This window comes from Mycolicibacterium sp. ND9-15 (assembly GCF_035918395.1).
In the GTDB taxonomy this organism is placed as follows: domain Bacteria; phylum Actinomycetota; class Actinomycetes; order Mycobacteriales; family Mycobacteriaceae; genus Mycobacterium.
Genome location: NZ_CP142362.1, coordinates 3972152 through 4027262, shown reverse-complemented (window position 1 = coordinate 4027262; position 55111 = coordinate 3972152). Strand labels below are relative to the sequence as shown.

Genomic DNA, 55111 nt, shown 5'->3' with positions numbered 1-55111 from the left:
CTGACGTTGACGCGGTCGGGGTCGATGTCGAGCAGTTTGACGGTGGCCACGCACATCGCCGCGAAAGCCTCGTTGACCTCGAACAGGTCGACGTCGGTGATCGAGATGCCCGCGCGCTTGAGTGCTTTCGGGATCGCCTCGATGGGTGCCAGGCCGGTGAAGGCGGGATCGACGCCGACCGATGCCCACGCCTTGACGGTGCCCAGAGACGGCAACCCGAGCCGGTCGCTGGCCAGCGTCAGCACGGCGGCTCCGTCATTGGCGCCGCAGGCGTTACCGGCGGTGATCGAGAAGCCTTCGATTTCGGGGTGCAGCGGCTTGAGTGCGGCGAGTTTCTCGATGCTGGTGTCGCGGCGCGGATGCTCGTCGGTGTCGAACACCCCGTGTGGCGTCTCGATCGGGACGATCTCTTCTTTGAAACGGCCCTCGTCGATAGCCTGGATCGCTTTGCGGTGTGAGCCGAGCGCCCACTGGTCCATCTCCTCGCGGCTGACGCCCGCGCGCACGGCGGCGTTCCAGCCGACGGTGATCGACATGTCCATGTTCGGCGCGTCAGGCCGGTCCGGGTGCGTGGGCGGGAACCAGTCCACCTGCTCGTCCCCCGCTCTGCGCGTGAACCGCGGCGACGTCGAGGCGGAGTTGACGCCACCGGCGATCACCAGTTGGTCCATGCCGGCCCGGATGCCGGCGGCGGCGCTCTGGACGGCTGCCTGCCCCGCTGCACAATGCCGATTCAGCGCGAGGCCGGGCACCGAGGTCAGGCCCGCGGTGATCGCCGCGTGCCGGGCGACGACACCGCCGCCGTACAGCCCTTCGCCGAGGATGACGTCGTCGACCGGATGCGAGCCCAACTCGGCGGCCGCCGCGCCCACTACGTGCTCGGCCAGGTGGTAGGCGTCGGTGTCGCGCAGCGTGCCCTTCATCGCGGTACCGATGGGGGTGCGCAGGGCAGAAACGATCTCGGCTTCAGGCATAGGTGTCTCCGTCTCGACCGGTATGAGAATGCTATTCTCTCAGGCTGAGAGTGACAGTTGCAAGAAGGGGAACCATATGCAAATCGCGGGTAGCTCGGCGATCGTGGTCGGCGGCGCCGGCGGACTCGGCGAGGCGACGGTCCGGCGTCTGCACGGCGCCGGGGCCAAGGTCGTGGTCGCGGACATGGCCGACGACAAGGGCAAGAAGCTCGAGAGCGAACTCGGCGTGCGGTACGTCCGCACCGATGCGACGTCGGAGGACTCCGTCAGCGCGGCGATCGCCGAGGCAGCCTCGCTGGCTCCCCTGCGGATTTCGGTGGACACGCACGGCGGCCCGGCCAGCGGCGGTCGGCTCATCGGCAAGGACGGATCGCCGCTGGATCTCGATGGCTTCAAGAAGACGATCGAGTTCTATCTCACCGCGGTCTTCAATGTGATGCGACTGTCGGCCGCGGAGATGGCGAAGTCCGAGCCGCTCGATGAGGGCGCCCGGGGCGTCATCATCAACACGGCGTCGATCGCCGGCATCGAGGGCCAGATTGGCCAGCTCCCGTATTCGGCGGCGAAAGGCGGCGTGCTCGGTATGACGCTCGTCGCCGCACGCGATCTCTCGCCGCTCGGTATCCGGGTGGTCACCATCGCCCCGGGCACGATCAACACCCCGGCCTATGGCCAGGCGGCCGACCAGCTCGAGCAGTACTGGGGTCCGCAGGTGCCGTTTCCCAAGCGGATGGGCCGGTCGACGGAGTACGCGCAGCTGGCGCAGAGCATCGTCGAAAACGATTACCTCAACGGCGAAATCATTCGCCTGGACGGCGCGCTGCGCTTCCCGCCGAAGTGACCGTCTGCGCGAGCGCGCGTGTTTGCACACGACGCGCCGCGCACTCACAATAGGTTGCGCACGCTCGTACCAACGCGACGGCGCGTGTCTGACTCCGACACGCCGCGCAATGGCAGCACTTTGCGCACCGTCGCCGCCCAGCGAGGGTGCGCACATGCTGCCTGCCAGCGGCGTGTCGCGCAGCGGACACGCACGCTCGGCTCAAGAAAAAGGGGCGCTACTTCTTCTTGGCGTTGAGCCGGGTGACGATCTCGCGGAAGTCGTCGGTCTTGAACGACTGCTCCTCGGCGGTGTTCGCATAGTCGAGCACAGCGAGCACGGCACGTTCGAGGTGAATGTTCAACAGCCGCTTGGTGCTTTCGACGGCCTGGCGCGGCAGTTCCATGATCTTCTTTGCGCACGCGATGGCCTCGGTGAGTGGGTCCTCGACGACGTGGTTCGCCAAACCCAACTCGGCCGCGCGCTGCGCCGAGATCCGAGTGCCGGTCAGCGCGAATTCCTTGGCGTGCAGCAGGCTCATCTGCAGCGGCCACACCAACGGCCCACCGTCGGCGGCGACCAGGCCGACCTGCACATGCGGATCGGCAAGGTAGGCATCCTCTTTGATGTAGACGATGTCGCTCAGCGCGACCAGACTGCAGCCCAGACCGACCGCCGGACCGTTGACCGCAGCCACCACCGGGATCCGGCAGCGGGCCATGCCCAGCACGATCTCGCGGCCGTGCAGGATCGTCTTCGCCCGCAGATCGGCGTCCTGCCGCAACTCTTCCAGATAGCCGAAGTCGCCGCCCGCCGAGAATGCCCGTCCCGCACCGGTGATCACCGCGGTGCGAGCCTCGCGATCCTCGGCGAGGCGGCTCCACACGTGCGCCAGACCGACGTGCAGGTCATCGTTGACCGAGTTGAGCGAATCGGGCCGGTTCAGCGTTATGATGCGCAGCGCACCATCGGCTTGGACGTCGATTTCCGGTGGCAGATCGTACAATTCAGACTCCTAATCCAAGAATGCGCGAGGCGATGATGTTCTTCTGAATCTGCGAGGTGCCGCCCATCACGCTCTGCGCACGGCTGTACATATAGGCGCCGAACAACTCGGGATCACTGGTGCCGACCGTAGCCAGCGCGGCGTGGCCCACCGACTGCTCGACCCACGTCATCAACAGCTTGTCCAATGAGCCTTGGGGTCCGTGCGTCATCCCGTCGAGTTGCTCGGACAACCTTCTACGCACGTGCAGTCGCAGCATCTCGGTCTGCACCCATGCCCAGGACAGCTCCTCGGGAGTCGAACCGTCGACTCGGGAAACCAACTGTCGCACCAGCTTTCCGTACCGAGCCGAGAACCCCAGCGTGGACGGCTCCCGCTCGTGGCTGACGACCGTCATCGCGAGCTTCCATCCCTCGCCGGGTGCGCCGACCATGTTCTCCGCCGACACCCGCGCCCCATCGAACAGCACCTGGCCGAATTCCTTGGTGACGCCGCTGATCATCTTCAACGGTCGCTGCTCGATGCCGGGTTGGTGCATCGGCACGATGAACGCCGAGATGCCCTTGTGTTTGGGCGCGTCCTTGTCCGTGCGAGCCAGCAGCAGACACCAGTCGGCGACGTCGGAGTAGCTGGTCCAGACTTTGTGGCCAAGGATGATGTAGTCGTCGCCCTCGCGCGTCGCGGTCGTCGTCAACGAGGCCAGGTCCGATCCCGCACCGGGTTCGGAGAAGCCCTGGCACCACCGCTCGGTGCCGTTGATCATGCCGGGCAGGAATCGCTGCCGGAGTTCCTCGCTCCCGTAATGTGACAACCCCACCACCAGATAACCGAGGCTCGGCCGGGCCGGCGCACCGGCCTTGGCGATCTCCTCGTCGACGATCACGTCGTAGACCGGCGGCAGATCCTGTCCGCCATACTTTTTCGGCCAGGACGTGCCGAAGAACCCGGCCTCGTAGAGCGCCTGATGCCAGACGCCCTGGGCGGCCCAGTACTCGTCGCCCGACGTCGGGAACCTCCCCTTCTGCGCGGTCAGCCAGCCGCGCAACCGATCGCGGAAGGCGGCTTCCTCCGGTGAGTCACGAAAGTCCAATGGACAGCTCCTCCAGCTTCACGGGCCACGTCTCGGTGGCGGCCAGCACCCGACGCAGGTACACATGCGCCAGGCACTCCCAGGTGTTGCCGATGCCACCGTGCACCTGTATCGATGTCTCGCAGACGGTCAGAGCGGCTCGCGCACAGTAGATCTTGGCTACGCGCGCCGCCTCGATCGCCTCGGCCACCGGCAACTCGTCGACCGCCCAGGCGGCGTGCCGCGCCACGCTCACGGAACCCTCGATGAGCGCCAGGCTCTCGGCCAGCAGATGGCCGACCGCTTGATACGACCCGATCGTCGCGCCGTACTGCGCACGCACCTTGGCGTATTCGACGGCCAACGTGTGCGCCCCACGGGCCGCCCCGACCAGGTCGGCACACGTGACCGTCAGCGCCAATGCGCGCCACCTGTCGGCACCCTCCTCCGAAAGTTCACCGAGCTCACCGGGTGACTCCACCACGCCGGCAAGGCTGTTCGTCAGATCGACCGACTCCCGCGGCCCCGCTCCAGCGGGTTCCCGCCCGGAGCGCACCCGCAGGTCGTCGGCGAGCACCGGCCCGATGAAGGGCACATCGACCAGCCCCCGGGCGAACTCCTCGGCCACGATCGCCACTTCCACACCCGACGCGCCATCCGAGCGCAGCGTGCGAAAGCCCGTGGCGTCCACCGCTTTCTCCAACCTGGCGATACGGTTCGCATCGTCGAGGTCGGCCACCGATCCCGGACCCAGGTCGTCGGCGAGGCTCGCGGCGGCCGAGCGCAACTGTTGCTGTTCACTGGTCAGACGGACGTCCACAGACGCTCCTTCAGCACTCGACGCAATACCTTTCCCGACGGCAGCCGCGGGATCTCGGGCACGACGACCACCCGGCTCGGCCGCTTGTACGATGCAAGTCGATCCCCGACCAGCGACGCCAACTCCTCCCCGGGTACCGGCGCATTCGTCGTCACCGCGGCGACGATCGCCTCGCCGTCGATCGCATCCGGCACACCAAAAACCGCGCAGTCATCGACGCCGGGATGCCCGTGCAGCACCGCCTCGATCTCCGCGGGCGCGACCTGGAAGCCACGCACTTTGATCATCTCCTTCGACCGGTCGGTGATCCGGAGCCGCCCGTCGTCGTCCAGTACGCCCACATCGCCGGTGCGGTACCACCCGTCGTCGAAGGCGCCAACCGTCGCCGACTCCGGAAGATAGCCCGCCATCGCCGAGTCCGACCGCACCTGGATTTCGCCGACCTCGCCCGCATCCAGAACACCGCCGCCGTCCAACGACACCACCCGCACGCTGACGCCGCGAACGGCTCGGCCCACGGTGTCCAGATGCCCGCCGTCGAGATCGTTGCAGGAGATGACCGGCAACTCGCTTGCCCCGTACGCGGTCACCCACGTGATACCGGTTCTGCCGGTGACGGCCTCCGCGACGCTCTCGGTGACAGGCGTCGCGCACCACATGATGTAGCGCAGCGACGACAGGTCATAGGACTCGAGGTCCGGATACGCCGCCAGCGCCAAAGCGATTGGTGCCACCGCCATCTCGATCGTGATGCCATCGCTCTCGATGTGTCGCAACATGAGCTCGATGTCGAAGCGTCGATGCAGTCGCAGCCAGGTGCCCGTCTCGAGCGCCATCACGATATTGAGCAGGCCCAGGATGTGGGAGGGCGGCGTCATGATCTGCATGCGGTCGGACGGGGACAGCTGCAGCGCATCACGCCAGTGCCGCACCGCAACGGCCAACGATGCATGCGTGTGACGCACGGCCTTCGGCATACCGGTGGTGCCGGAACTGAAAACGAACAAAGCATCGGCTTGCGGGTCGAACGCATCGAGGTTCCGTCGGGCCGGGTCGATCGGTTCGTCGAGCGACAACATGGGCATGAGATCGGCGAGCACGGGATGGTCCCCGACGGCGTGCGCCGGTCGGGTCAGTGCCAGCGCGTGCTCGACCTCGGCGCGCTTCCACGCCGGGCTCAGCAGCACCGCCGATGCGCCCAGGTGCCAGACGGCGCGCAGCGCGACGACGAACTCGGGACGATTGGACGCCATCAACGCGACCCGGTCCCCCGCCCGCACCCCGCGGCGGTCCAGGGCGGCGGCCATCCCGGCACTCAGCGCATCGAGTTGCGACAGCGTGTACTCACGCTGCTCGAAGGCCAGCGCGATCGGCTCACTCACACCCTGTCCTCACTAGTGCCTACCGGGCCACGGATCGCATTGAGAATAGCGTATCATTTAGCGAGAATGATGTTCTCATCCAGTTAGAATCTATGTCCCGGGAGAGGGTTTGATGACGGCGGATCCGATGCCTGACCAGCCGACACAGGGCGGCGGACAGGTGACGATCGTGTTCGACCGCAAGAAGGTATCGGTGCCCCAAGTCTCCAACGAGACAGTGTTGGAGAGCGCCCGACGCGCCGGATTGTCGCCGCCATTTTCATGCGAAGCAGGTAACTGCGGAACCTGCATGGCCAAGATCACCGAGGGGCGCGCGACCATGCGCGTCAACGACGCACTCGATCCGGACGAGGTCGACGAGGGATACATCCTCACCTGCCAAGCGGTTCCAGAAACCGACACCGTCAGCGTGACCTACGACGACTGAGCCGAGATGTCGCCGTGCTCGTCGACATGCGGCGCGGGCCGATACTCCGGTTCGTAACCGACGATCTGGATCGGACTGCGCACCAACCGGAAATCGCCTGCGGTGACGATCACTTCAGGCGTCTGCTCCAACGCCTCCGGCAACGTGCGCACCGCGGCGACAGGAATGCCGAGCGGGCGGAGTCGCGACTCCCAACTCGCAGCGGTGTCGGTGGCCAGCGCGGCGGCCACGACCGACAGCACCTCGTCGCGCTTCGCAGCGCGTTCGGCCATCGTCGGAAAGCCCTCGATGCCCGCTTCGGCCGAGAACGCCCGCCAGAACGCGTCATGCGTGATGAACAGCGCGAGATAACCGTCCGCGGTGGCGAACAGTTGCGCCGGAACGTAATACGAGTGCGCCCCATACGGGTAGCGCAGCGGCGCCGCGCCGTCGTTGAGGTACGCCGAGGCGCGGTAGTTCAGCTGCGAAAGCATCACGTCCCGCAGGGACACATCGACCTGACCGCCGCGGCCCGACACGATCTGTGCCAGCAGCCCCAGCGCCGCGGCCAGGCCGGTCGAGTTGTCGGCCGACGAGTACCCCGGCAGCGTCGGCGGCTCATCCGGATGACCCGTCATCGCCGCCACCCCGGTCGCGGCCTGGATGACGTAGTCGAACGCGGGATCGTCGCCGCCCTCGAGCCCGAAGCCGGTCATCGCCACGCAGACGATGCTCTCGTTGAACTGCCGGAGCGCTTCGTAGGTCAGGCCGAGCTTCTTGATCGCCGACGGCTTCATGTTCACCAGAAGCGCATGGGATTCCGCGACGAGCTCGCCCAGTCGCTGTCGCCCGGTATCCGAACGCAGGTCGAGCACGACGCTCTGCTTGTTGCGGTTGAGGCTGGCGAAGTAGCTGTCGCCGACCTGACGCGAGATCTCACCGCCCGGCGGTTCGATCTTGATGACCTCCGCCCCGAGGTCGGCCAGCAGCATGGTGGCGTACGGGCCGGCCAGCATCACGCCGACCTCGATGATCCGGATACCTGCCAGCGGCGGGCCGCTAATCGGGTCCAGCGGGCCCGCGCCCGTCACCGCACGGCCTTGGCCAACTCCGCGATCACCTCGCGCGTCCGGTATTTCGACGCGATCAGTTCGTCGCGATTGTCGCCGATCGGCAACAGCCGAACGGACAGATCCGTGACGCCCGCGTCGGCGAATTTTCGGAATCGCCGCAGAATCTGTTCACTGTCCCCGGCGGCGCACAGGTCGCCGACATCGCGCGCGTCACCGCGGTCCAGCAGCCGCTGGTAGTTCGGCGACGTCTCGGCCTCGGCGAGAATGCGATTCGCCCGCTCCTTGGCCGTCTCGATCTCCGAGTTCGCGCACAGGCACACCGGAATCCCCGCCACGATGCGCGGAGCGGGCCTGCCGGCCTCCGCGGCGGCCTTGTTGATCTTCGGCGCGATGTGCTCGCCGATCGCCTTCTCGTCGGCCATCCACAGCACGGTTCCGTCCGCGCGCTCGCCGGCGATCTGCAGCATCACCGGCCCCAGCGCGGCGACCAGCACCGGCAACGGGTTCTGCGCGCCCAGCACCGTCGGATTATGCACCGTGAAGGTGTCGTTTTCGACATCCACATCGCCGGGTCCGGCCAGCGCCTTGTTCAGCACCTCGAGGTAGTCGCGGGTGTAGGCGGCCGGCTTCTCATAGGGGATGCCGAGCATGTCCCGCACTATCCAGTGGTGCGACGGCCCCACACCCAGCGCCAACCGTCCACCGGCCACTGCGTGCACCGACAACGCCTGACGCGCAAGCGCGATCGGGTGTTGCGCCTGCAGCGGAACCACCGCGGTGCCGAGTTCGATCCTCGAGGTGTGCGCCGCCATCAGCGCCACCATGGTCAAACAGTCGAAATCGTTGGGCACCTGAGGCATCCACGCGGTGTCCATACCCGCCGATTCGGCCCACTCGATATCGGAGACCAGCTTGTCGACCTTGCGGGCCATATCGCCGCGCTCGGCCCCGATCATCACGCCAAGGCGCATGTCAGTTCATCCTCCGAGAGTCCAGCGCCGAGTGTGAATCCTTGGCGAAAAAAGCTCGGAAAAGTCGCCCACAATTCACACTCGGCGAGTACGTCACTGAACGATCCCCGTCAGCTTGCGCACCTCGTCCACCAGCGTGTCCAGTGGAGTGCCCGTCGGGAACACGGCGGCCGCACCCGCCGACAGCAACTTGGGCACATCGCTCTGCGGGATGGTTCCCCCCACCACGACCGCGATGTCGCCGGCGTCGGCCTTGCGCAGGGCTTCCACGGTGCGCGTCGTGAGCGCCACGTGTGCGCCCGACAGAATCGAAAGACCCACCAGCGCAACGTCTTCCTGCAAGGCTATCGACACGATGTCCTCGATGCGCTGCCGGATACCGGTGTAGATCACCTCGAAGCCGGCGTCGCGCAGCGTCCGTGCCACGATCTTGGCGCCGCGGTCGTGCCCGTCGAGGCCGGGCTTGGCGACAAGCACGCGGACCGGCGCGGCGGGAGCGGAATCCGCCATCAGAACACCACCGGCTGCTGGAATTCGCCCCATGCGGTCTTGAGCGTCGAGACCATTTCTCCCACAGTGCAGTAGGCGTTGGCGCAGTCGATCAGCTTGTGCATCAGGTTGGCGTCACCTTCCGCCGCGCACGCCAGGGCCGCCAGCGATTTGGAGACCGCGGTGGCGTCACGCTCGGCCTTGACCTTTGCGAGCCGCTTGAGCTGCAGATCGCGCCCCTCCGCATCGAGTTCGTAGGTCGCGATCTCCGGCGGCGGCTCCTCGGAGACGAACTTGTTGACCCCGACGACCGGTCGCTCACCGGATTCGATCTCCTGGTGGATCTTGAACGCCTCGTCGGCGATCAGGCCTTGCAGGTAGCCGTCCTCGATGGCGCGCACCATGCCGCCGTGATTCTCGAGATCGTGCATGATCTCGATGATCTTCTCCTCGGTCGCGTCGGTGAGCGCCTCGACGAAGTACGAACCGCCGAGCGGATCGGCGACCTTGGTCACGCCGGTCTCGTAGGCCAGGATCTGCTGGGTCCGCAACGCCAGCGTCGCCGATTCCTCACTCGGCAGCGCGAACGGCTCGTCCCACGCGGCGGTGAACATCGACTGCACACCGCCGAGCACCGCGGCCATCGCCTCGTAGGCCACCCGGACCAGGTTGTTCTGGGCTTGCGGCGCATACAGCGACGCACCACCGGCCACACATCCGAACCGAAACATCGACGCCTTGTCCGACGACGCGCCGTAACGCTCGCGCACGATGGTGGCCCATCTCCGCCGGCCTGCCCGGTACTTCGCGATCTCTTCGAAGAAGTCGCCGTGTGTGTAGAAGAAGAACGAAATCTGCGGCGCGAACTGGTCGATGGTCATGCGGCCGCGTTCGACGACGGTGTCGCAGTAGGTCACCCCATCGGCCAAGGTGAACGACATCTCCTGGACCGCGTTCGCCCCGGCATCGCGGAAGTGCGCCCCCGCGACGGAGATCGCGTTGAACTTCGGCACTTCGGCCGCGCAGAACTCGATGGTGTCGGCGATCAACCGCAGCGACGGCTCCGGCGGCCAGATCCAGGTACCGCGCGACGCGTACTCCTTGAGGATGTCGTTCTGGATGGTGCCGGTCAGCTTCTCGCGCGGTACACCCTTCTTCTCCGCTGCCGCGACGTAGAACGCCAGCAGGATCGCGGCGGTGCCGTTGATCGTGAAGCTCGTGCTGATCTTGTCGAGCGGAATGCCGTCGAAGAGGATCTCCGCGTCGGCGAGCGTGTCGACCGCGACGCCGACCCGGCCCACCTCTTCGCCGTACTCAGGGTCGTCGGAGTCGTACCCGCATTGGGTGGGCAGATCCAGCGCCACCGACAACCCGGTGCCGCCCTGGTCGAGCAGGTAACGGTAGCGCCGGTTCGACTCCTCGGCGGTGCCGAATCCCGAGTACTGACGAAACGTCCAGGTCTTCCCGCGGTACCCGGTCGCGAAGTTTCCGCGAGTGAACGGGTAGGTGCCTGGCGGAGGCGGCTCTGTGGCCCTCTCCGCTGGGCCATAGACCGGCTCGAGCGGGATCCCGGACGGGGTCTGTACTGGCTCGCTCATCACGGATAACGTACTTGCAAAAAATGAGAATGCCAATACCGCACGGCGGAAACGCGCCGGGAGTACCGGGCGTACGCTGGGGGCCAGAGGCGCTGAAGGCGCGGTACACAGCGATTATGGCACTTGCATAAAATGAGAACGACAATACCGATCACGTGATGTTGTCGGCTAGCATCGTGGGACGACGCAGGTCGCAGCGAAAGGAAGGTCTATGTCCGCCTTGACTGACCGCACGCTCGTCGTCTCCGGCGGCAGTCGCGGTATCGGTCTGGCGATCGCGCTGGCTGCGGCCCAGCGCGGTGCCAACGTGGTGCTGCTGGCCAAAACGGCCGAACCGCACCCCAGGTTGCCCGGCACCGTGCACACCGCCGTCGCGGAGGTCGAGGCCGCCGGCGTCAAGGGTTCCGGGCGGGGCGGCGGGAAGGCTATCGCGGTGGTCGGCGACGTGCGCAGAGAAGAGGATGTGCAGCGCGCGGTCGACGCGGCCGTCGAGCGCTTCGGCGGCGTCGACATCGTCGTCAACAACGCCAGCGCCATCGCCACCGAGCCGACCGAGCAACTGGCCGCCAAGAAGTTCGACCTGATGATGGACATCAACGTGCGCGGCACGTTCCTGCTCACCAGGGCCGCGCTGCCATACCTGCGCCAGTCCACGGACGCGCACGTGATCACGCTGGCGCCGCCGCTGAACATGAACCCGCGCTGGCTGGGCGCCCACCCCTCCTACACGCTGTCGAAGTACGGGATGACACTGCTCTCGCTGGGGTGGGCGGCAGAGTACGCGGATGCGGGCATCGGCTTCAGTTGCCTGTGGCCCGAGACCTACATCGCCACGTCCGCGGTGGCGAACGCTCCCAACTTCCAGGAGATGCTCGACCGGTCCCGCGATCCGCAGATCATGGGTGACGCGGCCGCGCTGATCCTGTCTCGTCCCCCGGCCGACGTGAACGGCAAGTGCTTCATCGACTCCGAACTACTCGCCGAATCCGGCGTGACGGACCTGTCCCGCTACGGGGGAGGCGACAATCCCATCCTTGATATCTTCGTCGACAAGTCATGAGCATCTCACTGCTGCTCGAGATGGCCTCGAGCAATCCGGATCGCACGGCCGTGGTGTCTGGCCAATTGCGGCTGACCACAGGTGAGTTGAGCACGCTCGCCGACCGCGGGGCGGGCGTCATCGCCGCCTCTGGCGCGTCGCACGTCGCCTACGTCGGCATGGGCGGCGCGATGCTGCCGTTGCTGCTGTTCTCGTCGGCCCGGGCCGGGGTCCCAGTGACGCCGCTGAACTACCGGCTCAGCGCCGACGGTCTGCGGGAACTCATCGATCGTCTCCCCCAGCCGCTCGTCGTCGCCGACGCCGAGTATCGCGACATGGTCGCGGGTGCGGGCAAACTGGTGATGAGCCCCGAGGAGTTCCTCGACGCCGCGCAGACTGGCGAGCCCGGCCCCGATGTCCCAGCATTCCCAGACCCCGAGGATGTCGGCGTCGTGCTGTTCACCTCGGGAACGACATCACGCCCCAAAGCCGTTGAGCTGACGCACAACAACCTCACCAGCTACATCACCGGAACCGTGGAGTTCGACTCCGCGGAACCCGGCGACGCAGCACTGATCTGTGTGCCGCCGTATCACATCGCGGGTGTCAGCGCGGCGCTGTCCAATCTGTACGCCGGCCGGAAGATGGTGTACCTGCCGCAGTTCGACGCCAGAGAATGGATCCGGCTGGTGCGGGACGAGGGCGTGACGTCGGCGACGGTCGTGCCCACCATGCTGGACCGCATCGTCAGCGCCCTGGAGTCGGAGAACACGTCGCTGTCGACCCTGCGCAGCCTGGCCTACGGCGGTTCGAAAGTCCCACTTCCATTGGTGCGCAAGGCACTCGAATTGTTGCCCGACGTCGGGTTCGTCAACGCCTACGGCCTGACCGAGACCAGTTCGACGATCGCCGTCCTCGGCCCCGAGGACCACCGCGAAGCCCTCGCGTCGTCCGACGATGCGATCCAGCGCAGGCTGGGTTCCGTCGGCCAGCCGGTGCCGGGTGTCGAGGTGCAGATCCGCAATGCCGACGGCGAGGTGCTCGACCCGGGTGAGGCCGGTGAGCTGTTCGTTCGCGGCGAGCAGGTGTCCGGCCGCTACACCGAGATCGGGTCGGTGCTCGACGAGGACGGATGGTTCCCTACCAAAGACATCGCGATGCTCGACGCGGACGGTTACCTATTCATCGGCGGCCGCTCCGACGACACGATCATCCGCGGCGGAGAGAACATCGCGCCTGCAGAGATCGAGGATGTTCTCGTCGAACACCCCTCGGTGCGCGATTGCGCCGTGGTCGGGCCGGAGGATCCCGAATGGGGTCAGATCATCGTCGCGGTGGTGGTGCCCGCCGACACTCCAGACGGCCCGGGCACCCCGGACGCCGACGAACTGCGCGAGCACGTGCGGCGTGTGTTGCGCGGGTCGCGCACACCTGACCGAGTGGTGTTCCGCGATGAGTTGCCGACCAACGCGACCGGCAAGGTGCTGCGTCGAGAACTGATCGCGGAGTTGACAGCCGCCAATTAGCAAGGAGCCCAGCATGATCAAGAACGGCACGCGACTGCAGAGCCAAGTATGTGACACCCAGGTGATCGTCGTGCGCAGCGCGGACAGCCTCGACGACCTGCGCGCCGGCGGCGTTCCGATGGTGCCCCTGGACGCCGAGAAATCAGACGGCGCACAACTCGACCCGGGCTTTTCCGACGGCAACGCGATGGGTAAGCGCTACGTCGACGACGACGGCGCCGAGGTGCTGGTGACCAAGGCCGGCGCCGGCACGTTGAGCGTCGGTACGACGCCGCTTTCGCTCAAAGAAGCCAAACCGCTGCCCGCGAGCGACTGATACCGTCCACTGCGTGAAGCCACGCCGCCTGCTTCAACGGTATGCGGCGGCGCTCGCGTCCGCCTACCTGCTGACGGCCGCCGAGGTCATCGTGCTGGTCGCAGCCCTGGCTGGGCGCAGCGTGATGACGCTCGGCAACGTGATCACCACGGCGGTGCTGCTCGTGGTGGGTACCGCCACCGTCGCAGTCAGCGCCGTGTACATCTTGCGTCCGCCCCTGCGCTATCTGCGTGCGGGCCGCACCCCCACCACCGCCGAACGCCGCTCAACGCTCTACATGATGCGCCGCCAGTCCGCAGCGACGGTGGCGCCGTGGATACTCACCGCCGCGGTCCTGATACCACTGAACCTGGACGCCGGTCCCGAACCGCTGGCCGTGATCGGCTCGGCGATGCTCTTCGGCGCCATCGCCACCGTCTGCACCGGCTTCCTGTTCACCTTGCGAACATTGCGACCCGTATTGGCCAGCGTGGCACCGGATTCCACCACACCGCGGCTGACCGCGCCCGGCGTCCGGGCCCGACTGCTGCTGATGTGGACGGTGTGTACCGCGCTGCCGAGTGTGGCTATCGCGTCGTTGTTGGTCATGCGCAGCAGGGGATGGTTCATCGACGAGAGGGCCGCCATCGAACTGGCACTGCTGGTGCTCGCGCTGGTCGCGGTCGTCGTCGGCCTGCGCTCCTTGATCCTGACCTCCATGTCGATCTCGGACCCGGTTCAGGAAGTCGTCCACGCGATGGCCGATGTGGAACGCGGCCACATCGACCGGTCCGTCGACGTCTACGAGTGGTCCGAGATCGGCCGTCTGCAACAGGGCTTCAACAGCATGGTCGCCGGGCTTCGCGAGCGTGACCGGTTGCGCGACCTGTTCGGCCGCCACGTCGGCGAGGACGTAGTCCGGCGGGCGGTGGAAGAGAACGAGTCGCTGTCCGGGGACGAACGTGAGGTCGCCGTGCTGTTCGTCGACCTGGTCGGCTCGACGAGGTTGGCGGTCACCCACGAACCGGCCGAGGTCGCCGAACTCCTCAACAACTTCTTCCGCATCGTGGTCGCGGCAGTCGATCGGCGGCACGGATTGATCAACAAGTTTCAGGGAGACGCCGCGCTCGCGGTGTTCGGTGCCCCGCTGCGCGTCGACGATCCGGCGTCGGCGGCGCTCACGACCGGTCGCGTACTTGCCGCGGAGTTACCGTGTCTGCGCCTGGATTTCGGCATCGGCGTCTCGGCCGGCTCGGTGTTCGCGGGTAACATCGGCGCAGAGAACCGATACGAGTACACCGTCGTCGGGGACGCGGTCAACGAGGCCGCGAGGCTCGCCGACCGGGCCAAGGACTTCAGCGCGCGTGTGCTCTGTTCGGCTACCGCGCTCCAACGGGCCGACGAGGTCGAACGACAACGTTGGGCGGCGAAGGGATCGGAGACGCTGCGGGGACGATCGGCGCCGACGCACATCTGGGCACCCGTTGATCCGGTTGGAGATCAAGGCCGCGAGGGAATGTAGCGGCATGGCTGTGCGTGGCGCGAGTACCGGGCCGATCCGCCAGGCGGTCACCGCTGCGTCGGTCGGCAATGCCGTGGAGTGGTTCGACTTCGCCATTTACGGGTTCCTGGCGACCTACATCGCGGAGAAGTTCTTCCCCCCAGGTGACGAAACAGCGGCGCTGCTGAACACTTTCGCCATCTTCGCCGCTGCGTTCTTCATGCGGCCGCTGGGCGGGTTCTTCTTCGGACCGTTGGGCGACCGAATCGGGCGGCAACGTGTGCTGGCTCTGGTGATCCTGCTGATGTCGGCCTCGACGCTGGCCATCGGCCTGGTGCCGAGCTATGCCGCCATCGGCGTGCTGGCACCGCTGTCGTTGCTGTTTCTGCGCTGCCTGCAGGGCTTCTCGGCTGGCGGCGAGTACGGCAGTGGCGCGTGCTTTTTGGCCGAGTACGCTCCGGATAGACACCGCGGGTTCGTCGTGTCGTTCCTGGTGTGGTCGGTTGTGGTCGGTTTTCTGCTGGGGTCGTTGACCGTCATCGGACTCGAGACCGTGCTCTCCGAGTCGGCGATGAACGCCTACGGTTGGCGGCTCCCGTTCCTGCTCGCCGGTGCGCTCGGTGTGGTCGGCCTCTACATCCGGTTGCGGCTGAGCGACACCCCCGAGTTCGAAAAACTGCGTGAGCAAGGCGAAGTCGCGGCGTCGCCGTTGAAGGAGGCGATCAGCACGTCGTGGCGGCCCATCCTGCAGATCGCGGGCCTGGTGGTGGTTCACAACGTCGGCTTCTACATCGTGTTCACCTATCTGCCAACATATTTCACGCAGACGCTAAACTTCACCAAGGTGGACGCCTTCGTGTCGATCACCGTCGCCAGCTTGGTGGCGATCATCCTGATTCCACCCCTGGGCGCGCTGTCCGACCGGATCGGACGCAAGCCGCTCCTGTACACCGGCGGAATCGCATTCGCGGTCTTGGCCTATCCGTTGTTCCTGCTGTTCAACACGGGCTCACTCGCGGCCGCCGTCGCCGCCCACGCCGCACTGGCGGCCATCGAGTCGGTGTTCGTGTCGGCGTCCCTGGCCGCCGGCGCCGAGATGTTCGCCACCCGGGTGCGCTCCAGCGGCTACTCGATCGGATACAACATCTCGGTCGCCGTATTCGGGGGGACCGCGCCGTATGTGGCGACGTGGCTCGTCGACCGCACCGGCAATCAGATCGCACCCGCCTTCTACGTGATCGCCGCGGCGGTCATCAGCGTGGCGACGATCCTGACGATGCGCGAGACCGCCCGACGGCCGCTGGCGGCCGTGGTGGGCGCATAGCGCTCATAGACCTGGTTTCTACCGGATTCGTGGTCGCGGTCGCCCGCGGACCAAACGGCCGAACTCGACCGCCGACCGGCGCACCGACTCGAACTCCAGTGACAACAACAGCGTGTCGACCATTGCGAAGGGCAGCGTGGTGGCCACCGCACCCCGCCCGTATTCGATGTGCCAAGAACCCGGATAAATGGTAAGGCCCCTGGCCTGCCCTTTCTCCTGGCGGGTGTGCTCACCGGGCAGCAACGTCGTCGCGCTGGTGTCATCGGACTCGAGGTCGTAGGAGTCGATCCGGCCCGCCAGCAGGAACTTGTGGACCTGCACCCGCTTGTATCGGCCCGAAAATCCCTGTGTACCGGTCGGAGTGCCGAAGATGACGATGTACTCGCGTGGGCTGAAGTACAGGAACCGCACCTTGCCAAGGATTCCGCCGGCCTTGCTGCCGACCCACCGTCCCGGTGTCGGATCGATGAGGTCTGGATACTCGTCGGCGAGCAGTTCGACAGCGCGCGTGATCATCTCATCGTTGTCAACCGAGGTTTCGGCAACCTGCCGAGCGACGTTGTGCAGGGCGTCGGGGTGGATCCGGTACTTCATCTGACGAACTCTATCGCCAGCTTGGTCGGTCCGCTCATCCCTAGCAACGGTTTCCACGGCGCAGGTTCGACGACGCGCGCGGATTCGCCATCCGCTGCGCCAGTTCGTAAGACAACACCTCGGGACCGACGGGTCCGAGCGCGATCGGCGCCTGTTGCTGTGCCGCGCGGAACTCGGGATAGATCTGCTGCGGCGCGGCCGTGATGTCGTAGGTGAGCGTCGACAGCTCAGCGTCGAAGATACTGGGCTTGGCCTCAACGGTCATGACGATCCCTTCGCGGCACGGATCTTCAGTCGTCGGGGTTGGCCCGCAGTTGCGCGGTCTCGCGACATGGGCAGGTTTTCGTGGCGGACCTGAGGCAGCCCGAGTGTCTCCGTCATGGCACGTTGGTGGCGAGGAACGTCAACGGAAGCCCGAGGACCGACAGGTCGATCTCGTCGAGAAATGTGCCTTCCCCCGAAAAGCCCTGCCTGAAGCGGGTTCTGGACCCGTAGCGTTGGGCCACGGCTTCGGCGGCCGAGGCGTCCGGCACCCTGACCACGACGGTGTACACCCCATCGCCCTGGCGGCCGAGGAATTCGTTGACGGTGGTCGCCACCGACGCCGTCGAGCCGGGGACCGGGCTGACCAGCTCGATGCCCCGGTTCCAGTCCAGATGAACGCGCACACCGAGTTCGGTGAGTTCGGCCTCGTCGAAGGTGAAGCCGAGTTCGGTGAACAGCGCCGCCATCGCAGCCTGGCGTTCAGGCGCCACCGCGAACACGACATGGTGCAGTTGCAGGGGGCCTTCATCGGTGGTCATTTGCGTACCAGCCCGCGCGGCGCAACCAGCCCGAGGTCCAGATGGGTGAGCCAGCCCGGCGGGGCGTCGCAGACGTCCGGGATCGCGTTGATCGCGCTCATCGCGGTCCAGGTGTAGCCCGGGTGCGTCATGGTGCCGTCCGCGGCCACCAAGCCGTGCATGGTCAGCTCGGTGGGCGGGTCGCCCTCGATGACGATGCGGTAGCGCGTTCTGCCCCAGTCCCACGCGGGGTCGAGCTGATCGGGCCCCCCGGTCAGGTAGATCGCGTGGTAGACGATCAGCGGGTCGCCATCCACCCAGGCCGTCCACTGATGGTGTTGCGCCGCAACGGTTCCGCGCGGGATCGCACCCTCGTCATGCTGGATGTCCTCGGTGGCGGTGGCGGCCTGCACGTCGGCGGCGGTCACATCGTCGATGGTGACACCGAGGCCATCGGCGATCATGTGCATCGACTGCGCGAAGAACGGTACACCGAGTCCGAGAATGGTTGGCTCGGAAAGGAATGTGTCCTTGTCCTTACCGAAACCCATCCAGTCAATGTGATCCATCGGGGCGTCGGTCAGCACGTTGACGACTTCCCACACCTCGATCTTGTCGATCCGGCTCGCGATGCGGGCAAGCGTGAGCGGCAGGAGGTCGCCCGCATAACCGGGGTGAATGCCGCCGGCGTAAAAAGACGTGCCGCCGTCCCGGCATGCCGCGCGGATCTTGTCGCCGCCGTCCCGGAACGTCTCCGTCGGATGGAAGAAGCCGCTCGTGGTGACGACATTCTTACCCGAACGCAGAAGCCGGCAGACGGTGTCGACGTCCATGATCACCGGGGTGTAGAACACGCAGTCGGCGTCGAGGGCGGTCATCGACTCAACGTCGTCGGTCGCGGCCAAGCCGATCGGTGCCATGCCCGCGATCTCACCGGCATCCTTGCCGACCTTGTCCTTGTTGTGCACCAGCACACCGACGAGGTCGAACACCGGGCACTGCGCGAAATGGCGCACCCCAACTCGGCCCACATCCCCTGTCATCCACTGGATAACCCGATATCTCTCAGACATTGAGGACTCCTCGCGGAAGTAGCAGCGGCAGATCGTTGTAGGTGGCGATGCCCGGCGGTGCCGCAACGACGGCAGGAATCGCGGTGATGGCCGGCATCGCGACGATCGACAGGCCAAGCATGATGTACTCGTCCAACGTCTCACCGACGAAGTCGGCAGGCGGAAGGAAACTCAATGTTGTCTTGATCGTGGGTGTCCCCTGGACTTCAACGGTGTAGCCCATGTCGAGTTCCCAGTCCGGATCGAGTGTCTGACCCTTGCGCCAGCGGCCGCGGATCTCGATGACCTCCTTGCCGCCGACGACCCCCTTCCAACCGACGTCGACGCCCGCGACACAGCCTTTCGCGATCGTCCAGTCACCCGGCAGGTGAAGGTCTTCGGTGGTCTGGGCGTACGCGACGTCGCAACGGACCTCGTCGAGTTCGACGCCGAGCGCATCGGCGACGAGCAGGACGCCGTCGCAGAATATGGCCGAACCCTTCTCGGTGATCGACGCCAGGTCCGGGTGGTCGATGGGATAGCCGAAGCCCATGGGCCTTTCGGTGGCGGGCGAGTTGTAGATGGTGGTGTCGAGGGCCTCCACGACGGACACCTTCGCCAGGCGCTCCGAAAGCCCTGCCGACACAATGGCGAAGAGCTGGATGAAGCCGGGGTTGATGCCGCTACCGAAAATCGTCGCCTCGCCCTGCCGGCAGGCGTCGAGGATGCGGTCGCGATCGCCACCGAAGAAATGTCCGGTGATGAACTCGGACGTGGAGACGATGTTCGCGCCTGCGACCAGTATTCGGACCATCTCGTCCACGTCGGCGAACATCGGGTTGTAGACCACACAGTCGGGTTCGAGGGCAAGCAGAGCGTCGACGTCGTCGGTTGCCGTCACCCCGAGGGGGTCGAGGCCGCACAACTCCCCAACGTCGCGGCCGACCTTGTCCTTGGACCATGCGTAGCACCCGACGAGCTCCAACTCCGGGTTGAGGGCGACCGCGCGCACGGATCGCTTTCCCACGTTTCCCGTGGTCCACTGGACGATGCGGTATGTCATGCCACCGCGTTTGTTGTCGCCAACGGTCTCACTGCGCCCCTTGCTGTTCGGCAGCCTGGCGCGCTTCGCGCTCGTCGTGGATACGCACCAGCTCGCGGAATCCGATCCGGTCGTATTTCGGCACGGGCTGGATTCCCCATTCGTCGCGCGCCGTGTCCTTGCCTTCGGCGCCCTCCGGCGCACCCAGTGGCGGGTACGGAACCTTGCACTCCAGTGCGTCGTCGGAGTAGCGGACCTTGAGTAGTTCGCTGCAGACCTCGGTCAGGCTCAAGGTCGGGTAGCCGTACCACACCGCCATGAATGGCAACGTGAACGCTCCCTCGATGACGAGGGCGATCAGGCACACGAGCACGGCCCGCTTGATGTATTTGTGCATCCGCGCGTAGTAGGGCGTGGTCCCGGGGGGCAGATCGTCGGCGGGGTCTTTCTCGTCGCTGGACGAAGACGGCGATGACGTCATGGTGTGCTCCTTAACCTGTTCAGTCGGAGAAGATTTCGCGGTTGACCGTGTGCAGGTACGGGATCGCGAGGAACGGGGTGATGTAGAAGATGTCGTAGAGCCACCATCCGATGACCGGGAAGATGACTCCGGCGTAGCGGACGTCGGCGTACATCGTCATGTTGAACACGTAGGCGCACCAGATCACCACACCCATCCAGCAGGTGACGATCATCCACTGATGACCCCAGCGCTTCATCTGCAGGAAGCCGATCGCCGCCGCGCACCGCATGGCGAAGACGGTCAGGATCAGGCCCGCTACGTAGGCCTTCTCGCCGGGTGCGCCCGCGCCCCCGACCCACGCCTCGTTGTAGTGCCAGAAGTAGCCGGCGTCGAACATGTTGCCCCACCCGACCATCAACACCCGGTTGATCAGCGTGTGGTTGGCAACCAGATCCAGTGCCCACCCCAGGCTGTTGAGCATGCCGTCGATCAACACCAGGTATCCAATGAGGGTGACGATCATCGGCCGGACAGACAGGCCGGCGCGCGCCGCCTGGCGCTGCAGCCACACGCCCCGCATGAAGATCGGAAATCCGATGAGGCCCGGCGCCCACATGCCCATCAGCGCGGCGCCCGCGATCATCCATTTGTCGGCCCGCCGCTGCGCCAGACGCGACTCCTCGTGGTGGTCCTCGAGACTCACCGCCGCCGTGACGGTCACAGCGACCACCAGCCGCGTTCGAACGACATGTAGAGCTGGATGAGAAACATCGCCAGCAGGTAGCCGTAGATGACGATCTGCAGGACGATCAGTGCTCGCTTGCGCTGCTTCTCCTTCGGGTCCACAAAGACTCCTTCCTAGTGTGTCGCGTTCGGCGTGTCGGCGGTGGCCAGGCTGGCCACGGCCACTTCACGCAGACCATCGGTGACGGCGCCGTCGCTCGACAGCGGCGCGAGGATGCAGGCCTCGGCGGCGCCCAATTCGCCTGCGCCCGCGGCGATCAAGTGGGCGGCGGTGACCAGCACGCGGGTCGACGGGGGCTCGAAGTGGAACGCCTCGTCGGCGGTGCGGATGGCGGTGGCGCAGGCGACCAGTCGTCGGGCGGTCGCCAGCCCGATGCCGGCCTCCGCCACGATCACCTCGGCCTCGCGGCCGGGCGGCAGATAGGTCATCGGCAACGTGACGAAGCGCTGCCGGAAGGACGGCTTGAGCTCCTTGAGCGAGCTGCGGTAGGCCGGGTTGTACGAGCAGACCAGCATGAAGTTCTCGGGCGCTTTCACCACCTCACCCGCCCGGTCGAGATAAAGGGCCCGGCGGTGATCGGTGAGTGAATGCAGGATGGCCAACGAGTCGTGGCGTGCCTCGACCACCTCGTCGAGATAACAGATCGCGCCGGCCTTGACCGCGCGGGTGAGCGGCCCGTCGGTCCACACGACGTCCCCACCGGTCACCATGAACCGGCCGACGAGGTCCGAACTGGTCAGGTCGTCGTGGCAGCTGATCGTGACGACGGGCCGTCGCAGCAGCACTCCCATGTGCTCGACCAGCCGCGTCTTGCCGCATCCGGTCGGCCCGGTGAGCATGACGGGCAGCCGTTGCTGGTAGGCCTGCTCGAACAACTGGACTTCGTTGCCGTTCGAGTAATAAGTATCGGTGGTCATCGATCTTCCTCGGTTGTGCTGGGTCAGGCCGCGACCAGTTCGCGGTGGACGTGTGCGAGGACCCGCGGCAGGTCCTCGACGCGTCGGATACGTTGGGACCGGCGAGGTCCGAAGACTTCGGGGAGTGGGTCGACCCGCGTCGGCCCGACGCCGACGTAGTAGATCGACACGCCCGCATCACTGGCTTCTTCTACGGCGTGGGCGGCATCGGCCCACGCATAGCGGCCTTCGTAGCCTTCGTCGGAGATCAAGCCGTCACCGATCACGATGAGCAGTCGCCGTTCGGACGGCTGTGCCAGCAGTCGGCTCGTCAGATGCCGCAGCGGCGCCCCGAGCCTGGTGTAACCGCCGGTGGACAGGCCCAGTCGGCTCGGCGGCACGAATCGCCGGTCCTCGAAGTTCTTCAGACAGTTGACTTCGACGCGATGCCGGGTGTTGCCGGTGAACACGAAGATGCCGTGTCGTTCGCGGGCATGGGTCATCGCCCGCGAAAGTGCGTCGGCACAAGTCAATTCGAGCTTGAAGATCCGGCCGCCGTGCACGCCGAGGGACGAGCTGCCGTCCAGGAGAAGCGCCGTCGTGACGTCGCGGTCGCTGGGGAGAAGCTCACGGAAGATGCGCGGCTCGATCGCCTCGCCGGTCGTCAGGTCGATGTAGTGGCTGACGTACTGGTCGACGTCCAACTCGGACCCGTCTTCGAGCCGGTTCTTGATCGCACGCTGAGTGTGTTCGGTGAACCACCTCCGCAGCTCCGCCGATACCGCGCCCGGCTGACGATTCCGGCTGTCGTGAGCGCATTCGAGGACCGCGACATGGTCCGGCATGAAACTCTTGGTCCACGCGTTCCACTCGGGATACGGGATGCCGGGTCGGTGTTCCGGGGTGATATCGAGGTCGTTGTCCTGCGGCCGGCTCGGCGGGGGCAGGTTGGGGTTGCGCACCCCGCCGTCGCCGCCGACCGGCACCGAGTACGGACGCGGCAGGCGCTTCTGCGTGGTGGTCCACGGCATCCTGCCGAAAGTGCGGCGCAGCTTGTCGGACAAGCCCTGCGGTGCTGTATAGGCCAGCGGCAGCCTGCCGAGCAGCGCCGGCACCGGAAGTGGATTACCGGTGCGGGCCAACACTATTGCGCGGTCGAGCATCTCCCCGCCAGCCATATCGTGGGCGAGCGGTTCGAGATCCGGCAGCAGACGCAGCGCTTCGGCCAGCAGACCCGGCCAGTTCGCGGCGACCCAGCCGAGCGCCACCCGCGCTTCGACGAGGGTGAGCGCGTGAAGTTCGCGGGTCGACAGCTCGTTGAGCCGGAACCCGACGAGCCGGTCCTTCGACGGCGAACATTGAAGGGCGATCCCGCAGGTCAATGTTCTGCGGCTCCAGTCGCGGCCGAGCGGCGGGTACGGTACCTGCACATAGTCCAGTGCCGAGCTCAAGCTGAACTGACGATGCTCACCGGTCACCAGCCGCACGCCCTCACGGCGGCGCGCGCTCAGCGCGACAGCCGTTACGGCACAACTGCGTTCGGTCGCCATTGCGTGCGCTTCGGCCAGCTCCGTCATCGTGGTCCTAGAACGTGCCGAGACTGGAGAACATCCAGTACCAGAACCAGATGACGAGGGCGGTTCCGCCCCACGCCCCGACGTAGCGCAAGATCTCCCAGATCCAGGTCCACACTTCGAACTCCTCCGTTGTCGTTTGTGCGTAACACTCATCGCACCTCTAGTCCGCTGACGGCGGTCGAGACCAACTTGGTCAGCATCGTGTTGCGCGTAGCGGGGTTATCCGTGGTGGTCAGCACGCCGTAGATGCCGAGCAGGAAGAAGGTGGCGCTGTAGAACGCGTCTACTTCCGGATGCACCTGACCGTCTCCACGTGCCCGCTCGAGCTCCCGGACCAGCAGCACGATCACCGGGTGATCGGTCCATTCGTCCTTGTGCGGTCGGGTCGGCGAAAAGTGCAGCGCGAGCAGTTCCTTGAAGAGCACCGGGCCGAACCGCTGCTCCAGACCCGTCACTAGATCGACGACCTCGGTCAGCGTGGCGACCAGGCCATGGCGGTGCTCGAGGTAGGCCGTGAACTCGGCGGCGATGCGCGTCTCTTCGCGGCACGCCAGTTCAAGCAGCACGTGCTCCTTGCTCGGGAAGTGGAAGTAGAACGTCCCGTGCGCGACCCCGGCGGCCGCCACGATGGCGTTGACGTCCGCGCCGCTCATGCCGGAGCGCTTGAACTCGGTAATCGCCACCCCGAGGAGGCGTTCCCGCGTCTGCCGGCGACGCGCTTCGCGTGCCGACACTTTCACATGAGCCGTCATGATCTGCTCTTTGTAGCGTAGCTACTGACTCTAGTCAATGAGTATGGTCAGTCAGTAAAGATCTCCCGGTTGACCGAGTGCAGGTAGGGAATGGCGAGGAACGGCGTGATGTAGAAGATGTCGTAGATCCACCAGCCGATGACCGGGAAGATGACTCCGGCGTAGCGCACGTCGGCGTACATCGTCATGTTGAACACGTAGACACACCAGATCACCACACCCATCCAGCAGGTGACGATCATCCACTGGTGCCCCCAGCGCTTCATCTGCAGGAACCCGATCCCCGCAGCGATGCGCATCGTGAAAACGGTGAGGATCAGGCCGGCTTCGAGCGCCTTCTCCCCTGGCCCAGCCGCGCCGCCCAGCCACAGCTCGTTGTAGTGCCAGAAATAGCCGGCGTCAAACATCGCGCCCCAGCCGTTCAACAACACTCGGGCCAACAGGGTGTGGCTTGCCACCAGGTCCAAGGCCCAACCGAAAACGTTGATCGCGGCGTCGACGATGACCAGGTAGCCGAGCAGCGTCACCAGCATCGGGCGGACGGTCAGCCCCTCTCGCTGCGCCTTGCGCAGTATCCACACGCCACGTAAAAAGAGCGGCAGACCAAAGATGCCCAGCGCCGCGGTGCCGATGAGCAGGCTGCCCGATATGAGCCATTTGTCGGCCTGCCGTTGCACCTGGCGCGAACGCAACATGTGCTCGTCGAGGCCGCTTCTGGCGCCAGTGTTCGCGGGCGTCGTCAATGGGCACCTCCTGCAACGCTCGGTGCCTGAGCTTTGCAGTCTGACTGACTATAGTCAACCAGTCAGCGGGCCTCGATGCCGCGCAACGTCCTCGCCACGTAGTCGTCGAGCATCGCGCTCTGCGTCGGCCAGTCGTGCGTCGTCGTCAAGAGCGCATAGAGGCCGAGGAGGAAAAACACCGCGCTGTTCGTTGGATTGACATCCGCAGCGACGCGGCCTGACCGCTGGGCGCGTTCGATCTCCCGGGCCACCCTGACGATGACTGGATGTTCGCTGCTTTCATCGGCGGGCCGGGTCTGCGAGAAGTGCAGGGCAAGAAAATCTTTGAAGAGGACCGCGCCCAGGCGGCGCTCCAGCCCCAGCACCAACCGCACGGCCTCGCTGAGAACCGCGGGCAGGTTGCGATTGGCCGCGTACCGGTCGAGTTGTTTGGCGATGCGCTCTTCTTCTCTGCGCTCCAGTTCGAGCAGCACATGTTGTTTCGTGGGAAAGTGAAAGAAGAACGTCCCGTGCGCGACGCCGGCCGCGGCGACGATCGCGCCGACGTCTGCTTCGGCCATCCCAGACCGTTTGAATTCGGCAATGGCGGCGCCCATCAACCGCTCCCGGGTCTGCAAGCGCTTTGTCTCACGCGCCGAGGGTTTGTCCACCACCGCCATGCCCCGACGATAGCAACACCACCGGGCCTTGACACGTATGGTTGACTGCAGTCAATTTCAGGAGGAGTCCGGATGGCGCTGGAGCAGTTCAACCTCGACGGCCAGGTCGCGATCGTGACCGGCGCGGGCAAGGGCGTCGGTCAGGGGATCGCGAGAGTCCTTGCGGAGGCGGGCGCCACGATCGTCGGCACCGCCCGCACGGAGTCCGACATCGTGAGCACGATAAGAGCTATCGAAGACGCGGGCGGCAAGGGCCTGGCGCTCGTCGCCGACGCGATGAGCCGATCGGACGGCGAGCGCGTCGTCGATACCGCGATCGGATCCTTCGGCCGCGTCGACATCCTCGTGAACAACGTCGGTGGTTCGACCTACGCCCGATTCCTCGACATCACCGATGCGGACTTCCGGCTCACGTTCGACTGGTGTGTCACGTCGGCATTCATCATGAGCCAACTCGTCGCCCCGCATATGCTCGAGGCGGGCCACGGCACGATCGTCAACATCTCCTCGGGCTCAGCACGTTTCGGCATCCGCGCGCTGACCGCCTACTGCACCGCGAAGGGCGCACTGGAGGCGCTCACCAGGGCGATGGCACAGGAACTCGCACCTAAGATCCGGGTGAACGCGATCGCACTCGGCTCGTTCGCCACCGACGGCCTGCAAAGCAGCCTCGACCTGATGCCCGGCTCGTTGGAGAAGATGATGGAGGCCACACCCCTGCACCGTCTCGGCAACGTCGAGGACCTCGGACGGCTGTGCGTCTATCTGGCCACCCGCGATTGCTACGCGACCAACGCGATCTTCCACGTCGACGGCGGCATCGACTCGAACAATTCGCCACTGCCGATCCCCGATTACTGATCAAGGACCCGAGATGCGCAGAGTAGTCCAGTTTTCCACCGGCAACGTCGGGCAGCACTCGTTGCGGGCGCTCATCGGACGGCCCGATCTGGAACTCGTCGGTGTGCACGCGGCCAGTCCCGACAAGATCGGCCGCGACGCCGCCGAGCTGTGCGGGTTGACCGAGCCGACCGGGGTAATCGCCACCGATGACATCGATGCGTTGGTCGCCCTGAAGCCGGACTGTGTCGTCTACACCGCACTCGGTGAGACGCGGCCGATGGAGGCGATCGAGGAGATGTCGAGGTTCCTCGCCGCCGGGACCAACGTGGTCGGCACGTCGCTGGTGTGGCTGGTGACACCGCACCAGGCCGATGACTGGCTGCGGACGCCGTTGGAACAGGCCTGTGCCGCAGGCAATTCCTCGCTCTACGTCAACGGGATCGATCCCGGATACTCGGGCGATACCGCGGTGCTCGCGGCGCTGAGCCTGGTGACCCGCGCCGAGTCGGTCACGATCCAGGAGGTCTTCGACTACGGCAATTACGACGACTACGAGTACACCGGCACGGCAATGGGTTTCGGCACTGGCCCCGATGACGAGCCGGCGATGGCGTTTCAGCCCGGGGTCATCACGGCGATGTTCGGCGGCTTGGTGCGCAATCTGGCCAGTCATCTCGAGACCGAACTCGATGACGTCACCCAGCGCTACGAGCCGTGGTACACCGACAAACGCATCGAATGCAAGATGATGACCGTTGAACCCGGCCAGTTGGCCGGTGTGCGGTTCGCCGCCGAAGGGATGCGCGGCGGCGCTCCCGTCATCACCGTGGAGCACACCACCCGTCTCACGCCCGCGGCCGCGCCGGACTGGGAGTATCCGCCCGACGGCCACTCCGGCGTGCACAAGGTCATCGTCGAGGGCGAACCGCGCGTCGAGGTGAACACGTTGCTCTCTCACCCGGTGCTCGATGTCACCGAAGCGGGCTGCGTCTCCACCGCCGCGCGCGTCGTGAACGTGATCGACTGGGTGTGCCGCGCCCCATCGGGCCTCATCTCGATGGAAGAGATCCCGCCGTCGGAGGTGGCTCGCGGCCTGATGTGGTGAGCCGCTGAGCCGTCACCTGTACCGCGAAATCTGCACCAGGGTCGCGAATTTCATCCGCGAGCAGCCCTGGTGCAGAAATCGGCGAAAGGCCGAGCCTCACGCCTTGGCGAGCTGCTTCTGCTCGTAAAGCCGCGCCCACTCGGCGCGTGAGCGGATCGAGGTGTCGACGTCGGTTGCCTTGGCGCGCAGCGCGGCGACTGTCGCCTCCGCTTTCGGGGTGCGGGCGAACGGATCCCACGAGAAGAACCGGCAGGAGTTCTCCCAGGTGATCTTGTTGATGTCGCGGTCGCTCGCGCCGGCGGCGTCAAGCTCCTCGAGCACCTTCTCCGGAGCGTCGGGCCAGAAGCAGTCCGAATGCGGGTAGTCGCATTCCCAGGCGATGATGTCGATGCCGATCTCGTGGCGCAGCTTGAGCGACGTCTTGTCGGTGACGTAGCAGGCCAGCGAGTGCTCGCGGAACACATCGCTGGGCAGCTTGTCGCCGAAGTCGCGCCGCAACCACTTCTGGTTCGTGTAGTGCCGGTCGCTGCGGTCCAGGTAGAACGGGATCCAGCCGATACCGCCTTCGGAGAACGCGAATTTCAGGTCCGGGTAGCTGCGCATCGCCGGACCCCACAACAGGTCCTGCGCGCACATCGCCGAAACCTGGGTGGCCAGGATGATCAGGTTGTCGATCGGGGCGTTGGGCGCCATGCTGATCGCACCGAAGCCGGTGCCGATGTGCAGGCACATCACCACGTTCTCCTCCGACAGCGTCCGAAACACCGGACCCCAGTAGTCGTCGTCGTGGTAGCTCGGAAGGCCTTCCAGGTGAGGCAGTTCCGGCATCGTGACCGCACGGCAGCCCTTGGCGGCGACGCGACGGATCTCCGCGCACATCGCCTCGACGTTCCACGTCGGCAGGATCGCGATAGGGATGAACCTGTCCGGATACGAGCCCGCCCACTCGTCGATGTGCCAGTCGTTGTAGGCCGACACCATCACCAGCGTCGCCTCCTCGCGGTGCATGTTGAGGTGTCGCGCGGAGAATCCGGTGAAGGTGGGGAAGCACATCGAGGCCAGGATGCCGTTGCGGTTCATATCGCGGACACGCTCGTGGACGTCGTACACGCCCGGACGCATCTCGGCAAACCCGGCGGGGTCGCGGCCCCACTCTTCGGCCGGCCAGGACACCACGGCGTTCAATCCGCTGACGCCCTGCGGGCGGCCCTGATACATCCACTGGTCGACGCCCTTGTCGTCAGTGACCACGATCGGCGCCTCGTCCTTGTACTTGGCCGGGACATGGCGAAGGAACATGTCGGGCGGCTCCACAACGTGGTCGTCGATGCTTACGAGGATCAAGTCGTCGATGTCCATACCCCAGTAGTACCGTGTACCGGTATGGCCGTCTCTGCGCTATCGGACAGAGGTTTGACCGAAACGGCCAAACCTCTGGCCGAGTCCCGCCGGGTCATCGACTTGCGGCGCGGCGGTCGAGCGCTGGGCGGCAGCTACCTCTACCAGGGTGACGCGCTGATCACCGGCTGGCACTCACACGACGTGCATCAAATCGAATACGCACTCGGCGGCGTGGTCGAGGTCGAGACCGATTCGGCGCACTACCTGCTGCCGCCGCAGCAGGCCGCTTGGATTCCGGTCGGCCTAGCCCACCAGGCCACGATGAACCCCGATGTTCGGACCGTGGCGGTGATGTTCGACCCGGCGCTGATTCCGCAGGCGGGCGACCGGGCTCGTATTCTGGCGGTCTCGCCGCTGATCCGCGAAATGATGATCTATGCGTTGCGGTGGCCGATCGACCGCGGGCCGGGTTCCGCCGAGGATGACAGCGTGGCCGATGCGTTCTTCCGCACTCTGGCCAGCCTGGTGAGCGAGGCGCTCGACCATGAGGCTCCGTTGAGCCTGCCGAGTTGCGAGCATCCGATCGTCGGCGCCGCGATGGCGTACACCAAGGAGCACCTCGACTGTGTGAGTGCCGACGAGGTCAGCCGCGCAGTCTCGGTATCGGAACGCACTCTGCGGCGCCTGTTCCAGGAATCGGTCGGATTATCTTGGCGGACATACCTTCTGCATGCCCGCATGCTGAAGGCCATGGCGTTGCTCGCCGCGCCGGGCCAGTCGGTGCAGGAGACTTCGTCAGCGGTGGGCTTCGACAGCCACAGCTCGTTCAGCCGTGCCTTCACGCAATTCTGCGGCGAGACGCCGACGAGCTACCGCAAGCGGGTCGGCGGCACACCGTCATGACGAAGCGTCACGAGCCGGGGCGCATCTGCCCGTTGCGGAGCAACTCATTGACCGCGTCCTGCCACCGCTGAAGCTGCGCGGGGGTGTCGAGCGGTTCCGTGAGGTGTCGCTCGATATGGTCACGCAGCACCCAGGCGCCGACCGCCAGCACCAGCGGGTTCAGCGCCCCCCACGTCGGGTCGAGATCAGGGCGGGTCAGCCCGCGTTCTTGGCGCGCCCTCCATCGCTCGGTGCCGATGGCCGCTAACGAGTCGAAGACCTGACTCCCGAGCGGGCTGCCGTCGGTGAGCGCGCGCCCGACGTATGCCACGACGTCGGACTCGGCGGCGATCAGCGACGTCACCCGGTTACCGACGTCGGTGATGCTGTCGGCCGGAGGTTCCGGAATCGGTTGAGCCAGCGCTGCGGCCATCACTCCGAGCACGTGGTCGTCGACGGCCTTGATCAGGTTCGCCTTCGTCGCGAAGTGGTGTTGGACCAAGCCCAGCGAGACGCCGGCCTCGGCGGCAACCGAGCGCAGCGACGTAGCGGAGGCGCCACGAGCCGCGAAGCACTTGAGCGCGGCGTCGCGGATTCGGTCCACACTCGAACGCTGATCGGCGCCGGCCCGTTCGTCCAACGGTGTCGCGGTCATCGATACCTACAGCTGAGAGTGCGCACCCACACACAGTAGCCGATACACGTGTATTGTCGGCTTCCGCGCCGACGAAGACCTTGTCCCGACCGAGAGGAGACGCAGATGCCAGTCGACGAGCAGCCGACCCCGCGGACGGCGCGTCCCGTTCCGATCGCCCTGGGGACGGACGAGGCGCCGTTCACGGCATGCACCCGAGATCCGGACCGGTGGGCCGTCGGCGCCGACGATGGCGCCAAGGAACTGTGCCGCGCATGCCCACGCCGCTGGCTGTGCGCGCAGGAGGCTTGTCAAACCTCCGGAGCATCAGGAGTGTGGGCGGGCATCTACATCCCCGACTCCGGTCGGGCGCGCCAGTTCGCGTTGCGGCAACTGCAGTCGCTGGCCGAGCGCAATGGTTTCACGGTCCAAAGAGCGAGCTGAACTGCATCTTCTTATCCATTTGTTTCGCTGCCGTCGACAGGGGGCAACCTCTGCGCATCAGATTCCGTGAGCTTGTAGGAGACCTCGATGCGCGAGAGCGCCCTCGCCCCCGCTGAGAACCCGACCGCCGAAGCGATCGCCACGACGGGTCTCTTCCTGATCTTCACCGCGATAATCGCCGTCGCGGTGTGCCTGGCGAGTTGGGGTGCCGCCGACGCGCCACTGGCGGCCGCGGCCGGGGTGATCGCCGTGTTCAGCTTTACCGCCAGCCTGGTCTGCTTCGGATTGCAGAGCCGGGACAACTGACCCATCCCGGCGTAAGCCTGCGATGATGACCAGTTATGGCTCGCTGGTATCCCCTCGCGTCCGCCGATGCCGACTTCTTGGTCTCGGCCCCGCACGTTTTCCGCTACGAGAAGCGATTCGCGGCGACGCCGGAGCGAGTGTGGGAGTCGCTGACCTCGGATGAGTCGCTAGCGGCGTGGGGACCGTCGATCAAGAACGTCACCTGGACCTCACCCCGTCCGTTCGGCGTCGGTACGACGCGCGACGTGGTCGCTCCTGGTGGCGCCGTCATGCGTGAGCGCTATTTCTACTGGGACGACGGCCATCAGCACTCGTTCTACGTTTACGAATCGACGTTGCCGCTCTTCAAACGCTTCGCCGAGGACTACATCGTCGAGGTCGACGGCGATCACACGCGGTTCACGTGGGTGGTCGCGATCGAACCGAAAAACGCGATGAGTCTTCCGGTCAAAGTGCTGGCACCGGTGCTCAAGGCCGGCTTCGGGCGCGTACCCAGCGGTGGACAGAGCTACTTCGCCAAGAAGGCGTGAGCGAATTCCGCGGCTGGAGGGGCGGCTCGACTAATCGAGAGCACCGCGTGCGAATTCAGTGCGCGAGGGGGGACTCGAACCCCCACGTCCAAAGGACAATGGCACCTAAAACCATCGCGTCTTCCATTCCGCCACTCGCGCATGAGCGTCGCGATCGTACCTCGCGGCGACGATCGCCTTGGTTGTCGGACCTGCCGAATATGTTCTGCCGTACACCTATGGAAGGGGCCGGTCGCACAGCACGCGTCTGTCCAGCACCGCCGCGCTCGACAAACTCGGCATCCCGTGGACCCGATCTAGCAAGTACATCGTGTCGGTCTACCGCAAGTCCGCGACCGCCCGCCTCGACGAGTTCGTCGGCCCCAAGGACGTCGCGGTACCGTTGGAAGGTGTCCACTACACGGCGTAGGAGGCCGGCGCTCATCGCACTGGCGATCGTCGGCGCCGCCGGCTGCCTGGCATTGGCCTGGTGGCAGTGGACCCGCTTCGAGTCGACCTCGGGTAGCTTCCAGAATCTCGGCTACGCCCTCCAGTGGCCCCTGTTCGCGGGCTTCGTCGTGTATGCGTATTACAAATTCGTCCGCTACGAGGATGCACCGCCCGAACCGACGAAGCGCGACAAGATCACCGAGATCCCCGAGGACCTGCTGCCCCAAAAACCTTCAGCACCAGTTCATTTCGATGACGTCGACGACCCCGCACTACGCGAGTACAACGCCTACCTGGCGGAGCTCGCGGAACAAGACAAGGAACACCCGGCCACATGACCGAACCACCGATCACCTCCGCAGAGAACATCCGCAAGGCGCTCCTGGGCTACCGGGTGCTCGCCTGGACGACCGGCATCTGGCTCATCGCACTCTGCTACGAGATGGTGATGAAGTACGTCTACCACGTTGAGGGCCTGAACTGGATCGCGGTCGTCCACGGCTGGGTGTACTTCGTCTACCTGCTGTTCACTGCCAACCTTGCGGTCAAGGTGCGGTGGCCGATCGGCAAGACCATCGGCGTGCTGCTGGCCGGCACGATTCCCCTCGTCGGGATCATCGTCGAGCAGGTGCAGACCAAGGAAATCAAGGACCGTTACGGTCTGTAGCCAGGGCCAGGCCGGCTGCGGCCTCGTCGGCCTCGTCCGCCTTCGGGATGGCCAACGCGGTGAGCGCGGCGACGACGGCCGAAGCCGCCGCGATCATCAGCGCAACCCGCAGACCGGCCAGTGACGGCACCTGCTGCCCCGCCACTGTGGTCGTCATCACCGCGAGCACCGCACCCAGCACCGCGCTGGAAATCGACGTACCCAGCGACCGTGCGAGCGCGTTGATCCCGTTGGCCGCGGCGGTCTCCGATACCGGGACCGCCGCGTTGATCAGCGCGGGTAATGAGGAGAACGCGAAACCGACGCCGACGCTCACCACCACGTTGAACAGGCACAGCTGCCAGGGGCTGTTCATCAGTAACAGGCCCATCATGTAGCCGACGGCTACCACCGTCGAGCCGACGAACAGCGTGAGCCGCGGCCCGCGCATACCGGCGATCCGAGCCGCCACCGGCGACGACAACATCATCGCCAGTCCACCGGGCGCCATCCACAGCCCGGCCTGCAGCAGCGACTGCCCCAGCCCGTAGCCCGACCCCGCCGGCATCTCGAGGATCTGCGGCGCGATCAAGGACATAGCGAACAACGCGAAGCCGACCGCAACGGAGGCCAGGTTTGTGGTCAGCACGGGCCGCTTCAGCGTGGTGCGCAGGTCCACGATCGGCGCCGCAGTCCGGAACTGCCACACCGCGAACAACGCGAAGATCACGATCGACGCGACGAACAAGCCCACGGTGAGTGCACTCGTCCAACCCCAGTTTCCGCCCTTGGAAATCGCGAGCAACAGCGTCACCAACCCGCCCGCGAGACCGATCGCGCCCAGCGCGTCGAAGCGGTCGGCGGAGACGGCAGGGATGTGCGGCACCAGCGCGGCGAACGACACCGCGCACACCACCCCCAGGGCGGCGCCGAACCAGAACAGAGCGTGCCAGTCGAAGCGGACCGCGATGATCGCCGAAAGCGGAAGTCCAAGGGCGCCACCCACCCCCAGCGATGCGCTCATCAGGCCCATCGCGGTGCCGACCCGGTGAGCCGGCACCGACGCCCGCATCACGCTGATGCCCAACGGGATGATCGGCATCCCGAACCCCTGCAGGCCGCGGCCGACGATGACCGGCAGCAGCGAGGTCGTCGTCGCCGCAAGCAGCGAGCCCGCCGTAAGCAGTACGGCGCAGATGATCAGGATGGGCTTGGGCCCATACATGTCCCCGAGCCTGCCGAACATCGGTGTCGCGACGGCCGCCGTCAGCAACGTCGCGGTGATCACCCACGACGCGTTCGACGCGCTGGTGTTCAACAGCATGGGCAGTTCGGGGATGAGCGGGATGAGGAACGTCTGCATCAGCGACACACTGATGCCTGCTGCCGCGAGCACCGCCACGACGATCGCCGGGTGCCGGGTCCGCACCCTCAGCGAACCGTTCGTGCCGCGACCAACCACCCGGGGATAGTACCCATTAGGTGATCTATATAAGATCCGTCCCGCTCAGCCGCCGACCATCAGCCTGCGCCCCGAGCGGCCAGCTCGCGCAACGCGGGCAACAGCGCCGCCAGGGCACGCCCTCGGTGCGACGCCGCGTCCTTCTCGACGGGAGTGAGTTCGGCGGCGGTCCGCGACGATCCGACGGGCAGGAAGACCGGGTCGTAGCCGAACCCGCCGTCCCCGCGCGCCTCGCGGACGATGCTGCCCAACCACACCCCTCGCACGACGGTTTCTTTTCGGCCGCCGCCCGCGCCAGATACCAGCGCGCAGGCCGATACGAACGCCGCGCCGCGCCGCTCGTCGGGTACGTCGGCAAGCTGCGCCAGCAGCAGGGAGATGTTGGCTCGGTCCTTTTCGGCGGCATCGCCGGCCGCGCCCGACCAGCGCGCCGAGAGCACCCCCGGCATCGCGTTCAAAGCAGCGACTTCCAGCCCGGAGTCATCGGCGACCGTCGCCAACCCCGTCGCCCGATGTGCGTCGCGCGCCTTGGCCAACGCGTTCTCCTCGAATGTCGCCCCGGTCTCGGGCGCCTCGTCGAACGCGGGCACGTCGTCGAGAGAGAGCAACGTCAGCCCCGTTACCCCCGCCGCCTCGAGCACGCGCTGCAACTCGGCCAGCTTCCTGGGGTTGCGGCTGGCCACCAACAACTCGGTCAGCTTCCGAACGCCTTCTTCGGCGGCTCTTTCGGCTCCGGCAGCACTCCGGGATAGGGCAACTCCAACGCCTCGCGCTGGATCACGAAGATCTGCTCGCACGCGGCCATCGCGGCGTCGAGCATCTTGTCCAGCGTCGAGCGCGGGAACGTCGCGCCCTCCCCGGTGCCCTGGATCTCGACCAGTGTTCCGGTGTCGGTGGCGACGACGTTCATGTCGACCTCGGCGCGCGAATCCTCGGTGTAGGGCAGGTCCACGCGAATGCGCCCGTCGACCACGCCGACGCTGACCGCGGCGATCGCGCACGACAGCGGCCGCGGGTCCGAAAGTTTGCCCGCCGCCGACAGATAGGTCACCGCATCCGCCAACGCGACGTAGGCGCCGGTGATCGCGGCCGTCCGCGTCCCGCCGTCGGCCTGCAGCACGTCGCAGTCGATCGCGATCGTGTTCTCGCCCAGCGCGGCGAGGCTGATGCATGCGCGCAGGGAACGGCCGACCAGTCGGCTGATCTCCTGGGTGCGGCCACCGACGCGGCCCTTGACCGACTCCCGGTCGGAACGATCGTGCGTGGCGGCGGGCAGCATCGCGTATTCCGCCGTCAGCCAACCCTGCCCGGTGCCCTTGCGCCAGCGCGGCACCCCCTCGGTGACGCTGGCCGTGCACATCACGCGCGTCTCGCCGAATTCCACCAGCACCGAACCGGCGGGATGCGTGGTGAAACCGCGGGTGATGCGCACCGGCCTCAGCTCGTCGTCAAGCCGGCCGTCTTCTCTTCGGGACACGAGCCAACCCTATCGGCTGGGTATGACCCCAACGCCTCAGACCATCAAGCCGCGCGCGCGACGTCGAACGTCTCGTTGGACACCACCGCGTGCACCGGACCGTTGAACTCGGCCTTGGCCTCGCTGATGACGTCCTCGCGCGAAGTCCACGGCGGGATGTGGGTCAGCAGGAGTTCGCCGACCCCGGCCCGGGCCGCGGCGCGGCCCGCCTCGGTGCCCGACAGATGCAGGCGCGGTGGCCGCTCCGGGGTGTGGGTCCACGACGCCTCGCAGAGGAACACATCGGCGCCGCGGGCCAGGTCGATCAGCTGGTCGCAGTAGCCGGTGTCGCCGCTGTAGACCAGCGTGGCGCCGTCCTGATCGGTGATGCGCATGCCGTAGGACTCGGTCGGGTGGCAAACAAGCTTCGGCGTCACGCTCAGTGAGCCGATGGTGACCGCCTCGTTGTCGACCCAGTGCCGGATCTCGAAGACGTCGGAGAAGTCGTCGACCTCCCCGCCTTCGGGGGAGGACGCCGCGCCGAGCCGGGCCCACGTGTTGGCCGGGCCGTACATGACCCCGCGCTCCTGCGCAGGCGAGGGGTGGTAGCGCCGCCAAACGAACAGTCCGGGCAGATCTAGGCAGTGGTCGGCATGCAAGTGCGACAACAAGACATAGACGTCGTTGGGATCGGCGTGCCGCTGCAGCGCGCCCAGCACGCCAGGGCCGAAATCGAGGACCAACGGCGGGGTATCGGGCGCGGAGACGAGGTATCCGGACGCCGGCGAATCAGGCCCGACGACACTGCCGGAGCAACCGAGTACGGTGATTCGCACGCTCACTAGCTTGCCATGTCCGGTGGTCATGTGACGAAACATCACCGCTTTGGGCGTTCTTTCCTACTGGAGATCACTTCCGCGCGCCGACGTGACGATGAACGGGCCGGACTCCGTCGAGTGTCGGCCCGAGAAAGCGCGCGGCCAGCGTGGTGAACGCCTCAGGGTCGCCGGTCGCCTCGAAGACGCGTTGGACCGGAGGGCCGTCGTGGGGCCGCAGCAAATCGAGCTCGGTGAGCACTCTCAGCAAGTCTTTGGCGGTTTCTTCGGCACTGGACACGAGCGTCACGTTCTCGCCCATCGCCAGTTGGATCAGGCCCGACAGCATCGGGTAGTGGGTGCAGCCCAGCACGAGCGTGTCGACCTCTGCGCGCTGTAGTGGTTCCAGGTATCCCTCGGCCAACCCGAGCACCTGACGTCCGCTGGTGACCCCGCGCTCGACGAAGTCGACGAACCGGGGACAGGCGACTCCGATCACCTCGGCATCGCGAGCGGCCGCGAAGGCGTCCTGGTACGCGCCGGACGCGATGGTCGCCACGGTGCCGATGACGCCGATCCGTCCGGTGCGGGTGGTGGACACCGCGCGGCGCACCGCGGGCAGGATCACCTCGATCACGGGCACCGGCGCGTAGCGTTCGCGGGCGTCGCGCAGGCAGGCCGACGACGCCGTGTTGCAGGCGATGACGAGCGCCTTGACGCCGCGCGAAACCAGATCGTCGCCGATCGCCAGCGCATGGGCGCGGACTTCCGGGATGGACAGCGGCCCGTACGGGCCGTTGGCGGTGTCGCCTACGTAGATGATGTTCTCGTCGGGCAACTGGTCGATGATCGCGCGGGCCACCGTGAGTCCGCCGACGCCCGAATCGAAGATACCGACGGGTGCCTCCGAAGACACTGCGGAGTTCACGTCGTCAAGTACGGGTTCGAGGCCGCGCTCTTACGCTTTTCGCGAGCCTTGCGCTCCGGCCCCGAGAGTAGGTACGCGGCGATGACGCCCGCGACCGCCCCGCTGAGGTGGCCCTGCCACGACACGCCCGGTGTACCGGGCAGCACACCGAGCAGGACACCGCCATAGACGAGCAGCACGATCACGCCGACGACGATCTCCCACGCCTTGCGGGTGAAGAAGCCGAACACAATCAGGAACGCCAGCCAGCCGAAGATCAGCCCCGAAGCGCCGATGTGGTTCGGGGCCGGGCATTGCACGCCCGCGTACGGGCAGTGCACGCCCACGGTGCCGATCAGCCAGGTGCCGAGGCCGCCGAGGATCCACACGATGGCGGTGGCGAAGACGAACCGCGACATGCCGGCCAGCGTCATCAAGAACCCGAGCACCAGCGCCGGAACCGTGTTGGCGATCAGGTGGTCCCAGTTCGAGTGCAGCAGCGGTGCGAACAGGATGCCTACCAGTCCGTCGGTCTCCAACGGCCGGATCCCGTTGTCGTCGAGTCGATGGTCCGACAGCGAGTCGAACAGTTCGATCACCCACAGCAGCACGACGAAGCTGAGGATGGTCAGGCCGCCGACCACCCACGCGGGCCGCTTCTTCGGCCCAGGCGTGGGTGCCCCCGGGTATCCCGGGCCGCTCAAGCCCATAGCTGCCCTTCCAACGCGTCTTCGGCGTCATCCAGGCTACCGGCGTACGCGCCGGTCGACAGATACTTCCAACCGGCGTCGGCGACGACGAACGCGATGTCGGCCCGCTCCCCCGCTGTGACCGCCTTGGCCGCCATGCCCAGTGCGGCGTGCAGCACCGCGCCGGTCGAGATGCCCGCGAAGACCCCTTCGATCTGGACCAGATCGCGGGTGCGCCGGACCGCGTCGTAGGAGCCCACGGAGTACCGCGTCGTCAGCACGTCCGGGTCGTACAACTCGGGGACGAAGCCCTCGTCGATGTTGCGCAGCGCGTAGACGCCTTCGCCGTAGCGCGGTTCGGCGGCGACGATCTTCACGTCCGGCTTGTGTTCGCGCAGGTATCGCCCGGTGCCCATCAACGTGCCGGTCGTGCCGAGGCCCGCGACGAAGTGGGTGATCTCCGGCAGGTCGGCGAGCAGCTCCGGGCCCGTACCCTCGTAGTGCGACAGTGCGTTCGCCTCATTGCCGTACTGGTAGAGCATCACCCACGAAGGGTTCTGCAGCGCAAGCTCTTTGGCCTGAGCGACCGCGGTGTTGGAGCCGCCTTCCGCGGGCGAGTAGATGATCCGCGCGCCGTACAACTCGAGGAGCTGACGACGCTCGATCGAGGTGTTCTCCGGCATCACGCAGATCAGCTGGTAGCCCTTGAGCAGGGCGGCCATCGCGAGCGAGATGCCGGTGTTGCCGCTCGTCGGCTCCAGGATCGTCGCCCCGGGTCGTAGCTGACCCTGCCGCTCGGCATCCTCGATCATCCGCAGCGCGGGACGGTCCTTGATGGAGCCGGTGGGATTGCGGTCCTCGAGCTTGGCCCACAGCCGAACCTGGGGCTCGTCGTCCCAACGGGGCGACAACCGCTGCAGGCCCACCAACGGTGTGTCGCCCAGCGCCTCGAGCAGCGACTCGTAACGCGCCAAGATCAGCCACCCGCGACTGCGGGCAGGATCGTCACCGAGTCACCGTCGGCGATCGTGGTGTCCAGCCCGCCCGAGAACCGAACGTCCTCGTCGTTGACGTAGATGTTGATGAACCGGTTGAGCTTGCCGGCGTTGTCCTGGTCCATCAGGCGATCGGAGATGCCGGAGTGGTTGGCCTCCAGGTCGCTGATCACCGCCGCGAGGGTGTCGCCGGCGGCGGTGACGCGTTTCTCCCCGCCGGTGTGGGGGCGCAGGATGGTCGGGATCTCGACGGTGACAGACATGGCGTTCCTTTTCTCAGTATTGCTCGACGATCTTGACGGGTTCCTCGGTGACGACGCCGTCGACGATGCGGTAGCTCCGCAGTTCGTGTTCATCCGGGTCGCACGTCGAGATCAGAACGTAGTGCGCCTCGGGTTCCTGTGCGATCGAGACGTCGGTGCGGCTCGGATACGCCTCGGTGGCGGTGTGCGAGTGATAGATGACGACGGGCACTTCGCCGGCCTTCGACATCTCCCGGTGGACCCGCAGGTGCTCCATCGAGTCGAACCGGTACCACGTCGGCGAACGCTCGGCGTTGGTCATCTTGATGAAGCGCTCGGGACGGTCCGTCCCCTCAGGCCCCGCGATCAGCCCGCAGGCCTCGTCGGGATGATCGGTCCGGGCGTGGCCGACCATGGCGTCGACCAGATCCGCTCGGATCACCAGCAAGCCACACCTCTCCTTCTGCGCGAAACTGTATTCCGGCAGCGAAATATCGAGTGAACGCCTGCTGGAACGCAGTTTCGCGATTACGCGAACGCTCCGGGCAACAGGTCCCGGTACGCGGGTATTCCGGCCACCGACTCGGCGGCCAGCACACCGACCATCACAGCTCGCGCCAGGCTGTCCGAGGCGGCGGCGCCGACCGCGGTGATCAGCGGTACCTCCGGCGACATCGACGCAGGGGTCGTCGGATCGGGCGGGACCTCCACGGCTCCGGTGGCCAGCGCGAACACCGTGTCGCCGTCGAGCGGCGTGTGACACGGGCGGATGGTGCGCGCTAATCCGTCGTGCGCGGCGATCGCGACCCGTCGGCAGCCCGCCGAGCTCAGCACGGCGTCGGTGGCGACCACGGCGATGGTGGTGTTCAGCGGGCTGTACTCGACGTGTCGGCCGGCGTAGGCCGCGATCTGTTCGGCGGGCGGCGAGAGCAGTCCGAACTCCTCGATCTGATCCGCCAGCCAGGGCAGGCCGGTCGCGGTGTCGGCCACCTCCCCTGCGCAGTTGACTATCACCAGGGCACCGACCGTGACGCCGGAGTCGAGTTGCATCGACGCCGTGCCCACACCACCCTTGAGCACCCCGGCGCGCGCTCCCGTGCCGGCGCCCACGGTGCCGACGGCCACGTCCGTTCCCGCGCTCTCGGCCGCTGCGTAACCGAACTCTGCCGTCGGCCTGCACTGCCAGCCGCCGACCGGCAGGTCGAACACGACGGCCGCGGGCACGATCGGCACCACGCCGCCCTCCAGCGCGACCCCGCGACCCCGTTCCTCCAGCCAGCGCATCACCCCGTCGGCGGCGGCCAGGCCGTAGGCGCTGCCACCCGTCAGCACCACGGCGTCGATGTGCTGGACCGAGTTCGCCGGGTCGAGCAGGTCGGTTTCGCGGGTTCCGGGCGCGCCGCCCCTGCCGTCGACGGCGCCGACGGTTCCCGGCGGCGTCAACACGACGGTGGTCCCGCTCGCCCAACCCGAGCCCAGCGTCACATCCGGATCCAGCCGATGATGCTGTCCCACCCGAATGCCGGAAACATCGGTGATCGAGTTCACGAGAACCGTCTGTTCTTCGCGTGAGCGTCCCCCTGCGCTCCGCGCGGGCGGCACCCCCACATCATCGTGACTTGCCGATCAGGCCCAGGACCAGGTACTCCTGCAGCACGGTGAGCCACTGGTAGACGTCGAGGTGCCCGGCCATCGGGTGGTCGGCCGGCAATTCGTCGGGCCCGTCCGGCGAGATGGCGAGCATGGTGCCCAGCGCCAGCCGCATATCGTTGACCGCCGCCGCCCAGGCGTGCGCGTCGGACTCGGTCAGCTCGAACTTACCGCCCTCGATCGGCATGGTGTCCAAGAGTGTCTGCGCCGCTTGGCGTTTCGCGTCGATGATGGTTGGCTCATGCAGGCTCCGCAGCGCGCTGTTGAGGCTTTCGGCCGCACTGGAACCCGCCGGATGCTCGGTCTGCGGCCGGTAGAAGTCGGGCAGCAGCCGCTTCATGGTGTCGTCGTCCGGAGGTGTCGAGTTACCGGTGCGCATCCCGGTGATCGCTTCGAGTTCATCTGCAGGCGCGGAGGATTCGCGTTCATTGAGCATGCCGACCAGCGAGGTGGCGAGGCTTCGCAGCAGCGCGGCCTCGTGCGGCGCGACGGCCGACCGGAAGCGTGCGCCGTCGGCAGTCTCCACCCGCTTCCACTTACGCACGTGTCTGTCAGCGGTCCTGCTGCATGGTCGCCCACAACCCGGCGGCGTGGAGCTTGGACACGTCGGTCTCCATCGACTCGCGGCTGCCCGCCGAGACCACCGCCTTGCCTTCGTTGTGCACTTGGAGCATCAGCTTGGTCGCGTGTGGCTCGGGGTAGCCGAACAGCTTCTGGAAGACGTAGGTCACGTAGGTCATCAGGTTCACCGGGTCATCCCACACGATGGTCACCCAGGGGGTGTCGGCGGCCGCGTCTTCTTCCGCGACGGACTTGACGTCGCGCTCCTCGCGAGTCCCCGGTCGAGCCTTCGCCGGCGTAACCATGTCGTTCAGGATAGCCAACGCGTAGCCGGCGTTCGGAACTACTACGGTGACGGTGTGACCGCCGCAGCCCCGGCCCTGCTCACCGACAAGTACGAGCTGACGATGCTCGCGGCAGGGCTGCGCGACGGCACCGCGCACCGGCGCACCACCTTCGAGGTCTTCGCACGCCGGCTTCCGGAAGGGCGGCGCTACGGCGTGGTCGCGGGCACCGCACGGTTCGTGGATGCCTTGGCGCGCTTTGAATTCGACGATGCGACACTGTCGATGCTCGCGGATTTCCTCGACCGGGAGACGCTCGCGTATCTCGCCGACTACCACTTCCGCGGGGATGTCGACGGATACGCCGAGGGCGAGCTGTACTTCCCGGGCTCACCGGTGCTCTCCGTGCACGGAACCTTCGGCGAATGCGTCGTGCTCGAGACCCTCGCGTTGTCGATCTTCAACCACGACACCGCGATCGCGTCCGCCGCCGCTCGCATGGTCACCGCGGCCGACGGCCGGCCACTGATCGAGATGGGTTCGCGACGCACACACGAACAGGCCGCCGTGGCCGCCGCCCGTGCCGCATACCTCTCGGGCTTCGCCGGGTCGTCCAACCTGCAGGCCCAGCGCGACTACGGGGTTCCCGCGCTGGGCACCAGCGCGCACGCGTTCACGTTGCTTTACACCACCCATGACGGCCCCGACGAGCGAGCGGCGTTCCGGGCGCAGGTCGATGCGCTCGGCGTGGACACGACCCTGCTGGTGGACACCTACGACATCGCCGCGGGCGTGGCGACGGCCGTCGAAGTCGCCGGCGCGGAACTCGGTGCGGTGCGAATCGATTCCGGAGACCTCGGTGTGCTCGCGCGCCAAGTCCGAGCCCAACTGGACGGCCTCGGCGCCACCAAGACGCACATCGTCGTTTCCGGCGACCTCGACGAGTTCTCGATCGCCGCGCTGCGTTCCGAACCCGTCGACGTCTACGGTGTGGGCACTTCGCTGGTCACCGGCTCGGGCGCACCGACGGCGCGCATGGTCTACAAGCTCACCGAGGTCGACGGCCTCCCGGTCGAGAAGCGCAGCAGCCGAAAGCAGTCGCATGGTGGTCGCAAGCAGGCGCGCAGGCTGGTCAAGCCGACCGGCACGATCGTCGAGGAGGTCGTGCATCCCTATGGCCGTGCGCCCGCGGACCCCGACGGTCTCACCGGCCGGGCGTTGACGGTTCCTCTGGTACAGAGCGGCGAGCCCGTCGCCGACCTGGACTTCGACGCGGCCCGTCAGCGGGTCACAGCCGGCCTGACGAGCCTGCCGTGGGACGGCCTGAAGCTGTCGCGCGGCGAGCCGGCGGTGCCGACCCGACTGATCCCGCCCGGCGCGTAGGGGGCCGCCACGTCGGACACGCCGGATATCACGCAACTACTGGCCACCGCGGTCGCCGGCCTCGGCGGCAGCGAGCGAGCCGGCCAGATCGAAATGGCCCGGGCCGTCGCGAACGCCTTCGAGACCGGCGAGCACCTCGCGGTGCAGGCGGGGACGGGCACCGGAAAGTCACTGGCCTATCTGGTGCCCGCGATCGCACGGGCCGTCGACGCCGACGAACCCGTCGTCGTGTCCACCGCCACCATCGCGCTGCAGCGCCAACTCGTCGATCGTGACCTACCCCGGTTGGCTGAGTCACTGGCCGGCGCACTGCCGCGCGAACCCGAGTTCGCACTGCTGAAGGGTCGCGGGAACTACCTGTGCCTGAACAAGATCCATAACGGATCGGCCACCGAGCCCGACGACCGCGCTCAAGAAGAGCTCTTCGTGCCGGTGGCGAGCAGCGCCCTGGGGCGTGACGTGCAACGTCTCATCGCATGGTCTTCCGACACCGATACCGGTGACCGCGACGACTTGACCCCGGGTGTGCCGGATCGGTCCTGGTCACAGGTCAGCGTGTCGGCACGCGAATGCCTCGGCGCGGCCCGATGCCCGTTCGGCACCGACTGCTTCGCGGAGAAGGCACGGGAGAAGGCCGGCCGCGCCGATGTCATCGTCACCAACCACGCGCTGCTGGCCATCGACGCCGTCTCCGATGCCGCCGTGCTGCCCGAACACCACTTGCTCGTCGTCGACGAGGCTCACGAGTTGGTCGACCGGGTGACATCGGTGGCCACGGGTGAGTTGTCGGCGACGGCGCTCGGTGTCGCGCATCGCCGGGCGGCGCGCCTGGTCGACGAGGAACTGGCGCAAAGGTTGGAGGCCGCGACGGCGACGCTGTCGTCGGCGATCCACGACACCGCACCGGGCCGCATCGACGTGCTCGACGACGAGTTGGCGACCTACCTGACCGCGGTGCGCGACACCGCGCACCGGGTCCGCTCGGCGATCGGCACCGCACCCAGCGACCCCGCGGCTGCCTCCGCGCGCACCGAAGCCGTCACCGCGTTGTCCGACATCGCCGACACCGCCTCGCGCATCATCGACTCGTTCGTACCCGCCATCCCGGACCGCGCGGACGTGGTGTGGGTCGATCGCGAAGAAGCGCGCGGTACGGTGCGGACGATTCTGCGGGTAGCCCCGCTGTCGGTCTCAGCGTTGTTGCGCACCAGGCTTTTCGAGGATTCGACGACCGTGCTGACGTCCGCGACGCTGACCATCGGCGGCACGTTCGACGCGATGGCGTCGGCCTGGGGGCTCACGGGCGAGGATACCGAGTGGAGGGGTGTCGACGTCGGATCCCCGTTCGAGCACGCCAAGTCCGGCATCCTCTACGTCGCAGCGCACCTGCCCCCGCCGGGACATCGCGGCAGCGGTGCCGGAGCCGCCCCGGCGGCGACATTCAACACCGGAGCCGCCCCGGCGGCGACATTCAACACCGGAGCCGCCCCGGCGGCGACATTCAATTCCGCGGAACAACTCGACGAGATCGTCGCGCTGATCACCGCCGCCGGTGGCCGGACCCTCGGGCTGTTCTCCTCGATGCGCGCGGCCAAAGCCGCCGCCGAGATCATGCGCGAGCGGTTGGACACCCCGGTGCTGTGCCAAGGCGAGGACACCACGTCGGCGTTGGTCAAGCGGTTCGCCGACGATCCGGAGACGTCGCTGTTCGGGACGCTGTCGCTGTGGCAGGGCGTCGACGTGCCCGGCCCGTCGCTGTCCCTCGTCCTGATCGACCGGATTCCGTTTCCGCGGCCGGACGATCCGCTACTCTCGGCCCGCCAGCGAGCGGTGGCCGCCCGCGGGGGCAACGGCTTCATGGCGGTCGCCGCAAGCCATGCGGCCCTGCTGCTGGCGCAGGGTGCGGGCCGGTTGCTGCGCACCGTGGAGGACCGCGGCGTCGTCGCCGTGCTGGACTCCCGGATGGCCACCGCCCGCTACGCCGGCTACCTACGGGCGTCACTGCCGCCGTTCTGGGCCACCACCGACTCCATCCGCGTGCGTCAGGCGCTCGAACGTCTACGCACGGGTTGATTGTTTTCTATTCTGGCAGCGGTTCAGTGCGCGCCCCCAGGCCGCCTCGACGCGAAAGGCGGCGTTCATGAATCGACGACGCGCGCTCGGCGCGGTGGCCGCGGCACTTGCATTGACCGCCTGCACCAGCACCCTGCAAGGCGAACCCGTCTCGGTGTTCGCCGATCCGTTCCGCGTTGCGGGAATGCCGGCGACTGACGGGCCGACCGGTTTACGGCCCGATGCGCTGGGCCCGACGCGTGTGGTGATCGGTACCGATGAGAGCGACACCGACGAACTCGCCCGCCAGGCTATCAGCGACATCGAGGAATTCTGGGAGGACGCCTACCGCAACGCGTTCGGCGGCGATTTCAAGCCGGTCGATCGGCTCTACTCCTGGGACGCCAACGGGTTCGACGACACCGGTTTCTGCGACTTGGACACCTACGGTCTGGTCAACGCCGGCTTCTGCGATGCCGACAACACCATCGGGTGGGATCGCGGCGAACTCCTCCCGAGCCTGCGCCAGGATTACGGCGACATGGGTGTGACACTGGTGCTCGCCCATGAATACGGCCACGCAGTACAGGAGCAGGCCGATCTGGTGAACAAGGCCACCCCGACGCTGGTATCCGAACAGCAGTCCGACTGCCTGGGGGGGGGCCTACATGCGGTGGGTCGCCGAAGACAACTCACCGCGCTTCACCCTGTCGACCGGTGACGGGCTCAACAACGTGCTGGCGACCGTCATCGCGTTCCGCGATCCGCTGTTGAACGAGGACGACCCCGAAGCCGGTTTCGACGAGCACGGCTCGGCTTTCGAACGCCTTTCGGCCTTCCAATTCGGTTTCACCGACGGCCCGTCGGCCTGCGCAGCGATCGATATGCGCGAGATCGACCAACGGCGAGGCGATCTGCCGGTGCTGCTGGAAGAGGACGAGACCGGTGAATGGCCCGTCTCCGAAGAGTCGGTGCGTGCCGTCGTCGATGCGATGAACATCTTGTTCGAACCGGCCGCCCCGCCCGAGCTGAGCTTCGCTGCCGTCGAGTGCGCGGACGCCCGGCCGAGCCCACCGGTTTCCTATTGCCCCGCCACGAACACGATCGCCGTCGAACTCGATGAGCTCGCGAAGCTGGGCGCGCCGTCCGACATCGGGAATCCGGTGGGCCTGGCCACCGGCGACAACACCGCCTACTCGGTGCTCGTGTCGCGGTATATGCAGGCGATCCAGCGCGAGCGGGGTGGGGTGGCGCTGGACAACGCCGAGGCTGCGCTGCGCACGGCGTGCCTGACCGGCGTCGCGACCACCAAGTTGTCCAAGAGCGTGAACACCCCGGACGGCAACACCGTGGCGCTGACCGCAGGCGATGTCGACGAAGCCGTGTCCGGCATCCTGACCAACGGGCTGGTGGCCAGCGACGTCAACGGCGAGTCGGTGCCCTCGGGCTTCTCACGCATCGACGCGTTTCGCCTCGGGGTACTCGGCGATGCCGAGCGCTGCTTCAAGCGGTTCGACTAGTCAGATTTTCTTTGTCACGCCGTACCAGGCGACGATCGCCTCCGACTCGTCGGTCGACCGGGTCAGGAACGCATACGAGCGGATGAACGACTCGCCGACGCAGCCGTCGATCTTGACCCGGAAGTTGCTCACCATCACCCACGGCTTGGCGCCGGTGAACTCTTTCTTCGTCACCGGAATCACGTTCACCAGACCTGGTTTGAGCCCGACGGTGATGCCACCGCCGAGGTTGCCGCCGAGGCTGGGCAAGATTCCGATATCCAGCGTATCGACGGCGTCGATCCCCAGGATTCCGATCGATGGGCTGATGCCCGCGGTGCCGGTCAGCGAGACACCGTTCGAGGTGCTCATGTCGATGCCGCAGCCGATCTCGTAGCCGACCTCGAGGGCGCCTTGTGGTGGTTCATCCTCCTCCGGGCCGGTCAGTGAGCCCATATAGGTTCCGCCGACCTCGTACTCGCGGGACGACAACGCCGTCGTCAGCGGAGGTATCGGGGCCTGAGTCTCGTCCTTGGCGCCCATCTCGAGACGCCAGCCGTCAGGAGCTTCCTTCACCGCCGGCGGCGTCGACTCGACCGCACCCTCCACCGGCGGCGGGGCCGCCTCGGCAACCACCTCGGCCACGATGGGCTCAGCATCGGGTTCAGCCGAAGCGAGCGCAGCGCCCGCATTCCCCAGTACACCCACGATGGCGATGCCTGTGATGCCGCGTCGCAGCACTCTCCCAACCGTCACTGCCTGCCCTCCCGATCCTTAGCAACGCTTCGGAACCTACCGCGACGGTCGTCGCTGTCGAGCGGATGCCCCAGAATCGGCCCAATTGAGTAGTCAGGTGGGCATCAACAGGACGTAGCCCGATTCCAGGGCGACCCATACGGTCCGCCGTCGAGGGCGACCTTGAGCGCGGTCACGCGAGCGTGACGAGGCCGAGCTCGTTGTCGCCGGCCAACAGCGGATGGTGCGGCAGCACCCGCACGGTGTAGCCCACCGGCCCGGCGACGGGCAGCGGCGCGGATGCGGAGAACACATCGTTGCCACCGTCGGCGGTCCCGGTGTGAGTCATCGGCACGGTCACCGGGTCGACGAGTTGATCGCTGGCGTCGACCCGGCCGAGCACGGCCTGCACGACGACCTCGTCAGGGCGCAGGCCCGCCAGATGCACCGTGGCGGTCAGCGTGAGCTCCGAGCCCAGCAACGGCGTATCCGGCAGTCCGTAGCTGTCGACGTCGGTGATCTGAATCTTCGGCCACGACTCCTGAGCGCGCAGGCGGTAGTTGGCCACATCCCGCGCGGCACCGAACGGCTGACCGCTCGCGTCCGGTTCGACAGTCCGGCGCAGCGACTCTGCCGCCGGCGCATAGTACTTCTCGGTGTACTCGCGCACCATCCGCGACGCGAGCACCTTGGGCCCGAGGTCTATCAACGTGTGCCGCACCATCTCGACCCACCGGGTCGGGACACCGCGCTCGTCGCGGTCGTAGAACTTCGGCGCCACCGAGTTCTCGAGCAGGTCATAGAGGGCGGTCGCCTCGAGGTCGTCGCGCCGGTTCTCGTCGGCGAGACCGTCGGCGGTCGGAATCTCCCAACCGTTCTGCCCGTCGTACCACTCGTCCCACCACCCGTCGCGGACCGACAGGTTCAATCCGCCGTTGAGCGCGCTTTTCATGCCGGACGTACCGCACGCCTCCAGCGGCCGCAACGGATTGTTCAGCCAGACGTCGCACCCCCAGTAGAGCTGGCGCGCCATCGACATGTCGTAATCTGGTAGGAACGCGATCCGGTGCCGGACCTCGGGCCGATCGGCGAACTTGACCACCTGCTGGATCAGCGCCTTGCCACCGTCATCGGCAGGATGGGACTTACCCGCGACGATCAGCTGGATCGGCCGCTCCTCGTCGAGCAGCAGCCGCTCCAACCGCTCGGGGTCGCGCAGCATCAGCGTCAGCCGCTTGTAGGTCGGGACCCGTCGAGCGAATCCAATCGTCAGTACCCCGGGATCCAAAGCCGTTGCGATCCAACCCAGCTCGGCTTCGGCTGCCCCTCGCTCCAGGAAGGAGCGACGCAGTCTTGCACGCACGTCTTCGACGAGTTGCTCACGCAACTGCGAGCGGATCCACCACAGATGGCCGGTGTCGATCTGATGGAGCCGCTCCCACACCGCGGGTTCCCGCGCGCTGCTCAAGTCCTCGCTGCCGAGCAGTTCGTACCCGAGTTGGAGCCACTGCGGCGCGGCCCACGTCGGTGCGTGCACACCGTTGGTGATCGATCCGATGGGCACTTCGGCGGAGTCGAAGCCCCGCCACAGGTCGTTGAACATGTGCTGGCTGACCTTGCCGTGCAGTTGCGAGACACCGTTGGCGCGCTGGGCAAGGCGTAGGCCCATGTGAGCCATGTTGAACTTGGTGAGGTCGTCCTCTTCGCCGAACGCGACGATGCGGTCGAGCGGTAGCCCGGGCAGCACCCGCGACATCTCGCCCGACGCGCCGTCGGTCGACCCACCGAAGTACCGCCGGACCATTTCCGCGGGAAACCGGTCGATGCCGGCCGGCACCGGGGTGTGCGTGGTGAACACCGTCGAGGCGCGGACCACCGCCAGCGCGGTGTCGAACTCGAGTCCGGCGTCGATGAGTTCCCGGATGCGCTCCACCCCGAGGAAGCCCGCGTGCCCCTCGTTCATGTGGAACACCTCCGGCGAGGGCAGGCCTTCCAAGTCGATGAACGCCCGGATCGCCCGAACCCCACCGATCCCGGCCAACATCTCCTGCCTGATCCTGTGCTCCTGGTCGCCCCCGTAGAGTCGGTCGGTCACACCGCGTAGCTCGTGCTCGTTCTCCGGGACGTCGGAATCCAGCAGCAGCAACGGAATTCGGCCGACCTGGGCAATCCATACCCGCGCCCGCAACTGGTTGTCGTACGGGGCTTCGCTGGGCATCGCCACCGCGACGAGCACCGGCCGGCCGTCCCGGTCGGTGAGCAGGCGAAGCGGCAGGCCCTGCGGGTCGAGGGCCGGGTAGCTCTCGTGCTGCCAGCCGTCGGCGGTCAGCGACTGCCGAAAGTAACCCGAGCGGTACAACAGCCCGACGCCGATCAACGGCAGGCCGAGATCGGAGGCAGATTTGAGATGGTCGCCCGCGAGAATGCCAAGCCCGCCCGAGTAGTTCGGGAGGGACTCGGCCACGCCGAACTCCATCGAGAAGTACGCGATGCCGTTCGGCAGTCGGGCGCCGTGTTCGAGCTCCTGCTGGTACCACAGCGGTCGGCTCAGGTAGTCGTCGAGATCGGCGGCCAGCCCGTCGAGGCGGCGGAGGAACTCTTCGTCGACGGCCAGGGCGTCCAGGCGCTGGGGGCTGACCTGGCCCAGCAGGCCCACAGGGTCGCAGCCGACCTGCTGCCACAGTTCCGAATCGATCGCCGCGAACAGCTCCTGCGTCGGCCGATCCCACGACCAGCGCAGGTTGATCGACAACCGTTCGAGCGCAGCCAGTCGGTCGGGTAGATGTGCACGGACGGTGAACCTTCTCAGGGCTTTCATCGGGCCATCACGCGACTCAACCTTACTGATAATCCGGCGTTTCGCAGGCTCGGTGGCCGGACTCCTTCGCCCGCTCGGGGTTGGGCCGCGCACTACGGTGGGTATAGGGCGCGACGAGGCTTGTTGAACTTGACCAGACGACACAGCGGCCACGTCGGCGGTGCCGACGGCGCACTCCGGTGGCCGCACCGGACGAAGGAGTGGTAGGTGGCCGGTCGTATCGAGATCGATGACGTCGCGCCGGTGGTCTCCGGGGGGCGCTACCCCGCCAAGGCGGTCGTCGGAGAGATCGTGCCGGTCGCCGCCACAGTCTGGCGTGAAGGCCACGACGCTGTCGCTGCCACGCTGGTGGTGCGCTACCACGGTTTGGGATACCCACAGCTCGCCGACAATCCGCCGGGGTTGGCGTCGCCCGAGGCCGTGCCCATCGAGACCGTGCTCGCCGCCACGCCGCGCAAGAAGCCCCAGCACCTGCCGATGTCGACCGGACGCACGCCCGATGTCTTCCATGGCGCGTTCACGCCCGACTGCACCGGGCTGTGGACTTTTCGGGTGGACGGCTGGGGTGACCCGGTGGCCACCTGGCGCAAGAACGTGACCGCCAAGCTCGACGCGGGGCAGAGTGAATCGGAGTTGTCGAACGATCTGCTGATCGGCGCCAAGCTGCTGGAACGGGCCTCGACGGGGGTGCCGCGACAGCATCGCTATCCGCTCATCGAAGCCGCGGCGCGGCTGCGTCAGCCCGGGGACCCGTTCAGCCGTGCCGGCGCCGCACTCGCGCCCGAGGTCGCCCGTCTACTGGACGAGTTTCCGCTGCGCGAACTGGTCACCCGCGGCGAGCAGTACGGCGTCTGGGTGGACCGCCCCGGGGCACGGTTCAGCGCATGGTACGAATTCTTTCCCCGCTCGACCGGCGGTTGGGACAGCAAGGGCAACCCGGTGCACGGCACCTTCGCGACCGCCACCAAGGCGCTGCCCCGCATCGCGCGGATGGGCTTCGACGTGGTGTACCTGCCGCCCATCCACCCGATCGGCAAGGTGCACCGCAAGGGCCGCAACAACAGCGTCGCCGCCGCGCCCAGCGACGTCGGCTCACCGTGGGCGATCGGTAGCGACGAGGGTGGCCACGACGCGATTCATCCGGAGCTGGGCACCGTCGACGACTTCGACGAGTTCGTCGCCGCGGCGCGCGACGACGGCATGGAGGTCGCGCTCGACCTCGCGCTGCAGTGCGCTCCCGACCACCCATGGGCCAAGAACCACCCCGAGTGGTTCACCGTGCTGCCCGACGGCACCATCGCCTACGCGGAGAACCCGCCGAAGAAGTACCAGGACATCTACCCGCTGAACTTCGACAACGACCCGGCCGGACTCTATGAAGAAGTGCTGAGGGTGGTTCGACACTGGATCTCCCACGGCGTCAAGATCTTCCGGGTCGACAACCCCCACACCAAGCCGCCGAACTTCTGGGCCTGGCTGATCGGCAAGGTGAAGAACGAGCACCCAGACGTGCTGTTCCTGTCGGAGGCGTTCACCCGCCCGGCTCGCTTGTACGGGTTGGCAAAACTCGGCTTCACACAGTCGTATTCGTACTTCACCTGGCGCACCGCGAAGTGGGAGATCATCGAGTTCGGCGAACAGATCGCCGAGCACGCCGACTACGCGTGCCCGAACCTGTTCGTCAACACCCCCGACATCCTGCACGAGAGCCTGCAGCACGGCGGCCCCGGGATGTTCGCGATTCGCGCGGTGCTCGCGTCGACGATGAGTTCGGCGTGGGGGGTCTATTCGGGTTACGAACTCTACGAACACCGTCCCGTCCGGGAGGGCAGCGAGGAGTACCTCAACTCCGAGAAGTACGAACTACGACCCCGCGATTTCGACGCCGCGGTGGCCGACGGCGAATCACTGGAACCGTTCATCACCCGGCTCAATGAGATCCGCAAGCTGCATCCCGCGCTGCACCAGTTACGCACCATCAAGTTCCATCACGTCGACAACGATTCGCTGCTGGCTTTCAGCAAGTTCGATCCCGCCACCGGCGACCAGGTGCTGGTGGTGGTCACACTCAACCCGTTCGGGCCGGAGGAGGCCACGCTGTGGCTCGACATGCCCGCGCTCGGGATGGAGCCCTACGACCGGTTCTGGGTGCGCGACGAGATCACCGGCGACGAATACCAGTGGGGTCACGCCAATTACGTGCGTCTCGATCCGGCACGTGCGGTGGCACACATCTTGAACATGCCGCAGGTCCCCGCCGACCAACGACTCAATCTGCTGCGTAGGGAGTGACGACATGACGCAGACCAAACAATCGAGCAGTCCGCATCTGCGGCCGCATACCGCCGACCTCAACCGGTTGCTGGCCGGTGAACACCACGACCCGCATTCCGTGCTCGGCGCACACGAATACGACGACCACACCGTGATCCGCGCCTACCGGCCGCATGCGGTCGAGGTGGTCGCGCTCGTCGGCGGTGAGCGCTACGCGTTCCAGCACATCGAGTCCGGCTTGTTCGCGGTCGCACTGCCGTTCACCGACCTGGTCGACTACCGACTCGAGGTGCGCTACCCCGAGGGCAACGGCTCGACCCATGTGCACACGGTGGCCGACGCTTACCGTTTCCTGCCCACGCTCGGCGAGATGGACCTGCACCTGTTCGCCGAGGGTCGCCACGAACGGCTGTGGGAGATTCTCGGTGCCCACCCCCGCAGCTACGACACACCCGACGGCATGGTCGAGGGCGTGTCCTTCGCGGTGTGGGCGCCGAATGCCAAGGGCATCAGCCTGATCGGCGAGTTCAACCATTGGGATGGAAACGAGGCCCAACTGCGAGTCCTCGGCTCAACAGGTGTGTGGGAGGTGTTCTGGCCGGGCTTCGAGATCGGCGGACTGTACAAATTCCGCATTCACGGCGCCGACGGGTCGGTCAGCGACCGCGCCGACCCGATGGCCTTCGCCACCGAGGTGCCGCCCAAGACGGCCTCGAAAGTGACCACGAGCGACTACACCTGGGACGACCAGCACTGGATGACGAGGCGCGCCACCCAGAACCCGGTGTTCGAACCGATGAGCACTCTCGAGGTGCATCTCATGTCCTGGCGGCCGGGGCTGAACTACCGCGAACTCGCAACCCAGCTCACGGAGTACGTCGTCGAGAACGGCTTCACCCACGTCGAGTTGATGCCCGTCGCCGAGCATCCCTTCGGCGGGTCCTGGGGCTACCAGGTCACGTCGTACTACGCGCCGACGTCGCGGTTGGGCACACCCGACGAGTTCCGCTACCTGATCGACACCCTGCACCGAGCCGGTATCGGCGTGATCATGGACTGGGTGCCCGCCCACTTTCCAAAGGACGCGTGGGCGCTCGGGCGCTTCGACGGGACGGCACTCTACGAACATTCCGATCCCCGACGTGGCGAGCAATTGGACTGGGGCACCTACGTATTCGACTTCGGACGCGCCGAGGTGCGCAACTTCCTGGTGGCGAACGCGTTGTACTGGCTGCAGGAGTACCACATCGACGGCTTGCGGGTGGATGCGGTCGCCTCGATGCTCTACCTGGACTACTCGCGTCCCGAGGGCGGATGGACACCGAACGTCTACGGCGGCCGCGAGAATCTCGAAGCCGTGCAGTTCCTGCAGGAGATGAACGCGACGGTGCACAAGGCGGCGCCCGGGATCGTGACGGTCGCCGAGGAGTCCACGTCGTGGCCCGGCGTCACCCGGCCGACGAACCTTGGTGGCCTTGGCTTCTCGATGAAGTGGAATATGGGCTGGATGAACGACACCCTGGAGTTCATCAAGCGCGATCCCATCCACCGCAGCTACCACCACCACGAGATCACGTTCTCGATGCTCTACGCGTTCAGCGAGAACTTCGTGCTGCCGATCAGCCACGACGAGGTCGTCCACGGCAAGGGCACGCTGTGGGGTCGGATGCCGGGCAACGACCACAACAAGGCGGCCGGGTTGCGCAGCCTGCTGGCGTACCAGTGGGCGCACCCGGGCAAGCAGTTGCTGTTCATGGGTCAGGAGTTCGGGCAGCGCGCCGAGTGGTCCGAGGAGCGGGGCATCGACTGGCATCAGCTCGACGAGAACAGCTTCTCGACCGGTATCCAGCGGATGGTGCACGACATGAACGCCATCTACCGCAGCAGGCGTGCGCTGTGGTCGCAGGACACGCGTCCGGAGGGTTACTCCTGGATCGACGCCAACGATTCGGCGAACAATGTGCTGAGCTTCCTGCGCTATGGCGACGACGGATCCGTGCTTGCGTGCGTGTTCAACTTCTCCGGGTCCGAGCACAGCCGCTATCGCCTCGGTCTACCGCACACGGGCACCTGGCGCGAGGTGCTCAACACCGATGCCGACATCTACAACGGGTCGGGCATCGGCAATTACGGCGCCGTCGAGGCCACCGACGAACCCTGGCACGGGCGTCCGGCATCCGCGGTCATGGTGCTGCCCCCGCTGGCCGCGCTGTGGTTCGAACATCAGCCGGCCTGACGCCGAAACTGCACACAGATCGCGGGTTCAGGGCCGAAATCGCGTTCTCCCCGCAGTTTCGGCGGGCTCAATGAATCAGTACAGCGCGTTGGCCAACTCGCGCCGGCCGGCAATGACCTCGGGATCAGCCGGATCGAATAGGTCGAACAGCTCGATGAGGCGCGTTCGCACCGTGGTGCGGTCCTCGCCCGAGGTGCGCTTGACCAGGCCGATGAGCCGGTCGAAGGCGGCTGCGACGTTCTGGTTGAGGACCTCGACATCGGCGGCCGCGAACGCTTGCTCGATGTCGTCGGGT

At 66.6% G+C, this 55111-nt stretch carries 59 protein-coding genes, 1 tRNA gene and 1 pseudogene (2 of these 61 cut by a window edge); 21 read left to right on the top strand and 40 right to left on the bottom strand.

Going from position 1 to position 55111, the window contains the following annotated elements:
* Positions 1-974, bottom strand: the 5' portion of a protein-coding gene (locus QGN32_RS19265) for a thiolase family protein (protein WP_326545878.1). Its footprint begins 166 nt before the window's first position; the window shows 974 of its 1140 coding nt (coding positions 1-974); its start codon is at positions 972-974; its stop codon lies beyond the left edge, outside the window.
* A gap of 76 nt (positions 975-1050) precedes the next feature.
* Between QGN32_RS19265 and QGN32_RS19260 the strand changes: the two genes are divergently transcribed.
* On the top strand, positions 1051-1815 hold the full coding sequence (locus QGN32_RS19260; RefSeq protein WP_326545877.1) for an SDR family NAD(P)-dependent oxidoreductase: 765 nt from the start codon (positions 1051-1053) through the stop codon (positions 1813-1815).
* Positions 1816-2032: 217 nt separating this feature from the next.
* Here the strand turns inward: QGN32_RS19260 and QGN32_RS19255 are convergent, their stop codons facing one another.
* From QGN32_RS19255 to QGN32_RS19240, 4 genes are read right to left on the bottom strand one after another with little or no spacing between them, the layout of a single operon-like run.
* Positions 2033-2800, bottom strand: a complete 768-nt coding sequence (locus QGN32_RS19255) for an enoyl-CoA hydratase/isomerase family protein (RefSeq protein ID WP_326545876.1) — start codon at positions 2798-2800, stop codon at positions 2033-2035.
* 1 nt (position 2801) lies between these two features.
* Complete coding sequence (locus tag QGN32_RS19250) at positions 2802-3890, bottom strand: acyl-CoA dehydrogenase family protein (RefSeq protein WP_326545875.1); 1089 nt, start codon at positions 3888-3890, stop codon at positions 2802-2804.
* Positions 3877-4689 carry an acyl-CoA dehydrogenase family protein gene (locus QGN32_RS19245; protein WP_326545874.1) on the bottom strand — a complete coding sequence of 271 codons (813 nt, stop codon included), beginning with the start codon at positions 4687-4689 and terminating at the stop codon, positions 3877-3879. Before QGN32_RS19245 ends, QGN32_RS19250 begins: the two co-directional genes overlap by 14 nt.
* Positions 4674-6071: a class I adenylate-forming enzyme family protein gene (locus tag QGN32_RS19240; RefSeq protein ID WP_326545873.1), complete on the bottom strand. Its 1398-nt coding sequence runs from the start codon at positions 6069-6071 to the stop codon at positions 4674-4676. Before QGN32_RS19240 ends, QGN32_RS19245 begins: the two co-directional genes overlap by 16 nt.
* A 112-nt stretch (positions 6072-6183) precedes the next feature.
* Between QGN32_RS19240 and QGN32_RS19235 the strand changes: the two genes are divergently transcribed.
* Positions 6184-6498, top strand: a complete 315-nt coding sequence (locus QGN32_RS19235) for a 2Fe-2S iron-sulfur cluster-binding protein (RefSeq protein ID WP_326545872.1) — start codon at positions 6184-6186, stop codon at positions 6496-6498.
* On the opposite strand, the gene QGN32_RS19230 is transcribed toward QGN32_RS19235, so the two are convergent.
* From QGN32_RS19230 to QGN32_RS19215, 4 genes are all read right to left on the bottom strand, one after another.
* Positions 6486-7493: a CaiB/BaiF CoA transferase family protein gene (locus QGN32_RS19230; protein ID WP_326549157.1), complete on the bottom strand. Its 1008-nt coding sequence runs from the start codon at positions 7491-7493 to the stop codon at positions 6486-6488. The genes QGN32_RS19235 and QGN32_RS19230 overlap by 13 nt on opposite strands.
* A gap of 71 nt (positions 7494-7564) precedes the next feature.
* A complete protein-coding gene (locus QGN32_RS19225; protein ID WP_326545871.1) occupies positions 7565-8521 on the bottom strand; it encodes an LLM class F420-dependent oxidoreductase in 957 nt (318 codons plus the stop codon).
* Positions 8522-8614: 93 nt separating this feature from the next.
* Entirely contained in the window at positions 8615-9031 is a 417-nt protein-coding gene (locus tag QGN32_RS19220; RefSeq protein ID WP_326545870.1) for a cobalamin B12-binding domain-containing protein, read from the bottom strand.
* Complete coding sequence (locus QGN32_RS19215) at positions 9031-10608, bottom strand: methylmalonyl-CoA mutase family protein (RefSeq protein ID WP_326545869.1); 1578 nt, start codon at positions 10606-10608, stop codon at positions 9031-9033. The genes QGN32_RS19220 and QGN32_RS19215 overlap by 1 nt, the downstream gene beginning before the upstream one ends.
* Before the next feature lie 211 nt (positions 10609-10819).
* Here QGN32_RS19215 and QGN32_RS19210 point away from each other — a divergent pair, with 211 nt between their 5' ends.
* Genes QGN32_RS19210 through QGN32_RS19190 form a run of 5 tightly spaced genes read left to right on the top strand, consistent with a single transcriptional unit; the run spans position 10820 to position 16293 of the window.
* Positions 10820-11668 (top strand): SDR family oxidoreductase, encoded by an 849-nt coding sequence (locus QGN32_RS19210; RefSeq protein WP_326545868.1) that lies wholly within the window; start codon positions 10820-10822, stop codon positions 11666-11668.
* Positions 11665-13173 (top strand): class I adenylate-forming enzyme family protein, encoded by a 1509-nt coding sequence (locus QGN32_RS19205; RefSeq protein ID WP_326545867.1) that lies wholly within the window; start codon positions 11665-11667, stop codon positions 13171-13173. The genes QGN32_RS19210 and QGN32_RS19205 overlap by 4 nt, the downstream gene beginning before the upstream one ends.
* 13 nt (positions 13174-13186) lie before the next feature.
* On the top strand, positions 13187-13489 hold the full coding sequence (locus tag QGN32_RS19200; protein ID WP_326545866.1) for a hypothetical protein: 303 nt from the start codon (positions 13187-13189) through the stop codon (positions 13487-13489).
* Positions 13490-13502: 13 nt separating this feature from the next.
* The gene (locus QGN32_RS19195) at positions 13503-14990 is read left to right on the top strand and encodes an adenylate/guanylate cyclase domain-containing protein (RefSeq protein ID WP_326545865.1); all 1488 of its coding nucleotides are present in this window, start codon (positions 13503-13505) and stop codon (positions 14988-14990) included.
* A gap of 4 nt (positions 14991-14994) precedes the next feature.
* Positions 14995-16293 carry an MFS transporter gene (locus QGN32_RS19190; protein ID WP_326545864.1) on the top strand — a complete coding sequence of 433 codons (1299 nt, stop codon included), beginning with the start codon at positions 14995-14997 and terminating at the stop codon, positions 16291-16293.
* 18 nt (positions 16294-16311) lie between these two features.
* Here QGN32_RS19190 and QGN32_RS19185 read toward each other — a convergent pair whose 3' ends face one another.
* The 13 genes from QGN32_RS19185 to QGN32_RS19125 all read right to left on the bottom strand — a co-directional run bounded on the left by QGN32_RS19185 (position 16312) and on the right by QGN32_RS19125 (position 25598).
* The gene (locus QGN32_RS19185) at positions 16312-16887 is read right to left on the bottom strand and encodes an isomerase (RefSeq protein ID WP_326545863.1); all 576 of its coding nucleotides are present in this window, start codon (positions 16885-16887) and stop codon (positions 16312-16314) included.
* 40 nt (positions 16888-16927) lie between these two features.
* Complete coding sequence (locus tag QGN32_RS19180; RefSeq protein ID WP_442791728.1) at positions 16928-17152, bottom strand: hypothetical protein; 225 nt, start codon at positions 17150-17152, stop codon at positions 16928-16930.
* 112 nt (positions 17153-17264) lie between these two features.
* On the bottom strand, positions 17265-17690 hold the full coding sequence (locus tag QGN32_RS19175; RefSeq protein WP_326545862.1) for a VOC family protein: 426 nt from the start codon (positions 17688-17690) through the stop codon (positions 17265-17267).
* Positions 17687-18742 carry an NAD(P)H-dependent amine dehydrogenase family protein gene (locus QGN32_RS19170; protein ID WP_326545861.1) on the bottom strand — a complete coding sequence of 352 codons (1056 nt, stop codon included), beginning with the start codon at positions 18740-18742 and terminating at the stop codon, positions 17687-17689. Before QGN32_RS19170 ends, QGN32_RS19175 begins: the two co-directional genes overlap by 4 nt.
* The gene (locus QGN32_RS19165) at positions 18735-19784 is read right to left on the bottom strand and encodes an NAD(P)H-dependent amine dehydrogenase family protein (RefSeq protein WP_326545860.1); all 1050 of its coding nucleotides are present in this window, start codon (positions 19782-19784) and stop codon (positions 18735-18737) included. Before QGN32_RS19165 ends, QGN32_RS19170 begins: the two co-directional genes overlap by 8 nt.
* Before the next feature lie 28 nt (positions 19785-19812).
* Positions 19813-20244, bottom strand: coding sequence for a hypothetical protein (locus QGN32_RS19160; RefSeq protein WP_326545859.1), 432 nt, complete (start codon positions 20242-20244; stop codon positions 19813-19815).
* A gap of 19 nt (positions 20245-20263) precedes the next feature.
* Positions 20264-20869, bottom strand: a complete 606-nt coding sequence (locus QGN32_RS19155; protein ID WP_442791850.1) for a hypothetical protein — start codon at positions 20867-20869, stop codon at positions 20264-20266.
* A gap of 74 nt (positions 20870-20943) precedes the next feature.
* Complete coding sequence (locus tag QGN32_RS19150; RefSeq protein ID WP_326545858.1) at positions 20944-21072, bottom strand: hypothetical protein; 129 nt, start codon at positions 21070-21072, stop codon at positions 20944-20946.
* 12 nt (positions 21073-21084) lie between these two features.
* The gene (locus QGN32_RS19145) at positions 21085-21888 is read right to left on the bottom strand and encodes a CbbQ/NirQ/NorQ/GpvN family protein (protein ID WP_326545857.1); all 804 of its coding nucleotides are present in this window, start codon (positions 21886-21888) and stop codon (positions 21085-21087) included.
* Between the two features lie 23 nt (positions 21889-21911).
* Complete coding sequence (locus QGN32_RS19140; protein ID WP_326545856.1) at positions 21912-23444, bottom strand: nitric oxide reductase activation protein NorD; 1533 nt, start codon at positions 23442-23444, stop codon at positions 21912-21914.
* Positions 23445-23593: 149 nt separating this feature from the next.
* The gene (locus tag QGN32_RS19135) at positions 23594-24196 is read right to left on the bottom strand and encodes a TetR/AcrR family transcriptional regulator (protein ID WP_326545855.1); all 603 of its coding nucleotides are present in this window, start codon (positions 24194-24196) and stop codon (positions 23594-23596) included.
* A gap of 47 nt (positions 24197-24243) precedes the next feature.
* Positions 24244-24891 (bottom strand): hypothetical protein, encoded by a 648-nt coding sequence (locus QGN32_RS19130; protein ID WP_326549155.1) that lies wholly within the window; start codon positions 24889-24891, stop codon positions 24244-24246.
* A 110-nt stretch (positions 24892-25001) separates the two neighbouring features.
* On the bottom strand, positions 25002-25598 hold the full coding sequence (locus QGN32_RS19125; protein WP_326545854.1) for a TetR family transcriptional regulator: 597 nt from the start codon (positions 25596-25598) through the stop codon (positions 25002-25004).
* A 72-nt stretch (positions 25599-25670) separates the two neighbouring features.
* Here QGN32_RS19125 and QGN32_RS19120 point away from each other — a divergent pair, with 72 nt between their 5' ends.
* Positions 25671-26459: an SDR family NAD(P)-dependent oxidoreductase gene (locus QGN32_RS19120; RefSeq protein WP_326545853.1), complete on the top strand. Its 789-nt coding sequence runs from the start codon at positions 25671-25673 to the stop codon at positions 26457-26459.
* Between the two features lie 13 nt (positions 26460-26472).
* Complete coding sequence (locus QGN32_RS19115) at positions 26473-27546, top strand: NAD(P)H-dependent amine dehydrogenase family protein (protein ID WP_326545852.1); 1074 nt, start codon at positions 26473-26475, stop codon at positions 27544-27546.
* 96 nt (positions 27547-27642) lie between these two features.
* On the opposite strand, the gene QGN32_RS19110 is transcribed toward QGN32_RS19115, so the two are convergent.
* Entirely contained in the window at positions 27643-28905 is a 1263-nt protein-coding gene (locus QGN32_RS19110) for an amidohydrolase family protein (RefSeq protein WP_326545851.1), read from the bottom strand.
* Between the two features lie 24 nt (positions 28906-28929).
* Between QGN32_RS19110 and QGN32_RS19105 the strand changes: the two genes are divergently transcribed.
* Positions 28930-29790: an AraC family transcriptional regulator gene (locus tag QGN32_RS19105; RefSeq protein WP_326545850.1), complete on the top strand. Its 861-nt coding sequence runs from the start codon at positions 28930-28932 to the stop codon at positions 29788-29790.
* A 7-nt stretch (positions 29791-29797) separates the two neighbouring features.
* Here the strand turns inward: QGN32_RS19105 and QGN32_RS19100 are convergent, their stop codons facing one another.
* On the bottom strand, positions 29798-30424 hold the full coding sequence (locus QGN32_RS19100) for a TetR/AcrR family transcriptional regulator (protein WP_326545849.1): 627 nt from the start codon (positions 30422-30424) through the stop codon (positions 29798-29800).
* Between the two features lie 105 nt (positions 30425-30529).
* Here QGN32_RS19100 and QGN32_RS19095 point away from each other — a divergent pair, with 105 nt between their 5' ends.
* The 3 genes from QGN32_RS19095 to QGN32_RS19085 all read left to right on the top strand — a co-directional run bounded on the left by QGN32_RS19095 (position 30530) and on the right by QGN32_RS19085 (position 31683).
* Positions 30530-30847, top strand: a complete 318-nt coding sequence (locus QGN32_RS19095; protein WP_326545848.1) for a WhiB family transcriptional regulator — start codon at positions 30530-30532, stop codon at positions 30845-30847.
* 87 nt (positions 30848-30934) lie between these two features.
* Entirely contained in the window at positions 30935-31153 is a 219-nt protein-coding gene (locus tag QGN32_RS19090) for a hypothetical protein (protein ID WP_326545847.1), read from the top strand.
* Positions 31154-31188: 35 nt separating this feature from the next.
* Positions 31189-31683: an SRPBCC family protein gene (locus QGN32_RS19085; RefSeq protein ID WP_326545846.1), complete on the top strand. Its 495-nt coding sequence runs from the start codon at positions 31189-31191 to the stop codon at positions 31681-31683.
* 59 nt (positions 31684-31742) lie between these two features.
* Here QGN32_RS19085 and QGN32_RS19080 read toward each other — a convergent pair.
* A tRNA-Leu gene (locus tag QGN32_RS19080) sits at positions 31743-31824 on the bottom strand.
* A 37-nt stretch (positions 31825-31861) separates the two neighbouring features.
* Between QGN32_RS19080 and QGN32_RS19075 the strand changes: the two genes are divergently transcribed.
* From QGN32_RS19075 to QGN32_RS19065, 3 genes are read left to right on the top strand one after another with little or no spacing between them, the layout of a single operon-like run.
* A complete protein-coding gene (locus tag QGN32_RS19075) occupies positions 31862-32092 on the top strand; it encodes a hypothetical protein (RefSeq protein ID WP_326545845.1) in 231 nt (76 codons plus the stop codon).
* Positions 32073-32450: a hypothetical protein gene (locus QGN32_RS19070; protein WP_326545844.1), complete on the top strand. Its 378-nt coding sequence runs from the start codon at positions 32073-32075 to the stop codon at positions 32448-32450. The genes QGN32_RS19075 and QGN32_RS19070 overlap by 20 nt, the downstream gene beginning before the upstream one ends.
* Entirely contained in the window at positions 32447-32779 is a 333-nt protein-coding gene (locus tag QGN32_RS19065) for a DUF3817 domain-containing protein (protein WP_067215765.1), read from the top strand. The genes QGN32_RS19070 and QGN32_RS19065 overlap by 4 nt, the downstream gene beginning before the upstream one ends.
* Here the strand turns inward: QGN32_RS19065 and QGN32_RS19060 are convergent.
* The 12 genes from QGN32_RS19060 to clpS form a co-directional block, all read right to left on the bottom strand.
* Positions 32757-34187, bottom strand: a complete 1431-nt coding sequence (locus tag QGN32_RS19060) for an MFS transporter (protein WP_326549154.1) — start codon at positions 34185-34187, stop codon at positions 32757-32759. The two genes, QGN32_RS19065 and QGN32_RS19060, sit on opposite strands and share 23 nt — an antisense overlap.
* A gap of 92 nt (positions 34188-34279) precedes the next feature.
* Positions 34280-34918, bottom strand: coding sequence for an RdgB/HAM1 family non-canonical purine NTP pyrophosphatase (gene rdgB / locus QGN32_RS19055; protein WP_326549153.1), 639 nt, complete (start codon positions 34916-34918; stop codon positions 34280-34282).
* Positions 34915-35697 carry a ribonuclease PH gene (gene rph, locus QGN32_RS19050; protein ID WP_326545843.1) on the bottom strand — a complete coding sequence of 261 codons (783 nt, stop codon included), beginning with the start codon at positions 35695-35697 and terminating at the stop codon, positions 34915-34917. Before rph ends, rdgB begins: the two co-directional genes overlap by 4 nt.
* Positions 35698-35741: 44 nt before the next feature.
* Complete coding sequence (locus tag QGN32_RS19045) at positions 35742-36518, bottom strand: cyclic nucleotide-degrading phosphodiesterase (RefSeq protein ID WP_326549152.1); 777 nt, start codon at positions 36516-36518, stop codon at positions 35742-35744.
* 67 nt (positions 36519-36585) lie between these two features.
* Entirely contained in the window at positions 36586-37407 is an 822-nt protein-coding gene (murI, locus tag QGN32_RS19040) for a glutamate racemase (RefSeq protein ID WP_326549151.1), read from the bottom strand.
* Positions 37408-37415: 8 nt separating this feature from the next.
* Complete coding sequence (locus QGN32_RS19035) at positions 37416-38108, bottom strand: rhomboid family intramembrane serine protease (RefSeq protein ID WP_326545842.1); 693 nt, start codon at positions 38106-38108, stop codon at positions 37416-37418.
* Entirely contained in the window at positions 38099-39061 is a 963-nt protein-coding gene (locus QGN32_RS19030; RefSeq protein WP_326545841.1) for a PLP-dependent cysteine synthase family protein, read from the bottom strand. Before QGN32_RS19030 ends, QGN32_RS19035 begins: the two co-directional genes overlap by 10 nt.
* A gap of 2 nt (positions 39062-39063) precedes the next feature.
* Entirely contained in the window at positions 39064-39345 is a 282-nt protein-coding gene (locus tag QGN32_RS19025) for a MoaD/ThiS family protein (protein WP_326545840.1), read from the bottom strand.
* Between the two features lie 13 nt (positions 39346-39358).
* Positions 39359-39772, bottom strand: coding sequence for a M67 family metallopeptidase (locus tag QGN32_RS19020; RefSeq protein ID WP_326545839.1), 414 nt, complete (start codon positions 39770-39772; stop codon positions 39359-39361).
* A gap of 80 nt (positions 39773-39852) precedes the next feature.
* A complete protein-coding gene (locus QGN32_RS19015) occupies positions 39853-40872 on the bottom strand; it encodes a P1 family peptidase (protein ID WP_326545838.1) in 1020 nt (339 codons plus the stop codon).
* 61 nt (positions 40873-40933) lie between these two features.
* Positions 40934-41518 carry an oxidative stress transcriptional regulator AosR gene (gene aosR / locus QGN32_RS19010; RefSeq protein ID WP_326545837.1) on the bottom strand — a complete coding sequence of 195 codons (585 nt, stop codon included), beginning with the start codon at positions 41516-41518 and terminating at the stop codon, positions 40934-40936.
* A 7-nt stretch (positions 41519-41525) separates the two neighbouring features.
* Complete coding sequence (gene clpS, locus QGN32_RS19005; protein WP_326545836.1) at positions 41526-41840, bottom strand: ATP-dependent Clp protease adapter ClpS; 315 nt, start codon at positions 41838-41840, stop codon at positions 41526-41528.
* 102 nt (positions 41841-41942) lie between these two features.
* Here clpS and QGN32_RS19000 point away from each other — a divergent pair, with 102 nt between their 5' ends.
* The 3 genes and pseudogenes from QGN32_RS19000 (at position 41943) to QGN32_RS18990 (ending at position 46774) form a co-directional block, all read left to right on the top strand.
* Positions 41943-43202: a nicotinate phosphoribosyltransferase gene (locus tag QGN32_RS19000; protein WP_326549150.1), complete on the top strand. Its 1260-nt coding sequence runs from the start codon at positions 41943-41945 to the stop codon at positions 43200-43202.
* Between the two features lie 93 nt (positions 43203-43295).
* Positions 43296-45275 (top strand): ATP-dependent DNA helicase, encoded by a 1980-nt coding sequence (locus tag QGN32_RS18995; protein WP_326545835.1) that lies wholly within the window; start codon positions 43296-43298, stop codon positions 45273-45275.
* Between the two features lie 67 nt (positions 45276-45342).
* A pseudogene (locus QGN32_RS18990) lies at positions 45343-46774 on the top strand (neutral zinc metallopeptidase).
* Here QGN32_RS18990 and QGN32_RS18985 read toward each other — a convergent pair.
* Positions 46775-47509: an MspA family porin gene (locus QGN32_RS18985; protein WP_326545834.1), complete on the bottom strand. Its 735-nt coding sequence runs from the start codon at positions 47507-47509 to the stop codon at positions 46775-46777.
* A 172-nt stretch (positions 47510-47681) separates the two neighbouring features.
* Positions 47682-50306: a glycosyltransferase family 1 protein gene (locus tag QGN32_RS18980; RefSeq protein ID WP_326545833.1), complete on the bottom strand. Its 2625-nt coding sequence runs from the start codon at positions 50304-50306 to the stop codon at positions 47682-47684.
* Positions 50307-50513: 207 nt separating this feature from the next.
* Here QGN32_RS18980 and QGN32_RS18975 point away from each other — a divergent pair, with 207 nt between their 5' ends.
* Positions 50514-52598, top strand: a complete 2085-nt coding sequence (locus QGN32_RS18975) for an alpha-1,4-glucan--maltose-1-phosphate maltosyltransferase (protein ID WP_326545832.1) — start codon at positions 50514-50516, stop codon at positions 52596-52598.
* Positions 52599-52602: 4 nt separating this feature from the next.
* Positions 52603-54816, top strand: a complete 2214-nt coding sequence (gene glgB, locus QGN32_RS18970; RefSeq protein WP_326545831.1) for a 1,4-alpha-glucan branching protein GlgB — start codon at positions 52603-52605, stop codon at positions 54814-54816.
* A gap of 75 nt (positions 54817-54891) precedes the next feature.
* On the opposite strand, the gene QGN32_RS18965 is transcribed toward glgB, so the two are convergent.
* Positions 54892-55111: the 3' portion of a tetratricopeptide repeat protein gene (locus QGN32_RS18965; protein WP_326545830.1), read on the bottom strand. Its footprint extends 674 nt past the window's final position; only the last 220 of its 894 coding nucleotides appear in the window; the start codon falls outside the window, past its right edge; its stop codon occupies positions 54892-54894.

Excerpts from the sequence above, each read along its gene's own strand:
- QGN32_RS19260 (WP_326545877.1), top strand. The coding sequence starts at position 1,051 with ATGCAAATCGCGGGTAGCTCGGCGATCGTGGTCGGCGGCGCCGGCGGA.
- QGN32_RS19235 (WP_326545872.1), top strand. The coding sequence starts at position 6,184 with ATGACGGCGGATCCGATGCCTGACCAGCCGACACAGGGCGGCGGACAG.
- QGN32_RS19230 (WP_326549157.1), bottom strand. The coding sequence starts at position 7,493 with ATGCTGGCCGGCCCGTACGCCACCATGCTGCTGGCCGACCTCGGGGCG.
- QGN32_RS19225 (WP_326545871.1), bottom strand. The coding sequence starts at position 8,521 with ATGCGCCTTGGCGTGATGATCGGGGCCGAGCGCGGCGATATGGCCCGC.
- QGN32_RS19220 (WP_326545870.1), bottom strand. The coding sequence starts at position 9,031 with ATGGCGGATTCCGCTCCCGCCGCGCCGGTCCGCGTGCTTGTCGCCAAG.
- QGN32_RS19215 (WP_326545869.1), bottom strand. The coding sequence starts at position 10,608 with ATGAGCGAGCCAGTACAGACCCCGTCCGGGATCCCGCTCGAGCCGGTC.
- QGN32_RS19210 (WP_326545868.1), top strand. The coding sequence starts at position 10,820 with ATGTCCGCCTTGACTGACCGCACGCTCGTCGTCTCCGGCGGCAGTCGC.
- QGN32_RS19205 (WP_326545867.1), top strand. The coding sequence starts at position 11,665 with ATGAGCATCTCACTGCTGCTCGAGATGGCCTCGAGCAATCCGGATCGC.
- QGN32_RS19200 (WP_326545866.1), top strand. The coding sequence starts at position 13,187 with ATGATCAAGAACGGCACGCGACTGCAGAGCCAAGTATGTGACACCCAG.
- QGN32_RS19190 (WP_326545864.1), top strand. The coding sequence starts at position 14,995 with ATGGCTGTGCGTGGCGCGAGTACCGGGCCGATCCGCCAGGCGGTCACC.
- QGN32_RS19185 (WP_326545863.1), bottom strand. The coding sequence starts at position 16,887 with ATGAAGTACCGGATCCACCCCGACGCCCTGCACAACGTCGCTCGGCAG.
- QGN32_RS19180 (WP_442791728.1), bottom strand. The coding sequence starts at position 17,152 with ATGACCGTTGAGGCCAAGCCCAGTATCTTCGACGCTGAGCTGTCGACG.
- QGN32_RS19175 (WP_326545862.1), bottom strand. The coding sequence starts at position 17,690 with ATGACCACCGATGAAGGCCCCCTGCAACTGCACCATGTCGTGTTCGCG.
- QGN32_RS19170 (WP_326545861.1), bottom strand. The coding sequence starts at position 18,742 with ATGTCTGAGAGATATCGGGTTATCCAGTGGATGACAGGGGATGTGGGC.
- QGN32_RS19165 (WP_326545860.1), bottom strand. The coding sequence starts at position 19,784 with ATGACATACCGCATCGTCCAGTGGACCACGGGAAACGTGGGAAAGCGA.
- QGN32_RS19160 (WP_326545859.1), bottom strand. The coding sequence starts at position 20,244 with ATGACGTCATCGCCGTCTTCGTCCAGCGACGAGAAAGACCCCGCCGAC.
- QGN32_RS19155 (WP_442791850.1), bottom strand. The coding sequence starts at position 20,869 with ATGATCGCGGGCGCCGCGCTGATGGGCATGTGGGCGCCGGGCCTCATC.
- QGN32_RS19145 (WP_326545857.1), bottom strand. The coding sequence starts at position 21,888 with ATGACCACCGATACTTATTACTCGAACGGCAACGAAGTCCAGTTGTTC.
- QGN32_RS19140 (WP_326545856.1), bottom strand. The coding sequence starts at position 23,444 with ATGACGGAGCTGGCCGAAGCGCACGCAATGGCGACCGAACGCAGTTGT.
- QGN32_RS19135 (WP_326545855.1), bottom strand. The coding sequence starts at position 24,196 with ATGACGGCTCATGTGAAAGTGTCGGCACGCGAAGCGCGTCGCCGGCAG.
- QGN32_RS19130 (WP_326549155.1), bottom strand. The coding sequence starts at position 24,891 with ATGTTGCGTTCGCGCCAGGTGCAACGGCAGGCCGACAAATGGCTCATA.
- QGN32_RS19125 (WP_326545854.1), bottom strand. The coding sequence starts at position 25,598 with ATGGCGGTGGTGGACAAACCCTCGGCGCGTGAGACAAAGCGCTTGCAG.
- QGN32_RS19120 (WP_326545853.1), top strand. The coding sequence starts at position 25,671 with ATGGCGCTGGAGCAGTTCAACCTCGACGGCCAGGTCGCGATCGTGACC.
- QGN32_RS19115 (WP_326545852.1), top strand. The coding sequence starts at position 26,473 with ATGCGCAGAGTAGTCCAGTTTTCCACCGGCAACGTCGGGCAGCACTCG.
- QGN32_RS19110 (WP_326545851.1), bottom strand. The coding sequence starts at position 28,905 with ATGGACATCGACGACTTGATCCTCGTAAGCATCGACGACCACGTTGTG.
- QGN32_RS19105 (WP_326545850.1), top strand. The coding sequence starts at position 28,930 with ATGGCCGTCTCTGCGCTATCGGACAGAGGTTTGACCGAAACGGCCAAA.
- QGN32_RS19100 (WP_326545849.1), bottom strand. The coding sequence starts at position 30,424 with ATGACCGCGACACCGTTGGACGAACGGGCCGGCGCCGATCAGCGTTCG.
- QGN32_RS19095 (WP_326545848.1), top strand. The coding sequence starts at position 30,530 with ATGCCAGTCGACGAGCAGCCGACCCCGCGGACGGCGCGTCCCGTTCCG.
- QGN32_RS19090 (WP_326545847.1), top strand. The coding sequence starts at position 30,935 with ATGCGCGAGAGCGCCCTCGCCCCCGCTGAGAACCCGACCGCCGAAGCG.
- QGN32_RS19085 (WP_326545846.1), top strand. The coding sequence starts at position 31,189 with ATGGCTCGCTGGTATCCCCTCGCGTCCGCCGATGCCGACTTCTTGGTC.
- QGN32_RS19065 (WP_067215765.1), top strand. The coding sequence starts at position 32,447 with ATGACCGAACCACCGATCACCTCCGCAGAGAACATCCGCAAGGCGCTC.
- QGN32_RS19035 (WP_326545842.1), bottom strand. The coding sequence starts at position 38,108 with ATGGGCTTGAGCGGCCCGGGATACCCGGGGGCACCCACGCCTGGGCCG.
- QGN32_RS19025 (WP_326545840.1), bottom strand. The coding sequence starts at position 39,345 with ATGTCTGTCACCGTCGAGATCCCGACCATCCTGCGCCCCCACACCGGC.
- clpS (WP_326545836.1), bottom strand. The coding sequence starts at position 41,840 with ATGGTTACGCCGGCGAAGGCTCGACCGGGGACTCGCGAGGAGCGCGAC.
- QGN32_RS19000 (WP_326549150.1), top strand. The coding sequence starts at position 41,943 with ATGCTCGCGGCAGGGCTGCGCGACGGCACCGCGCACCGGCGCACCACC.
- QGN32_RS18995 (WP_326545835.1), top strand. The coding sequence starts at position 43,296 with ATGGCCCGGGCCGTCGCGAACGCCTTCGAGACCGGCGAGCACCTCGCG.
- QGN32_RS18980 (WP_326545833.1), bottom strand. The coding sequence starts at position 50,306 with ATGAAAGCCCTGAGAAGGTTCACCGTCCGTGCACATCTACCCGACCGA.
- glgB (WP_326545831.1), top strand. The coding sequence starts at position 52,603 with ATGACGCAGACCAAACAATCGAGCAGTCCGCATCTGCGGCCGCATACC.